We start from the raw sequence: 43,241 nt of genomic DNA, 5'->3' as shown, positions 1-43,241 counted from the left end.
TGAGTGTCCAAGATTTGGGGGCCAGTTCAATTACTTTCAGACGGCCTTTCTTATTGTGCTAATCAAGCAGCAGTTACTTTACTTTCATGACGCAACAAAGTAATCAAATCACTGATACGTTTTTTCATGGAACGACGATCGACGATTTGGTCGATTGCGCCCTTCTCCAACAAGAATTCTGCACGCTGGAAACCTTCCGGCAAGGTTTCGCGTACAGTCTGCTCGATAACGCGCGGACCTGCAAAACCAATCAGAGCATTCGGCTCTGCCAAAACCACATCGCCCAAGAAGGCAAAGCTGGCAGATACGCCGCCCATGGTCGGGTCGGTCAATACGGAAATAAACGGCAGACGTTTTTCAGTCAGCAAATGCAAAGCCGCACTGGTTTTCGTCATCTGCATCAAAGAGTTCAAACCCTCCTGCATACGCGCACCACCGGAAGCCGCCACGCAAATAAACGAACAATTATCTGCAACAGCACGGCGTACACCCTGCACGAAACGTTCACCCACTACCGAACCCATGGAGCCGCCGATAAAGCGGAATTCAAAAGCAGCCACCACGACGGGCAGGCCGTTCATGGTGCCTTTCATAACAACCAAAGCATCGTCTTCGCCGGTTGCTTTACGCGCAGCAGTGAGGCGATCCGTATATTTCTTGCTGTCTTTAAATTTCAGCGGGTCTGTCGGTTTAATATTGACTGCAATCTCTTCACGGCCTTCTTCATCCAAAAGCAGGTCCAAACGTTCACGCGCAGAAAGCGGATTGTGATGATTACATTTCGGGCAGACTTCGCTGTTTTGTTTCAACTCGGTTGAGTAAACCGTTGCCGAACAAGACGGACATTTGTGCCACAGACCTTCAGGGACGCTGGACGAACTGCTTCGGTTTTTAATTTTCGGAGGAAGAATTTTATCTAGCCAGCTCATGAATGACTCCTTAGGATTCAGAATTCAGACGGCCAGTTGAACGTAAGGCCGTCTGAAACAATGGAATGGAAAAATTTAGCGAATCGCGTCTTTCAACTCTTTAACCAACGCGCCTACTGCTTCAGCCTCGCTACCTGCGTGGCTTTCAATCTCTTTGACGATACGGCTGCCGACAATAACGGCATCCGCCACCGCACCAATCTTACGCGCACTCTCCGCATTATTGATGCCGAAGCCGACACCAATCGGAATATCGATGTATTTGCGCAAAAGCTCTATTTTACGCGAAACTTCTTCAGTGTCCAAACTTGCCGCACCGGTTACACCTTTGAGCGATACATAATACACAAAACCGCCGGCTACTTTGGCAATCGTTTGAATACGATCCTCAGTTGTCGTTGGCGCAATAAGGAAAATGCAATCAATACCTTGCGCTTTCAACAACTCATGTAAAGGCGCAATGGTTTCTACCGGAGAATCCACGGTCAACACGCCATCAACGCCTGCTTTGGCAGCCGCTTGCGCAAACGCCTGATAACCCATTTTATGTACAGGGTTCAAATAGCCCATCAACACAACCGGCGTTTTATCATTGGTTTGGCGGAACAAGCGCACTGTTTCCAATACGTCGTGCAAGGAAACTTGATTTGCCAACGCCCTTTCAGCCGCACGTTGAATAGTCGGGCCATCCGCCATAGGGTCAGAAAACGGCACACCCAGTTCCAAAATATCAGCACCATTAGCCACCAGGCTATGCATCAATGCCAAGGTTATCTCAAGGCTGGGATCACCCACCGTAATATAAGGAATCAGTGCTTTTGCGCCATTGAGCGCTGAGAAAGTTTGTTGGATTCTGCTCATTTTCTGCTATCCATTTCATCGATTTGAATGTTGTCCGGCAGCCTGTTTGTTCAGCCGTTACATTTATTTTAAAAACCTCAGTCTGCCATGAAAAGGCGGCATCTATCCGCATTATCTAATGACTGTTTCTTCCCAATCGGCAAACAAGAGGCTAAGTATAACATTTACGGCTATTTCATAGAATCATTTGCAATCAAGATTCTGATATTTTGAAAGCAATATAAAACAATAAAGGCCGTCTGAAAATCATTCAAACAGCCTTTATTAGAATCAATTATGCAAATCTTTGTATGCCTTCGCACTTTTGATCAGAATTTCCCTATCGATTACAGCTCGACATGGTGGTTTTGTTGTCCAGAACCCAGATGACGCTCCAAATCAGACAAAATCTGCATCAGACCATGACGGACTTCTTCTGCATTGGCGGCAGGATTGCCGTTTGCATCCAAAGCGCCACGGCTGAACGTATCGATATATGGTTCAAACGTATCTTTAAGTTTCAACAACTTAACTACATCTGAGCGCGTATATCGATCACCACCGTATCCAATCACAACATTATTTTCATGTTGCCATTGGGCAAACTGAGCCGGACTGATTTGCACCAATTGGCACATTTCATCCAACGTAAAATAACGCTTGGCAGGAATAACCGGATTATTGTTGTTTGTCATAGTAATGCTCCACCATGCCTTTGAGTTTTTGGCTGGCATGGAAAGTCACCACACGGCGTGCGGTAATCGGCACTTCTTCGCCTGTTTTAGGGTTACGGCCAGGGCGTTGAGGTTTATCACGCAATTGGAAATTACCGAAACCTGAAATTTTAATTTCTTCACCACGCGCCAAAGTGCTGCGGATTTCTTCAAAAAAGAGCTCGACGATTTCTTTGGCATCATTCTTGGTGACGTTGCTGACTTTGTCGACCAAAATATCAGCCAATTCTGCTTTAGTTAATGTCATGTGTTTACCTTCATTCAAACTGGTGCAATTATTACCAAAATTCTTTTAAAAATCAAGTCCTCACCAAAAAATTAAATATTATTGGCGATTTTTGGCGACAACTTTTGTCTTATGTTAAGCGCGAAGCTGTGCGTCTTTTTCGGCTGCCGCTTTAATCATTTTCGCAACCAAAGGCTCGATGACTTCATCTGTCAGCGTGTTTTCCATATCTTGCAAAATGATTTTGACGGCAACGCTCTTCATGCCTTCAGGCACTCCCGTACCGCGGTAAACGTCAAACACGCTGATTTCTTGAACCAGCTTGTTCGCCGCCGCTTTCAGGGCATTTAACAAATCATCATGCGTTACAGCCTCAGGCATTACAAATGCCAAATCTCGGCGTGCAGCTTGGAATTTGGATACGGACTGATAACGGGTTTTCTCACGACCCAATACCGCATCCATATCGATTTCAAATACCAGCGGCGCTTGCGGCAAATCATATTTTTGCAGCCATTTCGGATACAACTCGCCAACAAAACCAACTACTCGGCCATCTGAAACAATATTGGCGGCACGTCCTGGATGCAATGCTGGATGTTCGGTTTTAACAAAAGATACTTCTTTGTTTTTCAAAAGGCTCTCAACATCGGCTTTCATATCGTAGAAATCTACGTTGCGTGTTTTCTCACCCCATTGCTCAGGCAGCACGGAGCCATACCACAAACCGCCGATACGTTCGTTTTGAACAAATTGATCAGCCGAATCTTTGCTGAACACGCGGGCGATTTCAAACACGCGCACGCGGTTTTGCTTGCGGTTCAGATTGTTCTGCAGAATTTCCACCAAGCCGCCGATGAGCGTGGATCGCATCACGGCATACTGCGCTGCCAGTGGGTTTTGCAGGCGGATGGGGTTGTCGTTTGCGGCAAAATCAAGCTCCCATTGCTCGTCAACGAAGGCGTAGCTGACCACTTCGCGGTAGCCGCGCGCCGCCATTTCGTTATAAACGGCAAAACGCGGACGGCGAGTTTCGGGCAGCGCCAGCATTTTCAGACGGCCTGATGTGTAATCGTCGGGGATATTTTCATAGCCGTTAACGCGGCCGATTTCTTCAATCAAATCGGCTTCGATTTCGATGTCGAAACGGAAACTCGGCGCGGTAACACGGAAACCTTCCGCCGTTTTTTCAGGCTGCAAGCCCAAGTGCTGCAAAATGGTTTCCACCTGTTCGGCAGGAATGTCCACGCCCAACACGGTTTTCAGACGACCCAAACGCAATTCGACCTGTTTGTTTTCAGGTAGCCTGCCCAACGCTTCCACCATTTCGCCTGCCTCACCGCCGCAGATTTGCAAAACCAATTCGGTAGCACGCTCAATGGCATCGGCCTGCAAACGGTAATCCACACCGCGCTCAAAGCGGAACGACGAATCCGAGCCAAAACCGTATTGGCGCGATTTGCCGGCAATAATTTCAGGCGCAAACCAAGCCGCTTCCAGCACGATATTTTGTGTGTCGTCTGAAACCGCGCTTGCCTCGCCGCCCATCAAGCCGGCCAAGCTCAACGCACCTTTTTCATCAGCGACCACCAGTGTATTGTCAGCCAAAGTAACCGTCTTCTCATTCAGGCACGCCAAAGTCTCGCCATTTTGAGCACGGCGGACAATTAAACTGCCTGACAGCTTGTCAGCATCGAAAACGTGCATAGGCTGACCGATTTCCAGCATCACATAGTTGCCGATGTCCACCAATGCGGAAATGCTGCGGATACCGCTGCGCTCCAAACGTTGTTTCATCCAATCAGGGGTAGCCGCTTTCGCATTGACATTTTCAATCACGCGACTGATAAAACGGCCACAGTCAGCCGGTGCATCAATACGGACAGCCTGTTTTTTCTCACTGCCGATAGAGGCCGTCTGAATTTCAACAGGCGTAAACGCACATTGAGTCAACGCAGAAACCTCACGCGCGATGCCCTTAACACTCAAGCAATCAGCGCGGTTAGGCGTAATTTTCAACGTAAACAGCGTATCGTCCAAATCCAAGTATTCGCGGATATTGGCACCGACAGGCGCATCTTCAGGCAGAATATGCAGACCGTCTACGCCATCATCAGGCAAACCCAGTTCATTGGTCGAACACAACATACCGTTTGATGGTACACCACGCATTTTAGTCGGCTTAATTTTGAAATTGCCCGGCAAAACTGCACCCGGCAACGAACACGGCACTTTAATACCCGGCTTGACATTCGGCGCACCACAAACAATCTGAACCAACTCACCCGTACCGGCATCAACTTGGGTAACGTTCAAACGGTCTGCATCAGGATGTTTCTCAACGGATTTCACTTCGGCAACAACCACACCACTGAAAGCAGGGGCAGCAGTATCGATTTCTTCCACTTCCAAACCGGCCATGGTCAAAAGATGTTCCAGTTTATCGGCAGAAAGATCAGGATTGGCTTGGGTTCTCAGCCATGAATAAGGAAATTGCATATTATTTTCTCTACTATCAGGCCGTCTGAAACAAATTTTTATCAGACGAAATCAGTAATATCTATTCACTTTTCAGACGGCCTATCAAAAGACCATCTGAAATTTATTTAAACTGCTTCAAGAAGTTCAAATCGTTATCAAAGAACAGGCGCAAGTCGTTCACGTTGTAACGCAGCATAGCGAAGCGGTCAAGACCGATACCAAAGGCGAAACCGGTATATTTTTCAGGGTCAATATTGACGTTTTTCAACACGTTAGGATGTACCATACCGCAACCGCCTACTTCCAACCATTTGCCATTTTCACCCATGATATCGATTTCAGCTGAAGGCTCAGTAAACGGGAAGAAAGACGGACGGAAACGCACTTGCAGGTCATCACGTTCAAAGAAGCGACGGATAAAATCAGTAAACACAGCTTTCAAGTCGGCAAAAGTCACACCCTCTTCTACCCACAAACCTTCAGCCTGATGGAACATAGGCGAGTGAGTGGCATCACTGTCTACACGGTAAACGCGGCCGGGGGCAATAATGCGGATAGGCGGCTCTTTTTTGTCGAGCATATAGCGGATTTGAATAGGCGAAGTGTGTGTGCGCAAAACGTCGCCGTTTTCAACGTAGAAAGTATCTTGCATCGCACGCGCTGGGTGATTTGCAGGAATATTCAAGGCTTGGAAATTATGGAAATCGTCTTCGATTTCAGGGCCGTCCGCTACTTCAAAACCCATACCGTGAAACAGCTCGACCACACGTTGCAAAGTTAAAGTAACTGGATGCAAACCGCCATGTTCTTGCGCACGGCCCGGCAAAGTAATATCCAATGCTTCTGCAGCCAATTGAGCTTGCAGCTTGGCTTCATTTAGGGTATCGCGTTTGGCATTAAAGGCCGTCTGAAACTGATTTTTGCATTCGTTGATGTGCGCACCTATGGTTTTACGCTCTTCAGGAGACATTTGACCCAAAGTTTTCAAAAGTCCGGTCAATTCGCCGGTTTTACCAAGATAGCGTGCTTTAATTTGTTCTAAAGCATTGAAGTCTTGCGCGGCTTCAATAGCGGCAATACCTTCTGCAACGATACGGTTTACATTTTCCATAGTGGTTTATCGTCTGTTTGTTGATGGCAGGCCGTCTAAAACAACAAAGCCGTCTGTTGGATTTGATTTCAAACCCGTTCAGACGGCCTTTTGTCTTACTGCGGCCAATCCGTTTGATAAGAGAGGCCTATTTTATCGCAAATTAGTATAAAAAAATAGAGTTTAAAGAAAGAAAATCAACTACATAGGATTTCTTTAAGAAAAGAAAAAAGGAAGCATAAGCTTCCTTTTTAAATAATCTTATCGAATTAAGCAGCCAAAGCAGCTTTAGCTTTTTCAACCAATTGTGCAAATGCAGCTTTGTCGAATACAGCCAAATCAGCCAATACTTTGCGGTCGATTTCGATAGCAGCGCGTTTCAGGCCGTTCATGAATTTGCTGTAAGACAGACCATTTTCACGGGCACCTGCGTTGATACGAACGATCCACAGTTGACGGAATTGACGTTTGCGTTGGCGACGGTCACGGTATGCGTATTGACCGGCTTTCATTACCGCTTGTTTGGCAACACGGTAAACGTTTTTACGACGACCGCGGTAGCCTTTGGCTAACGCGAAGACTTTTTGGTGACGAGCACGAGCGGTAACACCGCGTTTTACGCGTGGCATATTCTAAACTCCTTAAGCGTAGGGCAACATTTTAGCAACAGAAGCCAAATCGCGTGAATCAACCATAGCGGTGCCGCGCAATTGACGTTTAGTTTTAGTGGTTTTTTTGGTCAGGATGTGACTTTTGAACGCATGACCGCGTTTTACACCACCGTTACCCAGTACTTTAAAGCGTTTTTTCGCGCTAGACTTGGTTTTCATTTTAGGCATTGGAAAACTCCATTCGTTATTAGATAAGGTATAAGGGGTTTTGAAATAAATTTCAAACACTTGGAACCCAAAATACCACGGTTTTTGCCGCTAATTAAACCTTATTTCGAGCGGCAATCGAAATAAGCCTTGCATTATAGCTTTATTTTTTCTTAGGCGCAATCATCATCACCATTTGGCGGCCTTCCATTTTAGGGAAGGACTCGATTTGTGCCACTTCAGCCAACTCTTCTTTTACGCGCTCAAGCAGTTGGGCACCCAATTGTTGGTGGGCCATCTCACGACCGCGGAAACGTAATGTCACTTTGACTTTGTCACCATCGGCGAGGAAGCGGTTGATGTTGCGCATCTTGATTTGATAGTCGCCTTCATCAGTACCCGGACGGAATTTAATTTCCTTGATTTGTACCTGCTTTTGGTTTTTCTTGGCTTCGTCGCGCTTCTTGGCTTGTTGGTATTTGTATTTACCGTAATCCATCAGTTTGCATACGGGCGGTTTGGCAGTCGGGGAAATTTCTACCAAATCGACATCTTGCTCTTCGGCCATAGCCAGAGCTTCACGAACTGAAACGACACCAAGCTGATCGCCTGACTCACTGATTAATCGCACTTCTTTGGCGGTAATTTCACCATTGATTCGTGCTTCGCGTTCTTGAGCGATGATGAATACTCCTATAAAAATTAATGATTGACGAGGGCGTCAGTGATTTCTTGCTGCAATTGTGCAATAAAATCATCTACATTCAAAGAACCCAAGTCTTCTGCTTTGCGGCGTACCGCAACTTTGTTTTCTTGTTTCTCTTTATCGCCGACAACGATTTGATAAGGGAAACGGTATTGACTGTTGTCACGGATTTTGTAACCGATTTTTTCGTTACGCAAATCCAATTCGACACGGAAGCCCGCCGCCTGCAACTTGGCAGCCACTTCGCGACAATAATCTGCTTGGTTCTCGGTGATATTCATAATCACCATTTGAACCGGCGCAAGCCACAATGGGAATGAGCCTGCATGGTTTTCAATCAGAATACCGATGAAGCGCTCCAACGAACCCAAAATAGCACGGTGCAACATTACGGGACGCGTACGGTCGTTGTTTTCTGTTACATACTCGGCATTCAAACGCTCCGGCAATACGAAGTCCAACTGCAGGGTACCGCACTGCCAAGAACGACCCAAGGCATCTTTGACATGATATTCAATCTTAGGACCATAGAATGCACCTTCGCCAGGCAATTCTTCCCACTCTACTCCGCAGGCGGTTAATGCGTCACGCAGGCCTTGTTCGGCCTTATCCCAAACTTCGTCAGAACCTGCTCGTTGTTCAGGGCGGAGGGACAACTTCACGGCAACATCATGGAAGCCGAATTGTTTGTAAATGCGAACCAGCAACTCATTGAATGCACGTGCTTCATCAACGATTTGATCTTCAGTACAGAAGATGTGCGCATCATCCTGCACAAAACCGCGAACACGCATCAGACCATGCAACGCACCGCTTGGTTCATTACGGTGGCAAGAACCGAACTCAGCCAAACGCATTGGCAAATCGCGATATGAGCGCAAGCCGTTATTGAAAATTTGCACATGACCCGGACAGTTCATCGGTTTAACCGCGTATTCGCGTTTTTCGGAACTGGTCACGAACATATTGTCTTTATAGTTTTCCCAGTGGCCGGATTTTTCCCAGAAGGTTTTATCCATAATCTGAGGCGTTTTCACCTCTTTATAACCGGCAGCATTCAGCTCTTTGCGCATATGCTGCTCAATCACTTGCCACAAAGCCCAGCCTTTAGGATGCCAGAACACCATGCCCGGTGCTTCATCTTGCAGGTGGAACAAATCCAATTGTTTACCCAGCTTACGGTGGTCGCGTTTTTCCGCTTCCTCGATGCGTTGGATATAGGCTTTCAATTCGTCCTTACTTGCCCAAGCCGTACCGTAAACACGTTGCAACATTTCATTGTTGCTGTCGCCACGCCAGTATGCGCCTGCCAACTTGGTCAGCTTGAAGTTTTTCAAGAAACGGGTATTGGGAACGTGAGGACCGCGGCACATATCGACGTATTCTTGATGATGATACATGCCCATTGCTTCCACTTCAGGCATGTCTTCAATCAGACGCAATTTGTACTCTTCGCCGCGATCTTGGAAAATTTTGACGGTTTCTGCACGAGGCGTCATCACTTTAATGACGTCATAGTCTTGTGCAATCAACTCTTTCATGCGCGCTTCAATGGCGGCTACATCATCAGGCGTAAATGGTTTTTCAGTTGCGATATCGTAATAGAACCCGTCTTCAATCACCGGGCCGATAACCATTTTGGCATCAGGATAGAGCTGCTTGACCGCATGACCGACCAAGTGCGCGCAGGAGTGGCGGATAATTTCCACACCTTCTTTGTCTTTAGGCGTAATGATTTGAACGTGGGCATCTTCGGTAATCGGATCGCAAGCATCCACCAATTTACCGTTAACCTTGCCTGCTACCGTTGCCTTTGCCAAACCTGCACCGATAGACGCTGCAATTTGCGCCACGGTAACGGGTGATTCATATTGGCGGACCGAACCGTCCGGCAAGGTAATGTTCAACATCAGAAAGCTCCAAAACATTAAAAAATAACGGCATAAAGCCGTTATGGAAATTTGGTAGGCACAATTGGACTCGAACCAACGACCCCCACCATGTCAAGGTGGTGCTCTAACCAACTGAGCTATGTGCCTTCATCTAAGTCGCTTATTGTAACGAAGCGTGTTCCCTTTTGCAAGCATCTGTAAATACTTTTCAGACGGCCTGAATATTTTTGTTTGATTTATACCTCATTTTTTATTTCCTCCATCATTCATGCCGTCTGAAGCATTGTTTTGACAAAGATAAAATCCAGCCGTCAACCAACGAAAAATCCTTTATAATCTGCCCTTTCATTTCGCACACGCGCGAACGTCCAATCTATTATTACTATGCTCAAATTTACCTTACACAAAAAAGACGGTCATGCCCGACGCGGCACTTTGGAACTGAACCACGGCAAAATCGAAACGCCGGTATTTATGCCGGTCGGCACTTACGGTTCGGTCAAAGCAATGAACCCGCAAAACCTGCATGACATTAAAGCGCAAATCATCTTAGGCAACACTTACCATCTGTGGCTGCGCCCCGGCTTGGAAGTCATCGAACAATTCGGCGGCCTGCACGAATTTATCAGCTGGGACAAGCCGATTTTGACCGACTCGGGCGGTTTCCAAGTATTTTCGTTATCCGATATGCGCAAGCTGACCGAAGAAGGCTGTACATTCCAAAGCCCGATCAACGGCGACAAACTGTTCCTCTCGCCCGAAGTGTCGATGAAAATCCAAACCGTATTGAATTCCGACATCGTGATGCAGTTGGACGAATGCACCCCTGGCGAAGCAACGCACAGCCAAGCGCAAAAATCGCTGCAAATGAGCCTGCGTTGGGCGGAACGAAGCAAAAAGGCTTTTGAAGACCTGAAAAACCCGAATGCGCTGTTTGGCATTGTACAAGGCGCGATGTATGAAGATTTGCGCGAAGAATCGCTGAAAGGCTTGGAAGAACTCGACTTCCCTGGCTTGGCCATCGGCGGCTTATCCGTTGGCGAACCTAAGCCCGAAATGTACCGCATGTTGCGCGCCGTCGGCCCTATCCTGCCGGAACACAAACCTCATTATTTGATGGGCGTCGGCACGCCTGAAGATTTGGTGTACGGCGTGGCACACGGCGTGGATATGTTCGACTGCGTCATGCCTACCCGCAATGCGCGTAACGGCTGGCTGTTTACCCGTTTTGGCGATTTGAAAATCAAAAACGCCAAACACAAACTCGACAAACGTCCGATTGATGAAAGCTGCACCTGCTACGCCTGTCAGAATTTCAGCCGCTCCTACCTGCACCATCTGCACCGTGTCGGCGAAATCCTGGGCGCACAGCTCAACACCATCCACAATCTGCACTTCTACCAAGTCATCATGGCAGAAATGCGCGAAGCCATCGAACAAGGCGAATTTGCCGATTGGCAGGCGCAATTCCATGAAAACCGTGCCCGCGGTGTGGATTAATCCTTTTAAAGGCCGTCTGAAATCAGGTTTGGATTCAAACTGCTTTTCAGACGGCCTCAATTTTCTTAATTAATAAAGCACAATCATGTCCCGTTTCCATACCGAACCACCCTTAGCCTACACCGCACAAAACCGTACCGCCGTCCTGCTGCTCAACCTCGGCACGCCTGACGCGCCCACTGCTGCCGCAGTCAAACCTTACTTGAAAGAATTTCTGTCCGATCAACGCGTTGTCGAACTGCCTAAGCTCTTATGGCAACCGATATTGCGTGGCTTGGTATTGACTTTTCGCCCGAAAAAAAGCGCGCATGCCTATGAAAAAGTTTGGTTTAAAGAAGGTTCGCCGCTTGAGGTTTACACACACCGCCAAGCAGAAGCCCTGGCCAAACATTTGCCCGATGTCATCGTCCGTCATGCCATGACTTACGGCAATCCAAGCGTTGCTGATGTTTTGGCGGAACTCAAAGCCCAAGGCGTGGGCAAATTGCTGGTCATTCCGCTCTATCCGCAATATGCCGGTTCTTCTACCGGCGCGGCTTTGGACAAAGTGTTTCAAGAGTTATTGCTGCAACGCAACCAAATGAGCGTCCGCACCGTCTCCCGTTATTACGACGATGCCGCCTATATTCAAGCCATGAAGCAGCATATTGAAGCCTATTGGGCTCAAAACGGACGCGGCGAAAAACTGATGTTGAGTTTCCACGGTATTCCGCAAAAGCATCACGATGACGGCGACCCCTATCCTGACGAGTGCCACCATACCGCCAAGCTGTTGGCGCAGGCATTGGGCTTGTCCGAACAAGAATACATCGTTTCTTTCCAAAGCCAGTTTGGCAAATCCCAATGGATCAAGCCCAGCACGCAAGCCCTGTTTGATCAGCTGCCGAAACAAGGCACAACCAAACTCGATGTATTCTGCCCCGGTTTTCTGGCCGACTGCCTCGAAACCATGGAAGAAATCGCCATTATGGGACGCGAACAATTCCACGCTGCAGGCGGCAAAGAATACCGTTACATCCCCTGTCTCAACGATTCCGCCGACTGGATTACCGCACTTACACAATTAAGTCGAGTCAATCTGCAAGGCTGGATTTGACCTAAACCAAAGGCCGTCTGAAAAATCTACTTTCAGACGGCCTTTAGCGTTATCATCAAGCTATTAAAACGCAAACCAAGCGTGTGGCCATCAAAAACACCGCTCAAAAAGGAATACATTATGACTGCACTCCGCCCTATCCTGCTCCTTCTGACCGCACTCAGCATCCCAACTGCTTTTGCCGCTGATGCCGCGCTGATGAGCAAAGGACAAAAAATTTACGAAAGCAACTGCGCTGCCTGCCACGGTAAAAAAGGCGAAGGCCGGGGTGCCATGTTCCCACCTTTATTCCAGTCCGACTATATCAATAAAAAACCGCAAGCCCTGTTGCAAAGCATGACTAAAGGCATCAACGGCCCGATTACAGTAAACGGCAAATCCTACAACGGCTTCATGCCTGCTACCGCTATCAATGATGCTGATGTTGCCGCCGTTGCCACTTACATCATGAACGCCTTTAATAATGGTGGCGGTACGATTACTGAAGCAGATGTCAAAAAATCTCACGGGAAAAAATAAAACGTCTCTCCCCTAAAGGCCGTCTGAACATTTCAGACGGCCTTTTCGATATGGAACACATTTTTGTTTCTATATTTATGGTTACGCAATATCAACAAACATACGCAAAAAACCGTCAAACCAAAAAAAGCATATGCGTTTTGTGTTAAAGTAAACATTATTGATCGGCTGTTTTGCGTCCAGGCCGTCTGAAAGGTTTTATGTCATGAACTTTTTCCGCAAGACTGTTTTATTTTTAGTCGTCCTCTCTATATTTGCCGCCTGCGGCTCCTTTATTTCACAATACGTTTTGGGTATGAACCCGTGCGTATTGTGCATCCTGCAACGCTTGTGCGTATTGGCTGTCGGGCTGTTGGCCATTATTACGGCATTCAGTTCTCAATCTTCCAAATTTGCCCGCTCGCTCTCGGCATTGTTGATTACCGCTCCGGCCGTTTACGGAGCAGGTGTCGCCGCCTATCAAATTTGGCTGCAAAGCCTGCCGCCCGGCACCGCCCCTTCTTGCGGCGCACCTTGGACTTTCCGCCTGCGCGACTGGCCTTTGTTCGATTGGTTTGAACCCATCGTCCGCGGCTTTGGCAACTGCGCCGAGCCGGACTATCTATTCGGTGTTGCCCTACCGGTGTGGAGTATTTTGTATTTCGGCTTTGTCGTATTGCTGCTGCTTTGGGCTTGGGTGAAAACCAGAAAAATCTGATTGGTTTCGATATAAAAAGGCCGTCTGAAATTTCAGACGACCTTTTGTTCTTTAAACTATTTAATCCAGATTCAACACGGCAGAAGTGTAAACGTCTTGTACGTCGTCCAAATCTTCCAATGCGTCAATCAGTTTTTGCATTTTAACTGCATCTTCGCCGCTCAACTCGGTTTCGTTTTGGGCGCGCATGGTAACGTCGCCGTCAACAGATTTATAACCTGCCGCCTCCAAAGCCGATTTCACACCGGCCCAGTCGTTCGGCGCGGTAATCACTTCGATGGAACCGTCGTCGTTGGTGATGACGTCTTCCGCACCGGCTTCCAAAGCCGCTTCCATCAGCGCATCTTCGTCAACGCCCGGTTCAAACACCAAATAGCCTTGATGAACGAAGTTGAACGCTACGCAACCGTCGGTACCCAAGTTACCGCCGTTTTTAGTGAACGCATGGCGCACATCGGCAACGGTACGGGTTTTGTTGTCGGTCAAACAGTCCACCATCAAAGCCGCGCCGCCGATGCCGTAGCCTTCGTAACGCAACTCGATGTATTCCACGCCTTCCAGATTGCCCGTACCTTTATCGATGGCACGTTGCACGTTGTCTTTAGGCATATTGTTTTCAGCAGCTTTTTCCAAAGCCAGGCGCAGGCGCGGGTTCGCGCCGGGGTCGCCGCCGCCCATACGGGCAGCAACGGTAATTTCTTTAATCAGACGGGTGAAGATTTTGCCGCGTTTGGCATCTTGTCGGGCTTTTTTATGTTGGATATTTGCCCACTTACTATGGCCTGCCATGTTGATTCCTTTCGTTTTTTCACGCGTTGAGGCGGAATTTGCTTCATTTGTAAGGCGTGCATTTTATCATAAGTTGCCTTTAGCCAAAATATTCAGACGACCCGAATATTTGCAAAAACAGGCCGTCTGAAAACAAAGAAACCTTTTTTAAATAAAGAAGCACATTGGCGGCAAACCTTTGTCAGTTTTTCGTTTTAATTCACGAAGGTTTACGGTATGATGACAAAACCGGTCAAAATTGTTAACAACTTAACCGGTATCGAATGGCAAAACGGCCTGCTCGCCGATGTTGCCAACCATGAAAAATGAGTGGGAGTAGTTACCCGTATCATTTTATTTTTATTGTTTTTATTAAAGGTTTTATTATGGAAGAAATATTGTCTGCTCTGGTGGGTGCAGTCAATCAGGTTCTTTGGGACTACCTGCTGATTTATGCCTTAATCGGTATCGGCCTGTTTTTTACCCTGTACTTGGGCGCGCCGCAAGTGACCAAATTGGGGACGGGTTTCAAATCCGTTTTCGGCGGCTTGTTCAGCAAAAATGACAAAGACCACGAAGGCAAATCCCTGTCTCAATTTCAAGCGCTTGCCGTGGCGATTTCCGCGCAAATCGGTACCGGTAACGTTGCCGGTGTCGCCACTGCGATTACTGCCGGCGGCCCGGGTGCCATCTTTTGGATGTGGTTGTCTGCCATTTTGGGCATGTCTACCATTTTTGCAGAAGCCGTTTTGGCGCAAAAATACCGCGTGGTCAGCCACGGCAAATACATCGGCGGCCCTGCGTTTTACATCACGCACGGCCTGACTCCGAAAATCGGCCGTGGCGCGGCGCGTTTCCTGTCCGGTTTTTTCTCCATCGCCTTGATTATCGCGCTGGGTTTCATCGGTAACGCGACCCAATCCAACTCTATCGCCTCGGCCATAAATTTGGCTTTCGATATTCCTCCGATGGCTGTCGGCATTGCTTTGGCGGTATTCGCCGGCCTGATTATCATCGGCGGCATCAACCGCATTGCCGGTATCGCGCAATTTGTCGTGCCGTTTATGGCTGTGATTTACATCTTGTGTGCCGTGATTATTTTGTTCAAATTCTCCGACCACATCATTCCGATGTTCCACAATATCTTTGTCGCCGCCTTCAATCCTGAAGCAGTATTGGGCGGTGCGGCCGGTATCGGTATGCGCGAAGCTGTCCGCTTCGGTGTGGCACGCGGCCTGTTTTCCAATGAAGCCGGTATGGGTTCGACCCCACACGCTCATGCGACCGCCAACGTCAAACACCCTGTACAACAAGGTATGGCCGCGTTTATCGGTATTTTTATCGATACGCTGATGGTTTGCACGGCAACCGCGCTGATTATCCTGCTGACCGACGCCAACCTGTCCGGCGAAACCGGCGCTGCGGTTACCCAACTGGCGTTTAACAAAGCCTTCCCGGGTTTTGGTTCGCAACTGCTCGCCGTCTGTCTGACCTTCTTCGCCTTTACCACCATCATCGGCTGGTACTACTTCGGCGAATCCAATATCCGCTTCCTGTTCCGCGGCAAACACTTGGGCATCTACCGCGCACTGGTTTTGGTGGCCATCGTATTGGGTACATTGGGCAAAGTGGATTTGGTTTGGAGCATGTCCGATATGTTCAACGGCTTTATGGTCTTGCCGAACTTAATCGCCCTCTTCCTGCTGCGTAAGGAAATCCGTGCGGTTTACGACGATTATCTGGCGCAAACCAAAGCCGGCAAAGAGTTGACCTACAATTATGAATTCCACGAATTTCACGACAAAAATCCAGGTTAACGACAAACAAAAACCTCTCAGTCAAACTGAGAGGTTTTTTATTTCAGGCCGTCTGAAACTACAACACATAAAAATAAATGCTGATAAATTGCGTCAAACTGCCTGCCAAGACAAACAAGTGCCAGATACCGTGGCCATGGCGGATTTTCGTATCGTTGATAAACCAATAAATCCCCACGCTATACAATACGCCGCCCAACACCAGCCAAAATAATCCACCGGCCGAAAGCGACTGTATCAGCGGCCACACCGCCACCACAATCAGCCAGCCCATCAAAACATAAATCACCATCGACAGCAGCCGCTTCTCGCTTTTGCGCCCAATTGTCAGCTCTTGAACAATGCCCAACAAAGCCAGCCCCCATGACACGCCGAAAAGCGACCAGCCCCAACCGCCCTGCAGGGTAATCAGCGTAAACGGCGTATAACTGCCTGCAATCAAAAGATAAATCATACAATGATCGACCTTTTGCAAAATCGCCTTGGCCTTCGGCTGCGGAATACTGTGGTATAAGGTTGAGCCCAAATATAGAAGCAGCAGGCAGACTCCATAAGTCAGTGCACCGGCAATCCGATAGCCGTCCGCCGATTCGACCGCCTTTACCAGCATCAGCACCAAGGCCGCCACTGCCAACAAGAAACCGGCCAAATGGCTGTACGCATTAAATCTCTCGCCGTGATACATAAACCATTCTCATTTATAAAAGACCAAAGTGTACGCCAAGACAGGCACTTCGTCAGAGAAATCGGGTTAAAAATAAGTTAAAGCGTAAAGGCCGTCTGAAAAACACGGCCTTGCAATATAACAAAAACATCTTTGCAACAAACAAACCATTCTTTCCCTTTTTCAGACGGCCCCTATATATTTCAAACCCGAACAATACGGCAACGCCATCCGCCCCTGCCGTGTTGTTTGCTTTATTATTCTTGCAAATATCATTTAACAACAAAAGCTTAATCAACCATCCTTACAAAGCGGCAAACAATAAAACATAAACAAACATGGTATAATAAACACTTACGGGCAGAGATTTAGACAAAATCTCAGGCCGTCTGAAGGAGGAGAAACATGAATCGACGCGTTTATATCGTACATGGCTTTGAAGGCAATCCGCACGGCAACTGGTTTGACTGGCTTTGCGCCCAAGTCAAAAGCACCGGCGCACAAGCAATCTCCCTTGCCATGCCCAATCCCGACAAACCAAGCACGACCGCGTGGCAGTTTACCCTTGACCAGCACATCGGCAAGCCCGATGCCCATACCTTTCTAGTCGGCCACAGCCTCGGCTGCATTACCCTCCTTCACTTCCTCAGCCGCCAACAGCCGCAAAAAATCGGCGGTCTGTTGCTTGCCGCCGGTTTTGCCGATACACTGCCGCCCCTGCCCACGCTCGATGCCTACATTGAAGCAGCGTCCCCCGATTTCGACATCCTGCGCAAAATCGATATGCCCAAACACTGCCTGGTTTCCGACAATGACACCCATGTTCCGCCCGAACTGACTTTGGACATGGCGGCCAAACTCAAAAGCCCTGTTACCCATATTCCAGAAGGCGGCCATTTAATGGCTTCGGACGGTTTTACCCAACTGCCGCAGGCTTGGGAAGCACTGAAACCCATGTTGACCGAATAAATACACACTCTAATCCTGTTTTCAGACGGCCTTGACTGTCTTCCCTCCCCATAACAGGCCGTCTGAACGACAATAAAAAACAACCTGCCCTTTCAAGCAGGTTGTTTCTTTTTATGCCTAATTGGCGGCAAATTTAATATTGTACCGTCCATTCAATCTCGCCGCCGGCCCTCATCGGTACAAGCTCGCCATCGCCGTAAGGCACACTGGCAGGTACGGTTTGCGTTTGTTTGACCAATGTAATGGTATTGGTATTTTCAGGCAGACCGTAGAAACGTGGGCCGTTTTTAGAAGCAAAGGCTTCCAGTTTGTCCAACGCGCCTGCTTTCTCAAACACTTCGGCATAAAGCTCGATGGCCGTCATTGCGCTGAACATACCGGCGCAACCGCAAGCATTTTCTTTGGCAGTCTTGGCATGTGGCGCAGAGTCCGTGCCGAGGAAGAATTTGTGCGCCTTATTGCCGGTAACGGCGGCAACCAAAGCCTGACGGTGGGTTTCGCGTTTGAGTACAGGCAGGCAGAAATGATGAGGGCGCACGCCGCCGACCAAAAGGTCGTTGCGGTTGAGCAGCAAGTGTTGCGGCGTCACGGATGCGGCCACATTATCGCCGGCTTCCAATACCAGTCGGGCTGCTTCGGCAGTGGTGATGTGTTCAAACACGACCTTGAGGTTTGGAACTTGCGCCAAAACCGGCTTCATCACGCGCTCGATAAAGGCGGCTTCGCGGTCGAAAATATCGATTTCAGGATCGGTTACTTCGCCGTGAACCAAGAACAAAATGCCCTGTTTCGCCATTTCTTCCAACACGGGGATCAGCTTAAACAAGTCGGTCACGCCGGAATCGGAATTGGTGGTCGCGCCTGCTGGATAGAGTTTGAAAGCCACAATACCGGCAGCCTTGGCTTCACGCACGAGTTCGGGAGTGGCGTTATCGGTCAAATAAAGCGTCATCAACGGCTGGAAGCTACTGCCTTCTGGCAGGGCAGCCATAATGCGCTCTTTGTATGCTTGGGCATCGGCAACGCTGACGACTGGCGGTTTGAGGTTGGGCATGATAACCGCGCGGCCCATTTGTCGGGCGGTGTACGGGGCAACGGCTTTGAGCGCGTCGCCGTCGCGCAGGTGTAAGTGCATATCGTCGGGGCGGATGATGGTCAGGGTTTGCATAGCTTACTTTCGAGTGGTTTGGTTTGATAATGTTTCAGACGGCCTTTATTCGGCGGTAACGGTTTCTATCAATTTGATGTTTTTCAATCGTCAACCGGCCTAAGGTAAAACGGCGGCCTTATTGTCGTAAGAATGATGGGTCAAATAAAAAACAGCCTGTACCGGAAAATGCTCGGACGACGTTGTTTTAACGGTCAGCAAGGTTTCTTTCGGACTGCCGGACGCGCGCCATGCGTAGGAAATCTGACGCATAGGCAACGGGGTTTCCGCCAAATTATCGGCACGCAATTCAGCGTTCAAACCTTGCGGCGGATTTTCTGCCAAAGCCAAAAATTGTTTGAAAATCAGATGGTCGTCGGCTTTAGCCGTGCGCACGCTGCAACTGTCTTCAGTCAAGCTCAAATAATAATCTGCGCCGTTTACCGTTTTCTTCCAAATGCTTAATGCCTCCAAATCCATCATTCCGGCAGACAAATCGGCAATATCTTTTTTCGACAATAAAATCAGCTTGTTGGCATTGGCAAACTCGCCGACAAGGGAGGCATCACCGTCTGCAGCCACGCAGCTTTGGCGGAACAAGTCGGTTACATTTTGGGCATAATCGGCAGCGTTCTGCGGCGAAACGCCTTCATTGCCGCATGCACTGAGGCAGACGGCCAATACGGCGGCAGACAACGCGACGGCTTTAGACATTTCAGACGGCCTTTATTTGTGCTTCAACACCAGCTTGAACACGCCGTCGGCTTCGCTCGATTCCAACAAGACATGTCCGGTCTGACGGCAAAACGCTTCAAAATCGCCGGGCGCGCCGCCATCAGTGGCCAATACGGTCAGCACTTCTCCTTCCTGCATTTGCGCCAAAGCTTTTTTGGCACGCAAAATCGGCAACGGGCATTTCAAACCGATGACATCCAGAGTTTGTGTATTCATGATGAAACTCGTCATATTAATCAGAATTAACGCCAATTATACCGCACTTACTTGCACCCCACCCTGCAAGCCCATAAAATAAAGCCGTTTTTCACTTTGGAGCTGTCTATGCGCCGTTTTGCCCTTCTCGCCCTCAGCCTTGCCGCGACTCAAGCATTTGCTTTGGGTTTCAGCCAAAAGGATACGCTGACCAACACGCGTTATCAGGAAAGCCCTGAAGAAGTTGCCGCACGCGAATTTAAAGAACACAAAGCCGAGTTGCCGCCCCTGCCCGATACCCAATCGGGCGATTGGTTCGACCTCTATGTCAACGAAACCTACGGCAAGCAGCCTAAAATCCTGCTCAGCAGCCTGCAAATCATGCCTGCACCTGACAACAGCATCCGCTACGTCTTGAACGTGCGCTCCGACAAAGGCTACGACAACCTCTCCGTCGAGGGCCTCTATTGCGCCCGTACGTCCTTTACTTACAGCAACGACAAGCGTTCGTCTTACAAAGTATTCGCTTACGGCGACACAGTAAACCACCGCTGGATTGAGCCGCGCAAAGGCGATTGGAAGCTGATCGGCAATGCGTTCAGCCGCAACGATGCCCTGCACACCGCCCTGTATCAGGCATTCTGTATCGACGGCATGCCGACAACGGTCGAAGGCTTGGTACAACGTTTGAAAGAACGCGGCGGCCGTCACGGTACAACGCTGACCAACCACGACAAATAAACCGCTTTAATCAACAAAAAGGCCGTCTGAAATTTTTCAGACGGCCTTGTCTTTCAAGACGGCTTAGAATTTGTGATACAGACCCACAGAAGCGGCTTTTTGTTCAACGCCGCCTTTGTTGGCTGCAGTCAGACGGGTTTTGTTGCCGACTTTCAAATACGCCAGTTGGGCAACTACGCCGGTGCGTTTGCTGAAAGTATATTGGCCGCCGACAACGACTTGGTCGAATTTATCCACCAATTTTTCGCCGCTGTTCACGCCCTTGGCAGGCCAGCCGTGTGCGTAAGTAATGCGTGGGGTCACATTGCCCAATTTGTAGCCGACAGTTACCGCTGCATCAACCACTTTCACGACTTCAGATTTGCCTGAATCGGCAGTGATGTCACTACCCTTGTACTCATTAAAACCATCGGTGAAATAACCTAAATAATCGTTGGCTGTCTCATGGCCTTTGGCATAGTGTACGCCGCCGCCGACAAAGAGATTGTCTTTGTCGTAATAAGTTTCAACTTTGGCGATTTGTGCCGCTTTGACTTTGCCAGAATTGTCGGTGTACGCGCCGTTGTAGTGGCCGTAAGCCGCATTGGCAGTAAAGCCGTTTTTAGAGAAGCTCACGCCGCCGGTGTATTGGTCTTTGGCCGCTTGGGTGTGCATGTATTTGTCTGAAGGATTGCGGTTGTCGCGCGGTGCGTAAGACACGTTGAATTTGAATCCGCCAAAATCCGGGCTGTCGTAGCGCACAGCGGCGTTGCGGTTGCCGGTACGGGTAAAGATGCCCAAGCCTGCGGCATTAGTTTTGTACATCCATGGATCGATGGTATCCATTTCATTCAGCATATTGCTGAGTTTACCGGCACGGACTTTACCGAATTTACCTTGCAAACCGATGAAGGAATCGCGATTGGCAAAACCTTGTGAACCGCCGGTAATGGCCGTTTTTTGTTCAACTTGCCAGATGGCTTTCAAATCGCCACCCAAGTTCTCGCTACCTTTGAAACCGATACGGGAAGTATTGTCATTGATGCTGGTTGCGGTAGAGCTGGTTTCAGAACCTGCGTCACCTTTGATTTTTACTTGACCAACGGTCACGCTGCTTTTGATTTGACCATACAGAATCACTTCTGCAGAGGCAGCCAGTGGCAAACCAGCAATAACCAAAGCGATAATCGATTTTTTCATTATTCTCTCCAAAACAAAGTTAAAATCTCGTGAAAACACGTTTGGCAATATTAATGTTTTCTAACGCTACAAACAACTACTTTCATCTTGATAGACACTTTTATTCATTAGAGTTTAGACTTTTTACAACATTTTCAAATAAAACAGGCCGTCTGAAAAAAATTTCAGACGGCCTCCCATTCAAAGTCATGGCAAGGACAATCATCCCTATTATTGTAATCATTTAATCAAAAATGATTGCTTGATAAATGTTTGCCATATATCAACCTAATATTCCAAAATTGCCACTATCATTAACTTTCTTCTTATGAAGAAGCTTTTTTATATCAACAATTTATTTGGTATAAATTTTTCCTTTTACCTAATATAAATAAACAGGAGTCCTTATGTTGAACAAACATCTCTTTTTATCTTTGCTAATGGCTGTCTCTACTGCAACGGTATCCGCCGAAACCCATCATGCACATTGGTCTTACACAGGTGAAAACGATGCTGCACACTGGGGCGATTTGAGTGAAGACTTTGCTGTCTGCAAAACAGGCAAACAGCAATCTCCAGTGGATTTCTCCACAACAAAAGCAGTAAAAGGCAAACAACTGACATACCGTTACAACGTTGCCGACTACAAAGTAGAAAATAACGGCCATACCCTTCAAGCCACGCCGCAAGGCAAGGCCCAAACCATCGTGATTAACGGTAAAACCTATACCTTCAAACAATTCCACTTCCATACGCCGAGCGAACATACTTTCAAAGGCAAACATTTCCCAATGGAAGCGCATTTCGTCCATCAAGCCGAAGACGGTACTTTGGCGGTCATCGGCTCTGTATTTAAACCGGGCAAAAACAATCCTGCCCTGTCCGCACTCACAGCCAAAAAACTGAAAGCAGGCGAATCCGTAACATTGAAAAACTTAAATATCCAAGCCCTGCTGCCTAAAGATAGCAAGTCCTTCCAACTGAAAGGCTCGCTGACAACGCCGCCTTGCAGCGAAAACGTTACTTGGGTTGTCTTAAAAACTCCGGTTCAGGCAGATGCGGCGCAGTTTAAAGCCATGCGCGACATTATCGGCGGCGAAAACAACCGTCCCGTACAACCTTTAAATGACCGTGAAGTCAATGAAGACAAATAACTTCTAAGGCCGTCTGAAAACAAAAAAGCACCCGGATAACGGGTGCTTTTTCAATCATATCAATCAGGATTTTTTGTTACCCAACGCGGCTTTCACAAACGCGCTGAACAAAGGATGGCCTTTGCGCGGATTGGAAGTAAATTCCGGATGGAACTGACACGCGAAGAACCAAGGATGATTTGGCAATTCGATGGTTTCAACCAAACGCTCGCGGCCTGCGGATACGCCGCCGATGACCAAACCGGCTTTTTCCAACTGAGGAACATAGTTGTTGTTAACTTCGTAGCGGTGGCGATGACGTTCGCGGATATGTTCGCTGCCGTAGATTTTTGCGGCGAGGCTGCCCGGTTTGAGGTCAACTTCTTGCGCACCCAAACGCATGGTGCCGCCCAAATCGGCAGATTCGTCGCGGGTTTCTACGCTGCCGTCGGCAGTTTGCCATTCGTCAATCAGGGCAACGACAGGCGCGGCGCATTTCAAGTCAAACTCGGTAGAGTTCGCACCCTTCAAGCCTGCAACATCGCGGGCATATTCGATCAGGGCGATTTGCATACCCAAGCAGATGCCCAAGTATGGTACATTGTTTTCACGCGCATAGCGTACGGCGGCAATTTTGCCTTCCACGCCGCGTGAACCGAAGCCGCCCGGCACCAAAATCGCGTCCATGCCTTTGAGCATGGAAACGTCGCCATTGCCCTTCTCGATGCTTTCGCTATCGACAAAGGTAATTTGTACGTCGGTTTCAGTGTGAATACCGGCGTGTTTCAGGGCTTCGATCAATGATTTGTAGGACTCGGTCAAATCAACGTATTTGCCGACCATCGCGATTTTGACGGTATGTTTCGGATTTTGAATCGCGTGAACGATTTTCTTCCATTCGGTCAAATCGGCTTGTTTGACATTCAGTTGGAGCTGCTCGGTAATAATGCTGTCGATGCCTTGGTTGTGCAGCATTTCAGGGCATTCGTAAATACTGTCCACATCGTAGCTGCCCACGATGGCACGTTCTTCAACGTTACAGAACAATGCAATCTTACGGCGCTCGTCCGCAGGCATTTCTCTGTCCATACGGCAGATCAGGATGTCCGGTTGCAAACCGATGCTCAACATTTCTTTAACGGTATGCTGGGTCGGTTTGGTTTTGATTTCACCGGCGGCGGCAATGTAAGGAACATAGCTTAGATGGGCAAACAATGTATTGTTGCGGCCGAGCTGGCTGCGCATTTGACGGATGGCTTCCAAGAAAGGCAACGATTCGATATCGCCGACTGTACCGCCGATTTCGACAATCGCTACATCATAACCGGCTGCGCCCTCATGGATACGGCGTTTGATTTCATCGGTAATGTGCGGAATCACTTGTACGGTACCGCCCAAATAGTCGCCGCGACGCTCTTTGGCAATCACGTTTTCATAGACTTGGCCGGTACTGAAGCTGTTGCGGCGGGTCATGGTGGCGTTGATGAAGCGCTCATAGTGACCCAAATCAAGGTCGGTTTCCGCGCCGTCATCGGTCACGAATACTTCGCCGTGTTGAAACGGACTCATGGTACCCGGGTCAACGTTGATATACGGGTCGAGCTTAAGCATGGTCACGTTCAAGCCGCGCGACTCGAGAATAGTAGCAATAGAAGCGGCGGCGATACCTTTACCCAAAGAAGATACAACGCCGCCGGTTACGAAAATAAATTTAGTCATGATGTGATACCCATGTTGGAATGTGTGATTTTAACTTGAAGCAACATATTCTGGCAAACGGCAAAAGCTTCAGGCCGTCTGAAAATAGCGTTTTCAGACGGCCTTATCATACTGATTCTATATATCAGCGCAGCTCGCGGCGCAGGATTTTGCCAACGTTGGATTTTGGCAACTCGTCGCGGAATTCGATGTCTTTCGGCACTTTGTAAGCGGTCAGTTCTTTACGGCAGAAATCGATCAGCTCTTCCTTGGTCAAAGACGGGTCTTTGCGTACGACGAAGACCTTAATCGCTTCGCCGGTTTTCTCACTTTTCACGCCGATACACGCGACTTCCAAGACTTTGTCGTTGCCGGCCACCACTTCTTCGATTTCGTTCGGATACACATTGAAACCGGATACCACAATCAAATCTTTTTTGCGGTCCACCAGCTTCAGCCAGCCTTTTTCATCCATCACGGCAATGTCGCCGGTCTCCAAAAAGCCGCGTGCATCGATTGCTTTGGCGGTTTCTTCAGGACGATTCCAATAGCCTTTCATCACTTGCGGGCCGCGCACCCACAATTCGCCCGGTTGTCCGATAGGCACTTCTTTGCCGTCTGCATCACGCAATTCGACCTCGGTTGAAGAAACAGGCAGACCAATACCACCGCTGTAAGCTTCGATATTCAAAGGATTACAACATACGCCCGGACTGGCCTCGGTCAAACCGTAAGCTTCCACAATCGGCGTATCGGTAATTTGTTTCCATTTTTCCGCCACGGCTTTTTGCGTTGCCATACCGCCGCCCAAAGTCAGCTTCAAACGGGAAAAATCAACTTCGGCAAAATCCGGACGGTTGACCATCGCATTAAACAGAGTATTCACACCAATAAACACGCTAATCGGCTCTTTTTTCAATTCACCGATAAATCCTTTCATGTCACGCGGATTGGTAATCAGGATGATTTTAGAACCGGTATTCGCAAAGATCATCAGGTTTACCGTCAAGGCAAAGATATGATACAGCGGCAACGCGGCAATGACCGTTTCTTTGCCTTCGTGCAGGCTGTTTTTAATCCATTCTTTTGCCTGCAACATATTGGCGCAGATATTGCCGTGAGTGAGGACGGCGCCTTTCGCCAAACCGGTCGTACCGCCCGTATATTGCAGCAAAGCAGTATCGTCGCGCGTCAACTCGACTGGTTTGAACGAATTGGCCGCACCTTGCTTCAAGGCCGTCTGAAAAGTCACGGTATTGGGAATGCGGTATTCCGGCACCATTTTTTTCACTTTGCGGATGACGAAGTTCATCAACGCGCCTTTAATCATGCCGAACATCTCGCCGACCGACGCGACAATCACATGTTTGATTTGCGTACGCGGCAACACCAGCTCCAACGTATTGGCAAAGTTCTCCAACACGACAATCGTTGTCGCGCCGCTGTCTTTCAACTGATGCTCCAACTCGCGCGGCGTATAAAGCGGATTGGTATTCACTGCCACCAAACCTGCCTGCAAAATACCGAAAAGCGCAATCGGATATTGCAAAACGTTCGGCATCATAATCGCCACGCGCTCACCGCGCGGCAGTTTCAATACGTTTTGCAGGTAAGACGCAAAATCGGTAGCCAACTTGCCCACTTCGGCATAAGTCAGCGTTTTGCCCATGTTTTGAAAAGCAGGTTTATCCGCGAATTTCTCGACACTTTGATGGAATACGTCGCTGATGGAGCTGTATTGAGAAATATCGATTTCAGAGTTTACGCCTTGTTCATAGCTTTTGAGCCAGAGTTTTTCCATATTGATCAGTCTTTTATTTAGTCGTTTTTTGAAATCGAGGCCGTCTGAAAGGCTTTATTTCAATCCGCCGCTTCGTTTTCAGATGGCCCTTTTATTAAGCAGTAATAATGACAGGCTTGTCGGTGGACATGATGATACCACCGCCCAAGCACACATCGCCGTCATACAGTACCGCAGATTGTCCGGGGGTTACCGCCCATTGCGGCTCGTCAAAGACAAGCTCGACGGTTTCATCATCCAAGTAACGCAACGTACAAGGTGCGTCAGCCATACGGTAGCGCGTTTTACAGGTATAGCGGCCTTCTTTCGGACGTTCGGGCAATGTGAAGCTCAAATCGTTCATAATCAGGCTTTGTGTATAAAGCAAAGGATGGTTATGGCCTTGGACGACAATCAGTTCGTTTTTAGTCAAATCCTTGGCCGCAACAAACCATGGTTCGCCTGCGCCGCCGATACCCAAGCCTTTACGTTGGCCCAGCGTGTAAAACATCAAGCCGACGTGTTTGCCAACCACTTTGCCTTCAGGGGTAACCATTTTGCCATTATTGGTCGGCAAGTATTTTTGCAGAAATTCGCGGAATGGGCGTTCGCCAATAAAGCAAATACCGGTACTGTCTTTTTTGGTTGCAGTCGGTAATTTGAATTCTTCGGCAAGACGGCGTACTTCAGGCTTTTCCAACTCGCCCAATGGGAAAATCGCGCGTTCGAGTTGGAAAGGCTTGAGACGATACAGGAAATAGCTTTGGTCTTTGTTTTGATCCAAGCCTTTGAGCAGGTAATGCACGCCGTTGCGAACTTCTTTGCGGGCATAATGTCCGGTAGCAATGGTATCGGCGCCCTGATCCATGGCGTAGTCCAAAAAGCATTTGAATTTGATTTCGGCATTGCACAAGACGTCCGGATTTGGCGTGCGGCCTGCGCTGTATTCTTTGAGGAAATAGGCAAATACGTTATCTTTATATTGCGCGGCAAAATTGACGATGTCGATATCGATTCCGATGATATCGGCAACGGCAATGGCATCAAAGGAGTCTTGTTTGATGCTGCAATATTCGTCGTTGTCGTCATCTTCCCAGTTCTGCATGAACACACCGCTGATTTGATGGCCTTGCTGTTTGAGCAGGGCCGCGGTAACGGATGAATCGACGCCGCCGGAAAGGCCGACGATGATGTTTGTTGGTGTGTTGGTAGTATTCATGAGGGGAATGTGGGTTTTAAATACATTTTTTAAAGCGTGATTTTAGCACATTTTGATTTAACGACAGAAAAGGCCGTCTGAAAGCCCAATGACTTTCAGACGGCCTTTATATGCAAATTCAAGCAATTAGTGTTGATGCGCGCCACCGTGACCATGACCATGACCGTGATCCATGCCGGATTGCGGTGCGGTTTTCACTTCCAGTTGTACGGTTTGAGGTTTGGCATTTTTGAATTTCAGGGTAACAGGTACTTTTTCGCCTTCTTTCAGCGGTTTTTTCAGACCCATGAACATAACGTGGTAGCTGCCTGGTTTCAGCTCGGTTACGCCTTTTTCTTCCAGCGGGATGCCGCCTTTAACTTCGCGCATGCGCATTACGCCGTTGTCGTTTACATGGGTATGTACTTCGATACGCTCGGCTACCGGGCTGCTGCCGCCAACCAAGAAGTCTTTTTTAGCTTCATCGTTGTGGATTTTCATGAATGCGCCACCCATTTTCATACCTTCAACGGTAGAACGTGCCCAACCGTCTTCAATATGGATACCGGCTGCAGATACGGAAGTTGCCAAGCCTGCCAGAATCAGGGTTGCCATTAATTTTTTCATGTTTTGCTCCTTATGTTTGCCAAATGGCTGGGATATACAGCCTTCATCTTACAACCGAAGACCGTCTGAAAACTTTGATATAGATTAAGTAATACTATCTAATCCTAATGAATTACCATATTACCACATTTCTAAGCAGTTAATGCAACAATCCAAACAATAAATAACATTAACAAAGCCATCAGTTGCGCGGCCGAACCGGCATCTTTGGCACGCTTGGCCAGCTCGTGTTTTTCAGTAGAGGTATGGTCAACAGCTGCCTCGATGGCGGTATTAAACAATTCGGTAATCAGTGAAATAAACGATGCGACAACAAGCACCATTTTGGTGACCGGGCCGAAATCAAGGAACAAAGCCAAGACAATTAAAATCAGGTTCAGCCAAAAAACTTGGCGAAATGCGCTTTCATAACGATACGCGGCAGCCAGTCCGTCTTTGGAATAACCAAACGCATTGATAATGCGCTTGATACCGTTTTTTCCTTTTTTCTCGGAAGCGTAGGAAGATGGTTTCATCATATACTCAACATAAAAAGGCCGTCTGAAAAAAACGGTCGGATCAATTTTCAGACGGCCTTTGGATTTATTGTTTTGCCCAAGATGCCACGACATCTGCGAACATGGCGGCAACGTCGAAATCTTTTTGCTTCATGATTTCTTGGAAGCCGGTCGGGCTGGTTACGTTGACTTCGGTCAGGTTGCTGCCGATGACATCCAAACCAGCAAGCAAAATACCGCGGTGCTTCAATTCAGGCGCAAGGGTTTCTGCAATCTCACGGTCGCGCTCGCTCAACTCCTGCGCCACGCCGCGGCCACCGGCAGCCAAGTTGCCGCGTGTTTCGCCATTTTGCGGAATGCGCGCCAAAGCATACGGAACAACTTCCCCGCCGATAATCAGAATGCGCTTGTCGCCATGTACGATTTCAGGAATATAACGTTGCGCCATGATGGTGCGTGAATCAAGCTGCATCAGGGTTTCCAAAATACTGCCGATATTGGGATCGGATTCGGTCAGGCGGAAAATGCCCATACCACCCATGCCGTCCAAAGGTTTGATGATGATGTCGCTGTGTTCTTTCAAAAAGGCACGGACATCGGCGGAACGTGTGGTAACCAAAGTCGGCGCGGTAAACTGGCTGAAATTCAAAATCGCCAATTTTTCATTGAAATCGCGCATTGCTTGCCCGCTGTTAAACACTTTCGCGCCCTGCTGCTGCGCCAACGTCAAAAACTGGGTCGCATACAGATATTGCATATCAAACGGCGGATCAGTGCGCATAATGACCGCATCGAAATCTTTTAAGGCCGTCTGAACTTTTGCCTCTGCTTTAAACCATTCATGATCGTCATCGTTCTTCGCGCCGACAAACTCAAATGCCGCTGCCTGAGCCACCACCAAGCCTTCACGGACGGACAATTCTCCGCTCAAGGTATGAAAAAGCTGCCAACCGCGCTTTGCCATTTCACGCATCATGGCGTAAGTAGTGTCTTTATAGGTTTTAAAACTTGCCATCGGATCGGCGATAAACAGGACTTTCATCAAAATTTCCTTGTAAACAGACAATATAATCATACCTTGTATTCTGCCTGCCTGAAAAGGTGGCAAAATATAGAAAAGGCCGTCTGAATTCTATTTTCAGACGGCCTAAGACTTTTAGGCAGCTGCCAAATGCAAGAGTTCGGCGGCATGGCTGCGTGTGGTATCGGTAATGATTTCGCCACCCAGCATACGCGCGATTTCCTCAATGCGCTGATGATGGTTCAAGACGCTGATTTCGCTGACGGTTTGTTCGCCTTTGCTATGCTTGCGGACCTGCCAATGGTTTTCACCGCAAGAGGCAACTTGAGGAAGATGGGTTACCGCCAAGACTTGATGTTTTTTACCTAAGGCACGCAAAGCTTTACCGACCATTTCAGCGACGCCGCCACCAATACCGGTATCCACTTCGTCGAAAATCAATGTCGGCACTTGTGTGTATTGGCTGGCAACCACTTGCAAAGCCAAGCTGATACGCGCCAATTCGCCGCCGGAAGCCACTTTGTTCAAAGGACGGGACGGATTGCCTTTATTCGCCGCCACTTGGAATTGTACCTGCTCCAGACCATGTGCGGTCGGCGAAGACGGCAACAAGACGATATCAAAACGTGCGCCTTTCATGGCCAAATGCTGCATATGCTCGGTGGTCTCTTCGCCCAAACGGCCGGCCGCCTGATGGCGCATGGCGGAGAGAATATGCGTGGCTTCGTGGTATTCTGCAAGATTGCGTGCGACTGTATTTTCCAAGGCTTCCAAATCGGCAGCCGCTTGCAGGTTTTGCAGGCGTTCGTCGATTTCTGCCAACTTTTGCGGCAACTCTTCCGGCTCAATGCGGTATTTGCGCGCCATGCTCATCAATTCGCCCATACGACTTTCTTGTGCGGCCAATTCATTAGGATCGATATCGCTGCGACCGGCCACATCGCGCATATTGGCACTGATTTCACCCAATTCTGCTTCAATACTTGCCAACATATTCAGGCTCTCGGCAAAGCGCGGCTCAATGTTTTGCAGATTGCCCAGCAGTTTTTGGCATTGGCAGATTTGACGTTGGATGCCGTTGTCCCCGTCTATACTGTCGCCTACTTGTTCGGCGGTTTGCAGCAACTCAGCCGAATGCGCCAGGCTGTCGTGGCTTTGGCTTAAGGTTTCCCATTCGTTCGGTTTGAGCTCCAATTGGTTCAATTCATTAAACTGCCATTCCAAACGCTCACGCTCAATGGCCATGGTTTCTGCCTGCTCTTGTGCTTCTTGCAGTGCCTTTTTCGCATTAACCCAATTTTGATAAAGCTGTTTGACCGTTTCTGCCTGCTCTTTGCTGCCGGCAAACGCATCCAACAACTCGCGTTGCGCAGACTCTTGATTCAGCGAATGATGGGCATTTTGGCCGTGAATATCGATTAACTGCTCGCCGATGGCTTTCAGTTGCGCCAATGTTGCTGCCTGATTATTGATATAACTGCGGCTTTTACCCTTGGCATCGATAATACGGCGGATACTGAGCTCTTCGGCATCTTCTTCCAAAAGGCCTTGCTCCTGCAGCTGCGCTTTCAGTTCGGGCAAACCGCTGATGTCGAATAAAGCCGACAACTGCGCTTCTTTGGCGCCGCTGCGCACTTGGCTGTAATCGGCTTTATCGCCCAACAACAGGCCAATCGCATCCAGAGTAATCGATTTGCCTGCACCGGTCTCGCCCGTTAATACGGTAAAGCCGTTTTGAAAATCAAGATTCAAGTTTTCAACAATGACAAAATCACGCAAAGAAAGTGCCAACAGCATTGCAGTATTCCTTAGTAAATTACCCGCACCTATGCGGAATAGCTTTAGATAAGCTGATTATAACTAAGATTTTTTATAGTTTGAATCAGATTTTTCTTATTATTTATCTAAGATATTTATTTTAAACAAATTATTTTTTTAAGCCGGCAATAAAAAGGCCGTCTGAATATTGCTACATTTTCAGACGGCCTAAATTTATTTTACTCTGCCAGCTCTACTTGTTCATGCCCCATCAATTCCTGCCCCACTCCGGCAAGCAAGTTCAGATAACGCTCATACTGCTTGAGCATATCGGCAATCAATTCTTTTTGCGTCATATATTGCACATCGTATCCATCGCGCCCATCCGAGAAATACGTCAACGGTATGAACGTTGCCGCATATTTGAAATGAGGCAGGCTGTCTTCGCGAATCAACTGGTCGGTAATTTCCCGCTTTACGGATTTAATCCCATAGACAAAATCCCTTACCGTCCCTTTATGCACCACCAGTTCCACCGACGGTTCATCTTGTTGTAACAGGCAACGGATTTCTACGTCCATATTGTATTTTTCGGTCAATTCTTTTTTCAATTCCTGCATTGCCGGAAGCGCCGTATTTTTCATAAATTTGATGATATCGACTTCCTGCGTCTGATTCATCATTTGGCCAAGGCGTTCCCTCCAATGATTGCCCGACCAGAAAATACTGCTCGGATTGACGGCAGTTGCAAAATATTTGGCATCGCTGTTCAGGGCTTTCCACAAAGAAACCATCATAAAAATCATCAACACCGCAAACGGCAGAGACGCAATCAGAGTCATGGTTTGCAAGATGGGCAAACCGCCGGCACCCAGCAATACAATAGCCACAGCCGAAATCAACACGCCCCACATAACATCATAGTGTTATACAACAATAAAGGCCGTCTGAAACACGATTGTTTCAGACGGCCTTTACATTTAAATCAGTTAATCAGTCTACTTTCTGATTCAACTGCTTCTTCAGCCTCCTCATCGCCTGTCGGCGGCGTTTCCATCAAATCAGGCAACACCAGCTCACCCAATTCAGTCAGCGGCGGCAATTCTTCCAAACTTTCCAAACGCAAATCGCTTAAGAATGTTGCCGTCGTCGCCCACAAAGCCGGACGGCCGACAGAATCACGGTGGCCGATGACTTCAATCCAGCCTCTATCCTGCAAGGTTTGCATGACATTTTGCGACACCGCTACGCCGCGTATACCTTCGATATCGCCACGCGTTACCGGTTGCTGATAGGCAATAATCGCCAGCGTTTCCATCACGGCGCGGGAATAACGCGGCGCGCGCTGCTCTTGCAGGCTGCCCAGTCGTTCAAACGCGGCTTGGGCGATTTGGAAGCGCCAGCCCTCATGGGTATGCACCAGTTGCAAAGCCCTGCCCTGCCAGCGGGCCTTCAGTTGCGCCAACACGTCAATCAGCTTGTCTTGCGACAACGGCGGCACGCACAATTCGCGCATGGTTTTCTCGTTTAGGGGTTCGACTTGCGTCAACAGCGCCGCTTCAATCAGCGCATCGGGAGAAAGTTTTTCAGTCATAATAAAATCAATGTTCAGACGGCATAAACAGCCAAAGGCCGTCTGAAAGACAATATGGTCAACGGTTTGTTACGCGCTCAAATGCGCTTTCAGTTTTTCTTCGTCCAAAAACCAATGGCAGATTTCGGTATCGCCATCCAGCAAAACAGGCACCAGCTCATTGTACTTTTCTTCTAAAACCGGATCTTCATCAACATCGACAATATCCAGCTCAAATCCAAACTGCTCCTGATAAGGCTTTAATTGTTCGCGCATTTTGTGGCACAGGCTGCAATACTCCCGAAACATCAAGGTCAGTTTCATGGCGGTTACTCTCGGAGGGACAAAAGCGGCCATTGTATAGCAAAATGCCTCCAAACCATACAGGCATGACAAAGGCCGTCTGAACAGGCGCGAAACGAAATCAAGGATTTCTGTCACGCCTTCAGACGGCCTTTGTATACATTCTAAAATTAAGACTGAACGTTGATACCGGCAGTCACGGTATTTTGAGCACTGCTTGCAGTCAAAAATGACGCTGCCAATTCGCCGCAACAACCGCAACAAGTCGCCACACCTAATTGAGCCTTCAAATCGCTCATGGTGGTTGCACCGGCGGCGATAGTCTCTTTGATGTCGTGGTCAGTAATGGCATTGCAGATGCATACGAACATGATGTGCTCCAATTATTTTTGTTACTCTCTGTAATTGAGAGTAGGATTTATTCTTAAACGTAAATATAAATAAAAACGGTTTGCATTGCAATATTGGCACTGTCCTTTTGTTTTGAAATTTTTCTATGTAAATTTGTATTTTGATTGTTATTTTATAAATAATAAACTTTATAACCGTTCAGACGGCCTCAATAACAAAAAGCGGCATCTTCGAGATGCCGCCTTTATTTATGAACGGGAATGGTGTTCATCGACCATGTTTTTCAAACGGATATTGGCAACATGGGTATAAATCTGCGTGGTATTGATGTCGGAATGTCCCAACATCATCTGGACCGAACGTAAATCGACGCCGTGATTGACCAAATGCGTGGCAAAAGCATGGCGCAAACCGTGCGGACTGAGCGAAGCAATACCGGCCGCTTCGGCATATTCTTTGACTATCATCCATGCAAGCTGACGGCTGATGCCGCTGCGTTTTTGGCTGACAAACACTTCGTCGCAGATTTTGTTTTTCAGCAACAACGGGCGCGATTCGTTGCAATAGCGTTCCACCCAATATGCCGCTTCCTGTCCCAATGGAACCAGACGCAATTTGTCGCCCTTGCCTATGGTGCGGATACTGCCGCGATGTAAATCGATATCACTGAGCGTCAATTTGACGGCTTCGGTCACGCGCAAGCCTGTTGCATACATGACTTCGAGCAAGGCTTTGTCGCGCAGTCCGTGCGGCGTTTCCACATCCGGCGCAGCCAGCAGCGCGTCGATTTGGACTTCGGTAATCAGCGTGGGCAGTTTGCGTTCCGATTTCGGCGCTTTGAGAAAACGGGTGGGATTGTCTGCTCTTTGGCCCGTTTCTTCCAGCCAGCCGTACATGCGCTTGCAAGCCGACAATGCCCGCGCTTGGGACGTGCTTTTTTCCCCCTCCGCATACACGGAATCAGACAGGGCAAATTCATCGGCACTCAACCAATCCTGCCCGCACTCGGCCAAACGCGCGGCAACTTTGACCAAATCACGGCGGTAACTTTGCAGCGTATTGTGGCTGAGCCTGTCTTGCAGCCAAAGGGATTCAAGCAGCTTGTCTATTAAATCGTCCATACTCATCAAACTGTATTGAAAGGCCGTCTGAACGGCATGACTTTACATCCGTTCAGACGGCCTTAGGTTTTCAAAGCCCTATTTAAGAGGCTTGAGAAATTGTATCCAACACTTCCTGCGCGTGTCCGGCTACTTTGACTTTGCGCCATTCATGGGCGATTTCGCCGTTTTCGTCCAACACAAACGTGCTGCGCTCAATGCCGAGGGATTCTTTGCCGTAAAGCTTTTTCAGCTTGATCACGTCAAACAGTTTGCAGACGGTTTCTTCTTTGTCGCTCAACAATTCAAACTGAAAGCCTTGTTTGGCGCAGAAATTCTGATGCGATTTGACACCGTCGCGCGAAATACCGACAACGGTATAGCCCAATGCTTTGAATTGTTCCAATCGGGCATTGAAATCCAAGCCTTCAGTGGTACAGCCGGGCGTGCTGTCTTTAGGATAAAAATAGACAACCAACGGCAAATGTTCGGCGGAGTTAAAATCACTGCCGGAAGAAGATGGGAGTGTGAATTGATATTTTGACATATTATTCCTTTCAGACGGCCTAAACCTAGCCTGCATTTATTTTTCGCTTAAATTCAAATAACTTCGCGTACCTTGAAAATCTTCTAATGCGCGCAACAAAAGCTGGAAATGATCGTCATTGCCGGCTAAATCTAACTCATCGGCATTGACGGTCAGCAAAGGCGCACTTTGATACAAATGGAAGAAATGGCTGTATTCGTCATGCACCCGTCCCAAATAACCTTCGGGAAACAAGCTGATGATGCCTTCGTGACGTTTTTGCAGGCGTTTGCGGTTGTTTTCGACGGCGGTTTGCAGATAAATCACCACATCGGGCTCCGCGTATTGCGGCAGAATGCGTTGCTTCATATCGGCAAAAAGCTGCTGCTCGTCATCATTCAAAACGATAGATGTAAAAATACGGTCTTTTTCCGGCAGAAAATCAGCCACAACCATTCCGCCTTGCGCGCATTGGCCTTCAATAATATTCACGCTTTCAGCGCGGCGCGTTAGGAAGAAAAGCTCGGCAGCCAAGCCATTATTGGAAACATTGCTGTAAAACTTCATGAGAAACGGATTGTGATCCGGATTCTCCGACAACAGCAACGCGCTGAAATGCTCTGCCAAACGGCGGCTCAAAGCGGTTTTGCCGCTACCGATGGCGCCTTCGACAACAATATAACGAGGATTCATAGTAACTCTTTGTAATGTGTTTCCCAACAATATTTTATAGCAAAAAAGGCGTGTCCAACACGCCCTTTCTTGTTTTAGTCCGTTTTCAGACGGCCTTTATTCTTTCAACAGGCGAATCCCCTGCCCGCCCAAAGCCTGAGCCAAATCAGCCGCACGGCCATGCTCGCCCAACTCAAAATCCGGCAGAATTTCAGCCAGCGGCAACATCACGAAACTGCGCTCATGCGCGCGCGGATGCGGCAAAGTCAGATGCGGGTCATCGCTACGGATACCGTCAAAATCGATGATGTCTAAATCCAAAGTACGCGGCGCATTACGGAAGGTACGTTCGCGCCCAAATTCGGCCTCGATGCGGTTTAACTCCGCCAACAGCGCCACGCCGTCCAATGAAGTTTTCACGGTACAAACGGCGTTCACAAAATCGGGCTGATCGTCATAGCCGACTGGTGCAGTCAGATACAGGGAAGAAGCCTTTTCGAGCCGGATATGCGGATGCGCGTCCAATTCGGCCAATGCAGCGCAAACCTGTTCGGCAGGATTGGCGAGATTACTGCCCAAAGCGATAACGGCAAAATGCGGATACATTTCAGACAGCCTCGTTTAAAACGGCAGCGTTTTGGTTTTAGCAAGGAAAACAATCGTGGCAACACACGACATGGACAAAACGTAGACAATATAGAATTTCGGCGAACGCGGACGCGAACGCATCATAATCATGCCCAATACAATATAAACCAGCAAAAGCAAGATTTTCATGCCGAGCCACGGCGCATTGAACGGCGAAAAATGGGTAATCTTCATCAGCCACAAGCCGGTAAACAGCAACATGGTGTCGTTCAAATGCGGCATGGCTTTCCAAATGCCTGCCAACGGCTTCTCAGGATGACGCCAGAGCAGGAAAAAACGGATGTTGAACAACAGGATGGTAATGGCAACGAAAATCTGATGGCTGTATTTTACAAACAGATATTGCATGGCAGTTTCTTATGTTGAGGGTTGAAAAACAAAGCATCTATTTTACCGCAAACATCTATTTCTGACGCAACTTTTCAATCGCCAGCAGATAGGGAGGCGCATTGCGGCGGTTGACAAAGCCATAGCGTAACACGGCAAATGCTTCCTGCGGCAAAGTTTCCGCCCATTGCACAATCGCCTCAGCCTCTATTCGGCCAGCTTCATGCCCCGGATACAATACCGCCACGGCAAGCCCACCCTCTTTCAACAAACCCAAAGTATCAGTCAGCGCACGGATACTGCTTGCCGCTTCAGTCGTACAGCTTTTATTGCCACCTGGCAGCCAACCGAAATTAAATACTGCGGCATCTAAAGGCTCGTCGATATAAGATAAAAGGTTTTCATGGCCGTCATGTATCAGGGCTACCCGGCCATCTACGCCGTTTTCTTTCAGACGGCCTTGAGTCTGCACCAGTGCTTTAGATTGCACATCAAATGCCCACACTCTACCCGTTTCGCCAACAGACTGCGCCAACAGCAAAGTATCATGCCCGTTTCCGGCCGTCGCATCCAAAGCGCGGCCGCCTGCTTTTAAGGCTTGTCGTAACAGGGAGTGAGCAAAGGGAAGAATGTTTTCAAGCAGCATGATAAGGGTCGTCTGAAAATAAAAATACCCTACCGCAAAAGCGGTAAGGTATTGAAAAACAGGAATGCGTTACATCATTTATTCAGCAGGCTGTTGCGCAGTCTCAACTTGAACCGGAGCAGCTGCGGCAGCGGCTTGAGGTTGTTTGTTTTCGTGTTGCAGGCTGACTGCGCGTGCAGGAACGATTGTTGAGATAGCGTGTTTGTAAACCATTTGAGTGACGGAAGTATTACGCAGCAGAACAACGTACTGGTCGAATGATTCCACTTGACCTTGCAGCTTGATGCCGTTGACCAAGTAGATTGAAACCGGAACGTGCTCTTTACGCAACGCATTCAAAAAAGGATCTTGTAACATTTGTCCTTTAGCTGTCATATTCTTGAGCTCCATTATTATGATTGTAAAGACGCCAAAATCGGCGTTTGATGGGATTGTAGCCCCGAATAGGATAAATTACCAACTATTTTTTTCTATCACACCGTTTAGGAATCCAGCAATAAGGGAACTTCCCGCCAAATCGACTGTTTCGTTTTCATATTCACAACAATCCCAAATCCAAATTGGATATTTTTTTTAAATTCGGCAAGCCCTATCGAAAATATGTCATGAAGCTCTAACGAGCTGTTTTTCATTATAGAAAGGCCGTCTGAAATTGTTCAGACGGCCTTGTGTTTATTTGCTGAATTGTTTTTTCACGCTGACTTTGGTTTTCTTCTTGAAGCGGTTTTTCTCTTCCTTGCGGCCTTCGCGTTTCTCAATACGGTTGCTCAGGCTGACACGGCGCAGCGGTTTTTTCTTCGGTTTGTCTTCCGCATTTTCATATGGGTTTTCCGAAACATTGTATTGAATTCTGAGCGGCGTACCTTGCAGATTGAAGGCTTTGCGGAATGTTTGGGTTAAATAGCGCGTATAGCTGTCTGAAATCGCATGCAGCGAATTGCCGTGTACCACAATCACCGGCGGATTCATGCCGCCTTGGTGGGCATAACGCATTTTCGGACGCACCAAGCCAGCACGCGGCGGCTGTTGACGCTCGATCGCGCTTTGCAATACGCGTGTAATTTTCGGCGTCGGCATCTTAATCATCGCCGCATTATAGGCAGCCTGAATGCTTTCAAACAAACCGTCTATACCGCGCTCTTTCAACGCGGAAATAAAGTGGAACTTAGCAAAATCAAGGAAATACAGTTTGCGGTTGATATCGCGTTTCACTTGCTCGCGGCGCTCTTCGCTGATACCGTCCCATTTATTGACCGCCACCACCAAGGCACGGCCTGCTTCCAAAGCAAAACCCGCAATCGTCGCATCTTGATCGGCGATATCTTGTTGCGCGTCCAATACCAAGACGGCAACGTTTGCCGCTTCAACAGCCTGCATGGCTTTGATAACGGAGAACTTTTCCACCGCCTCATCCACTTTGCCGCGACGGCGTACACCTGCGGTATCGATGATGGTAAACGGTTTGCCTTCACGTTCAAAATCGATATGGATACTGTCGCGCGTCGTGCCTGCCATATCGAAGGCAATCACGCGCTCTTCGCCGAGAATGGCGTTTACCAAGGTCGATTTACCGACATTCGGACGGCCGATAACGGCAAAAACAGGATGTTTGGCTTCTTCCTCTTCTTTTTCAGGCTCAGGGAAGGTTTCCAAAATATCTTCAATCAGATAATACACGCCATCGCCGTGCGCACCTGAAATAACATAAGGGTCGCCCAGGGCAAGTTCGTAGAACTCGGCGGCAAGCACGGCCCTATTGCCACCCTCGCCTTTATTCACAGCCAAATAAACAGGACGCGGACTTTGGCGCAAACGGTCGGCAATAATTTTATCTTGCGGCGTCAAACCGGTACGGCCGTCCACCAAAAACACAACTGCATCGGCTTCATCGACAGCCTGCAAGGTCTGCTTCGCCATTTCGTGCAAAATCCCGCTGTCCACAACCGGCTCGAAACCGCCGGTATCGATGACGAGATAAGGTTTGCTGCCGATTTTGCCATGACCATAATGTCGGTCACGCGTCAGGCCGGGCAAGTCATGCACGAGCGCGTCTTTGGTGCGCGTCAAACGGTTGAATAAAGTAGATTTGCCGACATTGGGACGGCCGACAAGCGCGATGGTTGGTTTCATGATTGAGTCTTTCTGTGTCAAGTGCCGCCTAAAAACGGGAGCGGAACACAAGCAGGTGTTTTAAAAACACGGTTGATAAGGATAAGTGTAGGCCGTCTGAAAAGTCATTGCAACTTCAGACGGCCTTGATTTCAAACAAACTTATTTCAAGCTGTCGATTTTCATTTGCAGCAATTCGCGGCCTACTGCGGTTTGCGGCATTTTGCTCAAAGCAGCTTCGTAACTTTGTATGGCTTCTTTGGTTTTATTTTGAGCAACGTAAACATCGCCTTTGGTTTCCAACATCAAAGGCTCGAAATCAGCCTCAACCTGAGTATTCAGGGCATTGATGGCGGCATCGTATTTTTTTTGCTGCAACAGGGTAACGCCCAAACGCTGCGCTGCCAAAGCTTGAACCAGCGGTGCGTTTTGATTTTTCAGCACCCAATTCAAATGACCTTCCGCCACATCATAACGGCCGGCATCAAACTCGGTTGCCGCTACCATCAAAGTGGCTTGGGCTGTCGAAATAGAATCAGGATAGTTTTTTTGCAATTCGGCCAAATCGGCGTTGATGGCTTTTTGGTCGGTTTTTTGCTGTGCCTTTTCCACCATTTGCGCCAATACGGCGGCAGCTTCCTGATCTTTTGAAGCTTTTTGGCCTTGGTAAATGGTGTAACCCAAATACCCCAAAGACGCCACGATCAGCAAGGTAAAAATCCAACGGCCGGTGCGTTTCCAAAAATATTTAAAGTTGTCTAACTCTTGTTGTTCTTCCAAATGGGCTGCCATTTATGCGTTCTTCCATTGTTGTAAAGTGTCTGTCAAATCAGCGGCGGCAACGGTTTGTTGTTCGTGTTTGCCCTGCATATCTTTCAGGGTAACCGTACCGTTTGCCAGCTCATCCTGAGCCACAATTAGGGCAAAGCGTGCGCCACTGTTGTCTGCTTTTTTCATTTGCGCTTTCAGGCTCTGATAGCCGGAATGCTGCATCACATTGAAACCTTGAGCGCGCAAGGCTTGCGCGTATTTCATCACCTGCAAGTCCGCACCTTCACCTTGGTGCATTGCATAGACATCAGGCGCAGCGTTCACTTCCAGCGAGCCGTATTCGCTCACCAAAAGCAGCAGGCGCTCAATACCCATCGCAAAGCCGATAGACGGCGCAGGCTTACCGCCAAGTTCTTCAATCAAACCATCGTAACGGCCGCCACCGCACACAGTCGCCTGCGCGCCGAGTTTGTCAGTCGTCCACTCAAAAACTGTCTGATTGTAGTAATCCAAACCACGGACCAAGCGCGGATTTTCAATATATTGGATACCCAAACCGTCCAACATCGCCTTGAAGCGAGCATAGTGGTTTTGCGAAGCCTCACCCAAGTAATCCACCAGACGCGGCGCCGCGTTGCAGATTTCCTGCAAATCAGGGTTTTTCGTATCCAAAACGCGCAAAGGATTGGTTTTCAGACGGCGTTTGCTGTCTTCATCCAATTGCGCCTCATAGCGGGTCAAATATTCAACCAATGCCGCACGGTGTGCCGCGCGTTCCTCACGGTTGCCCAAGCTGTTGATTTCCAAAGTCAGGTATTCACGAATACCCAATTTTTCCCATAAGTCAGCAGACATCACAATAATTTCCGCATCGATATCCGGCCCTTCAAAACCCAAAGCCTCGATACCGACCTGATGGAACTGACGATAACGGCCTTTTTGCGGACGCTCGCGGCGGAACATCGGCCCCATATACCACAGTTTTTGCGGGCTGTTGTACAGAAGGTTGTGTTCGACCACAGCACGCAGACAAGAAGCCGTACCTTCAGGACGCAGGCTCAAACTCAAAGAATCGTTTGAATCGGAGAAGGTGTACATTTCCTTGCCGACCACATCGGTTTCCTCGCCGATAGAGCGGACAAACAAACCGGTTTGCTCGACAATCGGCGTACGGATTTGCTGATAACCGTAAGCGCGTGTCCAACGGCCGACCGTATCTTCAAACGCCTGCCAAAACGCAGCCGTCAGTTTGAAATCTTTTTGTTCGACAGGTAAAAGGTCGTTCATACCTTTTACAGATTGAATTTTTTGTGCCATTTCAATATGGGATAAGCGAAAATCAAATAGTTGGGCATTATAGCTGATTTTTAAGGGTTTGTGAGGTTGGAAACAAATCAAAAGGCCGTCTGAAAGTTTCAGACAGCCTTTGATCGATTAACGCTTTTATTTATCCAACCTACTAACCGCGGCCCATCCGCATCACAGGCGCATCAACCTGCCGCGCCTGTTCTTCCGCCAAGCGTGCCACTTCCTGCTCGCGTTCCTGTGTGGCATAAACCTTGTCTGCGTTTTGCCGCAAACCGCGCCCGACATCCGAATCCAGCAGGCTGTCCAAAGCAGCATACCTTTTGTTATCGTCATCTGACAGCAAGGCTGCAAAACCGTATTCGCGGAATTTGTCGACAGAGGCATTTTTGGCTAAGGGCTTGCTGATGTCGGGTTTGCCTGCGTCGGCATAGGCTTCCTTCCCTGCATCGGGACGTGTGCCGTCGTTCTGCATCATATACAGCATCCTGTTGTCGAACAGGGATTTCGGCGGCGGTACACTGTTGATGATTTCTTGGATTTTTTCCGCTTGTTCATCTTTTTGCCTATGCGGATGGTTACTGAGGATACGGACTTTTTCTGCCAGCGGTGCAGCGCCGAAAGCGGCAAGCGAAATGGCTGCTTTACTTACCGCTACATCGCCTCGATAATCCTGAATCATGTTTTTATTCGATTCGGCGAGTTGAAGTGCCTGGTTAAAATTGCGTTCGGAGAGGATGGAGTTTTTGCCCACGAAGTTGTCGGAAGAATGAACTTTAATAGAACGGGCCGCTACGCTGACGGCTTTATAGGCTCTGGTATTGCTTTGATTGTTGTAACCGAATTTTTGCAACAGCGCGATGTCGTCTTGTCCAGCCAATACGATGACCTTGCCGTAATGGGCGGAGGCGGCGGAAACCGTATCCGCAGCTTTTACATAGTTGGTTACCGTGCTGCCGCCTTTGGGAACGCCGTGCATTCCGACCGCGCCGTAGCCGTTGAAGGTTGCGCCTTCATGCCCGAAACGGTGGGCTTGGATTTCGACATGTGCGCCGCCGAGGGAATGTCCGACGTGGGTGATTTTTGGGATGGGAATTCGAGGATCGTTTCGATGTATGTCATTAGCTAACTTTATCGCCTCACGGGTCAGCTTTTCCGCATCGGCAGTCTGAAGATTTGCCCAACTGGTTACCATCGCAAGGTCGATGATACCATCCGTAACGCTGGCCGTTCCTCGGTGGGCAACGACAATTTCATTGGTTCGGACATCTTGGTACACCGTTCCTTGATAACCTGTTACAGGGTTGTTGCGGACGGCTAGAACTTTATATTCATTGTTTCCAATAGTGATGGTTTTATTTCCTTTGGTTACTGTACGGGTGTTGTAGGCATCTACTGCAAGATCGGCCTGCTGCTGCCTGCTAATATTGCTCATGGTTTAGCCTCCTCAAGGGTTACAGTTATGGTAAACATTTC

General features: G+C 48.4%; 45 protein-coding genes, 1 tRNA gene and 1 pseudogene. 8 read left to right on the top strand and 39 right to left on the bottom strand.

The annotated features are described in order from the left end of the window. Positions 1–62 precede the first annotated feature (62 nt). From accD to HMPREF2872_RS04935, 11 genes are all read right to left on the bottom strand, one after another. Complete coding sequence (accD, locus tag HMPREF2872_RS04985) at positions 63–929, bottom strand: acetyl-CoA carboxylase, carboxyltransferase subunit beta (protein WP_070631664.1); 867 nt, start codon at positions 927–929, stop codon at positions 63–65. A 75-nt stretch (positions 930–1,004) separates the two neighbouring features. After that, complete coding sequence (gene trpA, locus HMPREF2872_RS04980; protein WP_070631661.1) at positions 1,005–1,790, bottom strand: tryptophan synthase subunit alpha; 786 nt, start codon at positions 1,788–1,790, stop codon at positions 1,005–1,007. Between the two features lie 326 nt (positions 1,791–2,116). Continuing rightward, the gene (locus tag HMPREF2872_RS04975) at positions 2,117–2,464 is read right to left on the bottom strand and encodes a hypothetical protein (RefSeq protein ID WP_070631658.1); all 348 of its coding nucleotides are present in this window, start codon (positions 2,462–2,464) and stop codon (positions 2,117–2,119) included. Continuing rightward, positions 2,448–2,750, bottom strand: a complete 303-nt coding sequence (locus HMPREF2872_RS04970) for an integration host factor subunit alpha (protein WP_003680933.1) — start codon at positions 2,748–2,750, stop codon at positions 2,448–2,450. Before HMPREF2872_RS04970 ends, HMPREF2872_RS04975 begins: the two co-directional genes overlap by 17 nt. 114 nt (positions 2,751–2,864) lie before the next feature. Continuing rightward, entirely contained in the window at positions 2,865–5,228 is a 2,364-nt protein-coding gene (gene pheT / locus HMPREF2872_RS04965) for a phenylalanine--tRNA ligase subunit beta (RefSeq protein WP_070631655.1), read from the bottom strand. 103 nt (positions 5,229–5,331) lie between these two features. Continuing rightward, positions 5,332–6,321, bottom strand: coding sequence for a phenylalanine--tRNA ligase subunit alpha (gene pheS / locus HMPREF2872_RS04960; protein WP_049351161.1), 990 nt, complete (start codon positions 6,319–6,321; stop codon positions 5,332–5,334). A 248-nt stretch (positions 6,322–6,569) separates the two neighbouring features. Beyond that, complete coding sequence (gene rplT, locus HMPREF2872_RS04955; RefSeq protein ID WP_003675502.1) at positions 6,570–6,929, bottom strand: 50S ribosomal protein L20; 360 nt, start codon at positions 6,927–6,929, stop codon at positions 6,570–6,572. 12 nt (positions 6,930–6,941) lie between these two features. Continuing rightward, the gene (rpmI, locus tag HMPREF2872_RS04950) at positions 6,942–7,139 is read right to left on the bottom strand and encodes a 50S ribosomal protein L35 (RefSeq protein ID WP_003675505.1); all 198 of its coding nucleotides are present in this window, start codon (positions 7,137–7,139) and stop codon (positions 6,942–6,944) included. Positions 7,140–7,281: 142 nt separating this feature from the next. Continuing rightward, positions 7,282–7,803: a translation initiation factor IF-3 gene (gene infC / locus HMPREF2872_RS04945; protein ID WP_079453677.1), complete on the bottom strand. Its 522-nt coding sequence runs from the start codon at positions 7,801–7,803 to the stop codon at positions 7,282–7,284. Positions 7,804–7,820: 17 nt separating this feature from the next. Beyond that, positions 7,821–9,734 (bottom strand): threonine--tRNA ligase, encoded by a 1,914-nt coding sequence (gene thrS / locus HMPREF2872_RS04940; RefSeq protein WP_070631652.1) that lies wholly within the window; start codon positions 9,732–9,734, stop codon positions 7,821–7,823. A 52-nt stretch (positions 9,735–9,786) separates the two neighbouring features. Next, a tRNA-Val gene (locus HMPREF2872_RS04935) sits at positions 9,787–9,863 on the bottom strand. 237 nt (positions 9,864–10,100) lie between these two features. Between HMPREF2872_RS04935 and tgt the strand changes: the two genes are divergently transcribed. From tgt to HMPREF2872_RS04915, 4 genes are all read left to right on the top strand, one after another. Further along, entirely contained in the window at positions 10,101–11,216 is a 1,116-nt protein-coding gene (gene tgt / locus HMPREF2872_RS04930; RefSeq protein ID WP_070631648.1) for a tRNA guanosine(34) transglycosylase Tgt, read from the top strand. 85 nt (positions 11,217–11,301) lie between these two features. Continuing rightward, on the top strand, positions 11,302–12,312 hold the full coding sequence (gene hemH / locus HMPREF2872_RS04925; protein ID WP_070631646.1) for a ferrochelatase: 1,011 nt from the start codon (positions 11,302–11,304) through the stop codon (positions 12,310–12,312). Between the two features lie 120 nt (positions 12,313–12,432). After that, on the top strand, positions 12,433–12,831 hold the full coding sequence (locus HMPREF2872_RS04920) for a c-type cytochrome (RefSeq protein WP_049329197.1): 399 nt from the start codon (positions 12,433–12,435) through the stop codon (positions 12,829–12,831). 205 nt (positions 12,832–13,036) lie between these two features. Then, positions 13,037–13,528: a disulfide bond formation protein B gene (locus tag HMPREF2872_RS04915; RefSeq protein WP_070631643.1), complete on the top strand. Its 492-nt coding sequence runs from the start codon at positions 13,037–13,039 to the stop codon at positions 13,526–13,528. Between the two features lie 60 nt (positions 13,529–13,588). Here HMPREF2872_RS04915 and HMPREF2872_RS04910 read toward each other — a convergent pair whose 3' ends face one another. Beyond that, positions 13,589–14,317, bottom strand: a complete 729-nt coding sequence (locus HMPREF2872_RS04910) for a YebC/PmpR family DNA-binding transcriptional regulator (protein WP_049329917.1) — start codon at positions 14,315–14,317, stop codon at positions 13,589–13,591. 365 nt (positions 14,318–14,682) lie between these two features. On the opposite strand from HMPREF2872_RS04910, the gene HMPREF2872_RS04905 reads away from it, so the two are divergent. Beyond that, positions 14,683–16,113 (top strand): alanine/glycine:cation symporter family protein, encoded by a 1,431-nt coding sequence (locus tag HMPREF2872_RS04905; protein WP_070631641.1) that lies wholly within the window; start codon positions 14,683–14,685, stop codon positions 16,111–16,113. 58 nt (positions 16,114–16,171) lie between these two features. Here the strand turns inward: HMPREF2872_RS04905 and HMPREF2872_RS04900 are convergent, their stop codons facing one another. Next, on the bottom strand, positions 16,172–16,798 hold the full coding sequence (locus HMPREF2872_RS04900; protein ID WP_049350640.1) for a PAQR family membrane homeostasis protein TrhA: 627 nt from the start codon (positions 16,796–16,798) through the stop codon (positions 16,172–16,174). A gap of 384 nt (positions 16,799–17,182) precedes the next feature. On the opposite strand from HMPREF2872_RS04900, the gene HMPREF2872_RS04895 reads away from it, so the two are divergent. Continuing rightward, positions 17,183–17,746, top strand: coding sequence for an RBBP9/YdeN family alpha/beta hydrolase (locus tag HMPREF2872_RS04895; RefSeq protein WP_070631639.1), 564 nt, complete (start codon positions 17,183–17,185; stop codon positions 17,744–17,746). A 133-nt stretch (positions 17,747–17,879) separates the two neighbouring features. On the opposite strand, the gene pyrC is transcribed toward HMPREF2872_RS04895, so the two are convergent. The 3 genes from pyrC to HMPREF2872_RS04880 all read right to left on the bottom strand — a co-directional run bounded on the left by pyrC (position 17,880) and on the right by HMPREF2872_RS04880 (position 19,844). Further along, positions 17,880–18,914 carry a dihydroorotase gene (gene pyrC / locus HMPREF2872_RS04890; RefSeq protein WP_070631638.1) on the bottom strand — a complete coding sequence of 345 codons (1,035 nt, stop codon included), beginning with the start codon at positions 18,912–18,914 and terminating at the stop codon, positions 17,880–17,882. Between the two features lie 99 nt (positions 18,915–19,013). Beyond that, on the bottom strand, positions 19,014–19,607 hold the full coding sequence (locus HMPREF2872_RS04885) for an NMCC_0638 family (lipo)protein (protein WP_070631637.1): 594 nt from the start codon (positions 19,605–19,607) through the stop codon (positions 19,014–19,016). Positions 19,608–19,619: 12 nt separating this feature from the next. Beyond that, the gene (locus HMPREF2872_RS04880) at positions 19,620–19,844 is read right to left on the bottom strand and encodes a sulfurtransferase TusA family protein (protein ID WP_003681929.1); all 225 of its coding nucleotides are present in this window, start codon (positions 19,842–19,844) and stop codon (positions 19,620–19,622) included. A 108-nt stretch (positions 19,845–19,952) separates the two neighbouring features. Between HMPREF2872_RS04880 and HMPREF2872_RS04875 the strand changes: the two genes are divergently transcribed. Continuing rightward, positions 19,953–20,564, top strand: coding sequence for a CNP1-like family protein (locus tag HMPREF2872_RS04875; RefSeq protein WP_063067910.1), 612 nt, complete (start codon positions 19,953–19,955; stop codon positions 20,562–20,564). A gap of 63 nt (positions 20,565–20,627) precedes the next feature. Here HMPREF2872_RS04875 and HMPREF2872_RS04870 read toward each other — a convergent pair whose 3' ends face one another. Next, positions 20,628–21,743 (bottom strand): porin, encoded by a 1,116-nt coding sequence (locus HMPREF2872_RS04870; RefSeq protein ID WP_070631634.1) that lies wholly within the window; start codon positions 21,741–21,743, stop codon positions 20,628–20,630. Positions 21,744–22,129: 386 nt separating this feature from the next. Here HMPREF2872_RS04870 and HMPREF2872_RS04865 point away from each other — a divergent pair, with 386 nt between their 5' ends. Beyond that, a complete protein-coding gene (locus tag HMPREF2872_RS04865) occupies positions 22,130–22,876 on the top strand; it encodes a carbonic anhydrase (RefSeq protein WP_070631632.1) in 747 nt (248 codons plus the stop codon). A 63-nt stretch (positions 22,877–22,939) separates the two neighbouring features. On the opposite strand, the gene HMPREF2872_RS04860 is transcribed toward HMPREF2872_RS04865, so the two are convergent. The 22 genes and pseudogenes from HMPREF2872_RS04860 to HMPREF2872_RS04755 all read right to left on the bottom strand — a co-directional run bounded on the left by HMPREF2872_RS04860 (position 22,940) and on the right by HMPREF2872_RS04755 (position 43,200). After that, a complete protein-coding gene (locus HMPREF2872_RS04860; protein ID WP_070631630.1) occupies positions 22,940–24,574 on the bottom strand; it encodes a CTP synthase in 1,635 nt (544 codons plus the stop codon). A 124-nt stretch (positions 24,575–24,698) separates the two neighbouring features. Continuing rightward, complete coding sequence (locus HMPREF2872_RS04855; protein WP_070631628.1) at positions 24,699–26,354, bottom strand: AMP-binding protein; 1,656 nt, start codon at positions 26,352–26,354, stop codon at positions 24,699–24,701. Positions 26,355–26,448: 94 nt separating this feature from the next. Beyond that, the gene (mnmA, locus tag HMPREF2872_RS04850; RefSeq protein WP_070631626.1) at positions 26,449–27,552 is read right to left on the bottom strand and encodes a tRNA 2-thiouridine(34) synthase MnmA; all 1,104 of its coding nucleotides are present in this window, start codon (positions 27,550–27,552) and stop codon (positions 26,449–26,451) included. A gap of 126 nt (positions 27,553–27,678) precedes the next feature. Next, entirely contained in the window at positions 27,679–28,158 is a 480-nt protein-coding gene (locus tag HMPREF2872_RS04845) for a copper chaperone PCu(A)C (RefSeq protein ID WP_070631623.1), read from the bottom strand. Positions 28,159–28,289: 131 nt separating this feature from the next. Beyond that, complete coding sequence (locus HMPREF2872_RS04840; protein WP_049350673.1) at positions 28,290–28,673, bottom strand: diacylglycerol kinase; 384 nt, start codon at positions 28,671–28,673, stop codon at positions 28,290–28,292. Positions 28,674–28,740: 67 nt separating this feature from the next. Next, on the bottom strand, positions 28,741–29,697 hold the full coding sequence (gene gshB, locus HMPREF2872_RS04835; protein ID WP_070631621.1) for a glutathione synthase: 957 nt from the start codon (positions 29,695–29,697) through the stop codon (positions 28,741–28,743). A 114-nt stretch (positions 29,698–29,811) separates the two neighbouring features. Continuing rightward, complete coding sequence (gene recN, locus HMPREF2872_RS04830; protein WP_070631619.1) at positions 29,812–31,473, bottom strand: DNA repair protein RecN; 1,662 nt, start codon at positions 31,471–31,473, stop codon at positions 29,812–29,814. Between the two features lie 200 nt (positions 31,474–31,673). Continuing rightward, positions 31,674–32,351: pseudogene (locus HMPREF2872_RS04825) on the bottom strand (BCCT family transporter); the annotation flags it as partial. 68 nt (positions 32,352–32,419) lie between these two features. Beyond that, positions 32,420–33,028, bottom strand: coding sequence for an SMC-Scp complex subunit ScpB (locus HMPREF2872_RS04820; RefSeq protein ID WP_070631615.1), 609 nt, complete (start codon positions 33,026–33,028; stop codon positions 32,420–32,422). 69 nt (positions 33,029–33,097) lie between these two features. Further along, positions 33,098–33,331: a glutaredoxin family protein gene (locus HMPREF2872_RS04815; protein WP_036472354.1), complete on the bottom strand. Its 234-nt coding sequence runs from the start codon at positions 33,329–33,331 to the stop codon at positions 33,098–33,100. A 149-nt stretch (positions 33,332–33,480) separates the two neighbouring features. After that, positions 33,481–33,681, bottom strand: coding sequence for a (2Fe-2S)-binding protein (locus HMPREF2872_RS04810; protein WP_070631613.1), 201 nt, complete (start codon positions 33,679–33,681; stop codon positions 33,481–33,483). A 228-nt stretch (positions 33,682–33,909) separates the two neighbouring features. Continuing rightward, positions 33,910–34,788, bottom strand: coding sequence for a site-specific tyrosine recombinase XerD (gene xerD / locus HMPREF2872_RS04805; RefSeq protein ID WP_070631611.1), 879 nt, complete (start codon positions 34,786–34,788; stop codon positions 33,910–33,912). Between the two features lie 76 nt (positions 34,789–34,864). After that, complete coding sequence (locus HMPREF2872_RS04800) at positions 34,865–35,308, bottom strand: peroxiredoxin (RefSeq protein WP_003683206.1); 444 nt, start codon at positions 35,306–35,308, stop codon at positions 34,865–34,867. A 36-nt stretch (positions 35,309–35,344) separates the two neighbouring features. Continuing rightward, positions 35,345–35,980 (bottom strand): deoxynucleoside kinase, encoded by a 636-nt coding sequence (locus tag HMPREF2872_RS04795; RefSeq protein WP_070631609.1) that lies wholly within the window; start codon positions 35,978–35,980, stop codon positions 35,345–35,347. A gap of 96 nt (positions 35,981–36,076) precedes the next feature. Further along, complete coding sequence (folK, locus tag HMPREF2872_RS04790) at positions 36,077–36,565, bottom strand: 2-amino-4-hydroxy-6-hydroxymethyldihydropteridine diphosphokinase (protein ID WP_070631607.1); 489 nt, start codon at positions 36,563–36,565, stop codon at positions 36,077–36,079. Positions 36,566–36,580: 15 nt separating this feature from the next. Beyond that, positions 36,581–36,955 carry a SirB2 family protein gene (locus HMPREF2872_RS04785; protein WP_049350659.1) on the bottom strand — a complete coding sequence of 125 codons (375 nt, stop codon included), beginning with the start codon at positions 36,953–36,955 and terminating at the stop codon, positions 36,581–36,583. A gap of 55 nt (positions 36,956–37,010) precedes the next feature. Further along, positions 37,011–37,580, bottom strand: coding sequence for a tRNA 5-(aminomethyl)-2-thiouridylate-methyltransferase MnmM (locus tag HMPREF2872_RS04780; protein ID WP_070631605.1), 570 nt, complete (start codon positions 37,578–37,580; stop codon positions 37,011–37,013). A gap of 78 nt (positions 37,581–37,658) precedes the next feature. After that, entirely contained in the window at positions 37,659–37,955 is a 297-nt protein-coding gene (hfq, locus tag HMPREF2872_RS04775; RefSeq protein ID WP_003683208.1) for an RNA chaperone Hfq, read from the bottom strand. A 297-nt stretch (positions 37,956–38,252) separates the two neighbouring features. Next, the gene (gene der / locus HMPREF2872_RS04770) at positions 38,253–39,710 is read right to left on the bottom strand and encodes a ribosome biogenesis GTPase Der (RefSeq protein ID WP_070631603.1); all 1,458 of its coding nucleotides are present in this window, start codon (positions 39,708–39,710) and stop codon (positions 38,253–38,255) included. Between the two features lie 141 nt (positions 39,711–39,851). Beyond that, a complete protein-coding gene (locus tag HMPREF2872_RS04765) occupies positions 39,852–40,481 on the bottom strand; it encodes a YfgM family protein (protein WP_070631598.1) in 630 nt (209 codons plus the stop codon). Continuing rightward, positions 40,482–41,777: a histidine--tRNA ligase gene (gene hisS / locus HMPREF2872_RS04760; protein ID WP_070631596.1), complete on the bottom strand. Its 1,296-nt coding sequence runs from the start codon at positions 41,775–41,777 to the stop codon at positions 40,482–40,484. It lies immediately after the preceding gene. 142 nt (positions 41,778–41,919) lie between these two features. Next, positions 41,920–43,200, bottom strand: coding sequence for a Tle-like phospholipase domain-containing protein (locus HMPREF2872_RS04755; RefSeq protein WP_070631594.1), 1,281 nt, complete (start codon positions 43,198–43,200; stop codon positions 41,920–41,922). Between the last annotated feature and the right edge of the window lie 41 nt (positions 43,201–43,241).

This window comes from Neisseria sp. HMSC069H12 (assembly GCF_001812735.1).
Lineage (GTDB): Bacteria > Pseudomonadota > Gammaproteobacteria > Burkholderiales > Neisseriaceae > Neisseria > Neisseria subflava.
Note: the sequence above shows the minus strand (reverse complement) of the source record. Positions and strands in the feature narration are given on the sequence as shown.

Coding starts and splice junctions, on each gene's coding strand:
- accD (WP_070631664.1), bottom strand. CDS start 929: ATGAGCTGGCTAGATAAAATTCTTCCTCCGAAAATTAAAAACCGAAGC.
- trpA (WP_070631661.1), bottom strand. CDS start 1,790: ATGAGCAGAATCCAACAAACTTTCTCAGCGCTCAATGGCGCAAAAGCA.
- HMPREF2872_RS04975 (WP_070631658.1), bottom strand. CDS start 2,464: ATGACAAACAACAATAATCCGGTTATTCCTGCCAAGCGTTATTTTACG.
- HMPREF2872_RS04970 (WP_003680933.1), bottom strand. CDS start 2,750: ATGACATTAACTAAAGCAGAATTGGCTGATATTTTGGTCGACAAAGTC.
- pheT (WP_070631655.1), bottom strand. CDS start 5,228: ATGCAATTTCCTTATTCATGGCTGAGAACCCAAGCCAATCCTGATCTT.
- pheS (WP_049351161.1), bottom strand. CDS start 6,321: ATGGAAAATGTAAACCGTATCGTTGCAGAAGGTATTGCCGCTATTGAA.
- rplT (WP_003675502.1), bottom strand. CDS start 6,929: ATGCCACGCGTAAAACGCGGTGTTACCGCTCGTGCTCGTCACCAAAAA.
- rpmI (WP_003675505.1), bottom strand. CDS start 7,139: ATGCCTAAAATGAAAACCAAGTCTAGCGCGAAAAAACGCTTTAAAGTA.
- thrS (WP_070631652.1), bottom strand. CDS start 9,734: ATGTTGAACATTACCTTGCCGGACGGTTCGGTCCGCCAATATGAATCA.
- tgt (WP_070631648.1), top strand. CDS start 10,101: ATGCTCAAATTTACCTTACACAAAAAAGACGGTCATGCCCGACGCGGC.
- hemH (WP_070631646.1), top strand. CDS start 11,302: ATGTCCCGTTTCCATACCGAACCACCCTTAGCCTACACCGCACAAAAC.
- HMPREF2872_RS04920 (WP_049329197.1), top strand. CDS start 12,433: ATGACTGCACTCCGCCCTATCCTGCTCCTTCTGACCGCACTCAGCATC.
- HMPREF2872_RS04915 (WP_070631643.1), top strand. CDS start 13,037: ATGAACTTTTTCCGCAAGACTGTTTTATTTTTAGTCGTCCTCTCTATA.
- HMPREF2872_RS04910 (WP_049329917.1), bottom strand. CDS start 14,317: ATGGCAGGCCATAGTAAGTGGGCAAATATCCAACATAAAAAAGCCCGA.
- HMPREF2872_RS04905 (WP_070631641.1), top strand. CDS start 14,683: ATGGAAGAAATATTGTCTGCTCTGGTGGGTGCAGTCAATCAGGTTCTT.
- HMPREF2872_RS04900 (WP_049350640.1), bottom strand. CDS start 16,798: ATGTATCACGGCGAGAGATTTAATGCGTACAGCCATTTGGCCGGTTTC.
- HMPREF2872_RS04895 (WP_070631639.1), top strand. CDS start 17,183: ATGAATCGACGCGTTTATATCGTACATGGCTTTGAAGGCAATCCGCAC.
- pyrC (WP_070631638.1), bottom strand. CDS start 18,914: ATGCAAACCCTGACCATCATCCGCCCCGACGATATGCACTTACACCTG.
- HMPREF2872_RS04885 (WP_070631637.1), bottom strand. CDS start 19,607: ATGTCTAAAGCCGTCGCGTTGTCTGCCGCCGTATTGGCCGTCTGCCTC.
- HMPREF2872_RS04880 (WP_003681929.1), bottom strand. CDS start 19,844: ATGAATACACAAACTCTGGATGTCATCGGTTTGAAATGCCCGTTGCCG.
- HMPREF2872_RS04875 (WP_063067910.1), top strand. CDS start 19,953: ATGCGCCGTTTTGCCCTTCTCGCCCTCAGCCTTGCCGCGACTCAAGCA.
- HMPREF2872_RS04870 (WP_070631634.1), bottom strand. CDS start 21,743: ATGAAAAAATCGATTATCGCTTTGGTTATTGCTGGTTTGCCACTGGCT.
- HMPREF2872_RS04865 (WP_070631632.1), top strand. CDS start 22,130: ATGTTGAACAAACATCTCTTTTTATCTTTGCTAATGGCTGTCTCTACT.
- HMPREF2872_RS04860 (WP_070631630.1), bottom strand. CDS start 24,574: ATGACTAAATTTATTTTCGTAACCGGCGGCGTTGTATCTTCTTTGGGT.
- HMPREF2872_RS04855 (WP_070631628.1), bottom strand. CDS start 26,354: ATGGAAAAACTCTGGCTCAAAAGCTATGAACAAGGCGTAAACTCTGAA.
- mnmA (WP_070631626.1), bottom strand. CDS start 27,552: ATGAATACTACCAACACACCAACAAACATCATCGTCGGCCTTTCCGGC.
- HMPREF2872_RS04845 (WP_070631623.1), bottom strand. CDS start 28,158: ATGAAAAAATTAATGGCAACCCTGATTCTGGCAGGCTTGGCAACTTCC.
- HMPREF2872_RS04840 (WP_049350673.1), bottom strand. CDS start 28,673: ATGAAACCATCTTCCTACGCTTCCGAGAAAAAAGGAAAAAACGGTATC.
- gshB (WP_070631621.1), bottom strand. CDS start 29,697: ATGAAAGTCCTGTTTATCGCCGATCCGATGGCAAGTTTTAAAACCTAT.
- recN (WP_070631619.1), bottom strand. CDS start 31,473: ATGCTGTTGGCACTTTCTTTGCGTGATTTTGTCATTGTTGAAAACTTG.
- HMPREF2872_RS04820 (WP_070631615.1), bottom strand. CDS start 33,028: ATGACTGAAAAACTTTCTCCCGATGCGCTGATTGAAGCGGCGCTGTTG.
- HMPREF2872_RS04815 (WP_036472354.1), bottom strand. CDS start 33,331: ATGAAACTGACCTTGATGTTTCGGGAGTATTGCAGCCTGTGCCACAAA.
- HMPREF2872_RS04810 (WP_070631613.1), bottom strand. CDS start 33,681: ATGTTCGTATGCATCTGCAATGCCATTACTGACCACGACATCAAAGAG.
- xerD (WP_070631611.1), bottom strand. CDS start 34,788: ATGAGTATGGACGATTTAATAGACAAGCTGCTTGAATCCCTTTGGCTG.
- HMPREF2872_RS04800 (WP_003683206.1), bottom strand. CDS start 35,308: ATGTCAAAATATCAATTCACACTCCCATCTTCTTCCGGCAGTGATTTT.
- HMPREF2872_RS04795 (WP_070631609.1), bottom strand. CDS start 35,980: ATGAATCCTCGTTATATTGTTGTCGAAGGCGCCATCGGTAGCGGCAAA.
- folK (WP_070631607.1), bottom strand. CDS start 36,565: ATGTATCCGCATTTTGCCGTTATCGCTTTGGGCAGTAATCTCGCCAAT.
- HMPREF2872_RS04785 (WP_049350659.1), bottom strand. CDS start 36,955: ATGCAATATCTGTTTGTAAAATACAGCCATCAGATTTTCGTTGCCATT.
- HMPREF2872_RS04780 (WP_070631605.1), bottom strand. CDS start 37,580: ATGCTGCTTGAAAACATTCTTCCCTTTGCTCACTCCCTGTTACGACAA.
- hfq (WP_003683208.1), bottom strand. CDS start 37,955: ATGACAGCTAAAGGACAAATGTTACAAGATCCTTTTTTGAATGCGTTG.
- der (WP_070631603.1), bottom strand. CDS start 39,710: ATGAAACCAACCATCGCGCTTGTCGGCCGTCCCAATGTCGGCAAATCT.
- HMPREF2872_RS04765 (WP_070631598.1), bottom strand. CDS start 40,481: ATGGCAGCCCATTTGGAAGAACAACAAGAGTTAGACAACTTTAAATAT.
- hisS (WP_070631596.1), bottom strand. CDS start 41,777: ATGGCACAAAAAATTCAATCTGTAAAAGGTATGAACGACCTTTTACCT.
- HMPREF2872_RS04755 (WP_070631594.1), bottom strand. CDS start 43,200: ATGAGCAATATTAGCAGGCAGCAGCAGGCCGATCTTGCAGTAGATGCC.